The organism is Fictibacillus enclensis (assembly GCF_030123385.1).
In the GTDB taxonomy this organism is placed as follows: domain Bacteria; phylum Bacillota; class Bacilli; order Bacillales; family Fictibacillaceae; genus Fictibacillus_C; species Fictibacillus_C enclensis.
The window spans coordinates 3,678,064-3,735,734 of record NZ_CP126109.1 but is presented as its reverse complement, the minus strand read 5'-3'; the positions used below and the strand labels follow the sequence as shown (position 1 = coordinate 3,735,734).

General features: G+C 39.9%; 53 protein-coding genes and 7 pseudogenes (1 of these 60 running past the window's edge). 42 read left to right on the top strand and 18 right to left on the bottom strand.

All coding sequences use genetic code 11. The annotated features are described in order from the left end of the window. The 3 genes from QNH15_RS19580 to QNH15_RS26255 all read right to left on the bottom strand — a co-directional run. Positions 1–114: the 5' end (the start) of an ABC transporter permease gene (locus tag QNH15_RS19580; protein ID WP_283889825.1), read on the bottom strand. Its footprint begins 690 nt before the window's first position; 114 of the gene's 804 nt are visible here — the first part of the coding sequence; the start codon lies at positions 112–114; its stop codon lies off the left edge, out of view. Continuing rightward, positions 92–871, bottom strand: a complete 780-nt coding sequence (locus tag QNH15_RS19575; protein WP_283889824.1) for an ABC transporter ATP-binding protein — start codon at positions 869–871, stop codon at positions 92–94. The genes QNH15_RS19580 and QNH15_RS19575 overlap by 23 nt, the downstream gene beginning before the upstream one ends. A gap of 759 nt (positions 872–1,630) precedes the next feature. Then, positions 1,631–1,822 carry a hypothetical protein gene (locus tag QNH15_RS26255; RefSeq protein ID WP_353051222.1) on the bottom strand — a complete coding sequence of 64 codons (192 nt, stop codon included), beginning with the start codon at positions 1,820–1,822 and terminating at the stop codon, positions 1,631–1,633. A gap of 2,120 nt (positions 1,823–3,942) precedes the next feature. Here QNH15_RS26255 and hmpA point away from each other — a divergent pair. From hmpA to QNH15_RS19495, 16 genes are all read left to right on the top strand, one after another. Continuing rightward, on the top strand, positions 3,943–5,157 hold the full coding sequence (gene hmpA, locus QNH15_RS19570; RefSeq protein ID WP_283889822.1) for an NO-inducible flavohemoprotein: 1,215 nt from the start codon (positions 3,943–3,945) through the stop codon (positions 5,155–5,157). A 618-nt stretch (positions 5,158–5,775) separates the two neighbouring features. Next, on the top strand, positions 5,776–6,858 hold the full coding sequence (locus QNH15_RS19565; RefSeq protein ID WP_283889821.1) for a hypothetical protein: 1,083 nt from the start codon (positions 5,776–5,778) through the stop codon (positions 6,856–6,858). Beyond that, positions 6,845–9,037 (top strand): molybdopterin oxidoreductase family protein, encoded by a 2,193-nt coding sequence (locus QNH15_RS19560; RefSeq protein ID WP_283889819.1) that lies wholly within the window; start codon positions 6,845–6,847, stop codon positions 9,035–9,037. The genes QNH15_RS19565 and QNH15_RS19560 overlap by 14 nt, the downstream gene beginning before the upstream one ends. Then, entirely contained in the window at positions 9,015–9,575 is a 561-nt protein-coding gene (locus tag QNH15_RS19555) for a 4Fe-4S dicluster domain-containing protein (RefSeq protein ID WP_283889818.1), read from the top strand. The genes QNH15_RS19560 and QNH15_RS19555 overlap by 23 nt, the downstream gene beginning before the upstream one ends. Before the next feature lie 12 nt (positions 9,576–9,587). Then, positions 9,588–10,112: a Rieske 2Fe-2S domain-containing protein gene (locus tag QNH15_RS19550; RefSeq protein WP_283889817.1), complete on the top strand. Its 525-nt coding sequence runs from the start codon at positions 9,588–9,590 to the stop codon at positions 10,110–10,112. Next, the gene (locus QNH15_RS19545; RefSeq protein WP_283889816.1) at positions 10,102–10,308 is read left to right on the top strand and encodes a hypothetical protein; all 207 of its coding nucleotides are present in this window, start codon (positions 10,102–10,104) and stop codon (positions 10,306–10,308) included. The genes QNH15_RS19550 and QNH15_RS19545 overlap by 11 nt, the downstream gene beginning before the upstream one ends. Next, positions 10,298–10,615: a hypothetical protein gene (locus QNH15_RS19540; RefSeq protein ID WP_283889815.1), complete on the top strand. Its 318-nt coding sequence runs from the start codon at positions 10,298–10,300 to the stop codon at positions 10,613–10,615. The genes QNH15_RS19545 and QNH15_RS19540 overlap by 11 nt, the downstream gene beginning before the upstream one ends. Before the next feature lie 264 nt (positions 10,616–10,879). After that, positions 10,880–12,385 (top strand): nitrate/nitrite transporter, encoded by a 1,506-nt coding sequence (locus QNH15_RS19535; RefSeq protein WP_283889814.1) that lies wholly within the window; start codon positions 10,880–10,882, stop codon positions 12,383–12,385. Positions 12,386–12,398: 13 nt separating this feature from the next. Beyond that, complete coding sequence (locus QNH15_RS19530) at positions 12,399–13,067, top strand: sensor histidine kinase (protein ID WP_283889813.1); 669 nt, start codon at positions 12,399–12,401, stop codon at positions 13,065–13,067. A gap of 16 nt (positions 13,068–13,083) precedes the next feature. Beyond that, the gene (locus QNH15_RS19525) at positions 13,084–13,734 is read left to right on the top strand and encodes a response regulator (protein WP_283889812.1); all 651 of its coding nucleotides are present in this window, start codon (positions 13,084–13,086) and stop codon (positions 13,732–13,734) included. Next, positions 13,724–14,188, top strand: a complete 465-nt coding sequence (locus tag QNH15_RS19520) for a GAF domain-containing protein (RefSeq protein ID WP_283889811.1) — start codon at positions 13,724–13,726, stop codon at positions 14,186–14,188. The genes QNH15_RS19525 and QNH15_RS19520 overlap by 11 nt, the downstream gene beginning before the upstream one ends. Next, positions 14,181–15,878 (top strand): PAS domain-containing sensor histidine kinase, encoded by a 1,698-nt coding sequence (locus tag QNH15_RS19515; RefSeq protein WP_283889809.1) that lies wholly within the window; start codon positions 14,181–14,183, stop codon positions 15,876–15,878. The genes QNH15_RS19520 and QNH15_RS19515 overlap by 8 nt, the downstream gene beginning before the upstream one ends. 99 nt (positions 15,879–15,977) lie before the next feature. After that, positions 15,978–17,315, top strand: a complete 1,338-nt coding sequence (gene hcp, locus QNH15_RS19510; protein WP_430667175.1) for a hydroxylamine reductase — start codon at positions 15,978–15,980, stop codon at positions 17,313–17,315. A gap of 601 nt (positions 17,316–17,916) precedes the next feature. Further along, positions 17,917–18,045: a M4 family metallopeptidase gene (locus tag QNH15_RS26250; protein ID WP_430667174.1), complete on the top strand. Its 129-nt coding sequence runs from the start codon at positions 17,917–17,919 to the stop codon at positions 18,043–18,045. Between the two features lie 1,087 nt (positions 18,046–19,132). Then, complete coding sequence (locus QNH15_RS19500; RefSeq protein WP_347343356.1) at positions 19,133–19,369, top strand: hypothetical protein; 237 nt, start codon at positions 19,133–19,135, stop codon at positions 19,367–19,369. A 90-nt stretch (positions 19,370–19,459) separates the two neighbouring features. Next, complete coding sequence (locus tag QNH15_RS19495) at positions 19,460–19,930, top strand: NUDIX domain-containing protein (protein WP_283889807.1); 471 nt, start codon at positions 19,460–19,462, stop codon at positions 19,928–19,930. Positions 19,931–20,241: 311 nt separating this feature from the next. Here the strand turns inward: QNH15_RS19495 and QNH15_RS19490 are convergent, their stop codons facing one another. Then, positions 20,242–20,484, bottom strand: coding sequence for a hypothetical protein (locus QNH15_RS19490; RefSeq protein ID WP_283889805.1), 243 nt, complete (start codon positions 20,482–20,484; stop codon positions 20,242–20,244). A 1,122-nt stretch (positions 20,485–21,606) separates the two neighbouring features. Beyond that, a pseudogene (locus QNH15_RS19485) lies at positions 21,607–22,221 on the bottom strand (transposase); the annotation flags it as partial. Positions 22,222–22,707: 486 nt separating this feature from the next. Between QNH15_RS19485 and QNH15_RS19480 the strand changes: the two are divergent. From QNH15_RS19480 to QNH15_RS19445, 7 genes and pseudogenes are all read left to right on the top strand, one after another. Further along, positions 22,708–23,337 carry a hypothetical protein gene (locus tag QNH15_RS19480; protein WP_283889803.1) on the top strand — a complete coding sequence of 210 codons (630 nt, stop codon included), beginning with the start codon at positions 22,708–22,710 and terminating at the stop codon, positions 23,335–23,337. 315 nt (positions 23,338–23,652) lie between these two features. After that, positions 23,653–23,779 (top strand): annotated as a pseudogene (locus QNH15_RS19475) (DDE-type integrase/transposase/recombinase); the annotation flags it as partial. 417 nt (positions 23,780–24,196) lie between these two features. After that, positions 24,197–25,372 (top strand): annotated as a pseudogene (locus QNH15_RS26245) (exosporium glycoprotein BclB-related protein); the annotation flags it as partial. Between the two features lie 655 nt (positions 25,373–26,027). Further along, positions 26,028–27,122 carry a tetratricopeptide repeat-containing glycosyltransferase family 2 protein gene (locus tag QNH15_RS19460; protein ID WP_283895669.1) on the top strand — a complete coding sequence of 365 codons (1,095 nt, stop codon included), beginning with the start codon at positions 26,028–26,030 and terminating at the stop codon, positions 27,120–27,122. 117 nt (positions 27,123–27,239) lie between these two features. After that, positions 27,240–28,127 carry a GT-D fold domain-containing protein gene (locus tag QNH15_RS19455; protein WP_283889798.1) on the top strand — a complete coding sequence of 296 codons (888 nt, stop codon included), beginning with the start codon at positions 27,240–27,242 and terminating at the stop codon, positions 28,125–28,127. A 68-nt stretch (positions 28,128–28,195) separates the two neighbouring features. Then, complete coding sequence (locus tag QNH15_RS19450) at positions 28,196–29,308, top strand: glycosyltransferase (RefSeq protein ID WP_283889797.1); 1,113 nt, start codon at positions 28,196–28,198, stop codon at positions 29,306–29,308. A 188-nt stretch (positions 29,309–29,496) separates the two neighbouring features. Beyond that, complete coding sequence (locus tag QNH15_RS19445; protein WP_283889796.1) at positions 29,497–30,480, top strand: glycosyltransferase; 984 nt, start codon at positions 29,497–29,499, stop codon at positions 30,478–30,480. 530 nt (positions 30,481–31,010) lie between these two features. Here QNH15_RS19445 and QNH15_RS19440 read toward each other — a convergent pair. From QNH15_RS19440 to QNH15_RS19425, 5 genes and pseudogenes are all read right to left on the bottom strand, one after another. Further along, on the bottom strand, positions 31,011–32,111 hold the full coding sequence (locus tag QNH15_RS19440) for a DegT/DnrJ/EryC1/StrS family aminotransferase (RefSeq protein WP_283889794.1): 1,101 nt from the start codon (positions 32,109–32,111) through the stop codon (positions 31,011–31,013). A gap of 14 nt (positions 32,112–32,125) precedes the next feature. After that, positions 32,126–33,106: a Gfo/Idh/MocA family protein gene (locus QNH15_RS19435; RefSeq protein ID WP_283889792.1), complete on the bottom strand. Its 981-nt coding sequence runs from the start codon at positions 33,104–33,106 to the stop codon at positions 32,126–32,128. 76 nt (positions 33,107–33,182) lie between these two features. Beyond that, positions 33,183–33,368: pseudogene (locus QNH15_RS26240) on the bottom strand (DapH/DapD/GlmU-related protein); the annotation flags it as partial. 51 nt (positions 33,369–33,419) lie between these two features. Further along, a pseudogene (locus QNH15_RS26235) lies at positions 33,420–33,641 on the bottom strand (LbetaH domain-containing protein); the annotation flags it as partial. A 211-nt stretch (positions 33,642–33,852) separates the two neighbouring features. Beyond that, entirely contained in the window at positions 33,853–34,875 is a 1,023-nt protein-coding gene (locus QNH15_RS19425) for a glycosyltransferase (protein ID WP_283889788.1), read from the bottom strand. A gap of 236 nt (positions 34,876–35,111) precedes the next feature. Here QNH15_RS19425 and QNH15_RS19420 point away from each other — a divergent pair, with 236 nt between their 5' ends. Then, positions 35,112–36,389 (top strand): nucleotide sugar dehydrogenase, encoded by a 1,278-nt coding sequence (locus QNH15_RS19420; RefSeq protein ID WP_283889786.1) that lies wholly within the window; start codon positions 35,112–35,114, stop codon positions 36,387–36,389. Between the two features lie 433 nt (positions 36,390–36,822). Here the strand turns inward: QNH15_RS19420 and QNH15_RS19415 are convergent, their stop codons facing one another. Further along, positions 36,823–38,535 carry a glycosyltransferase family 4 protein gene (locus QNH15_RS19415; RefSeq protein WP_283889784.1) on the bottom strand — a complete coding sequence of 571 codons (1,713 nt, stop codon included), beginning with the start codon at positions 38,533–38,535 and terminating at the stop codon, positions 36,823–36,825. 126 nt (positions 38,536–38,661) lie between these two features. Between QNH15_RS19415 and QNH15_RS19410 the strand changes: the two are divergent. Beyond that, positions 38,662–38,835: pseudogene (locus tag QNH15_RS19410) on the top strand (cation:dicarboxylate symporter family transporter); the annotation flags it as partial. Then, positions 38,834–38,988: pseudogene (locus QNH15_RS19405) on the top strand (macrolide family glycosyltransferase); the annotation flags it as partial. The pseudogenes QNH15_RS19410 and QNH15_RS19405, both read left to right, overlap by 2 nt. A gap of 696 nt (positions 38,989–39,684) precedes the next feature. Here the strand turns inward: QNH15_RS19405 and QNH15_RS19400 are convergent. Together QNH15_RS19400 and QNH15_RS19395 are read right to left on the bottom strand one after the other, a co-directional pair. Beyond that, positions 39,685–40,197, bottom strand: coding sequence for an acyl-CoA thioesterase (locus QNH15_RS19400; RefSeq protein WP_061972214.1), 513 nt, complete (start codon positions 40,195–40,197; stop codon positions 39,685–39,687). A 63-nt stretch (positions 40,198–40,260) separates the two neighbouring features. After that, on the bottom strand, positions 40,261–40,386 hold the full coding sequence (locus QNH15_RS19395; protein ID WP_276203857.1) for a hypothetical protein: 126 nt from the start codon (positions 40,384–40,386) through the stop codon (positions 40,261–40,263). Positions 40,387–40,688: 302 nt separating this feature from the next. On the opposite strand from QNH15_RS19395, the gene QNH15_RS19390 reads away from it, so the two are divergent. The 8 genes from QNH15_RS19390 (at position 40,689) to QNH15_RS19355 (ending at position 48,949) form a co-directional block, all read left to right on the top strand. Further along, complete coding sequence (locus QNH15_RS19390) at positions 40,689–41,153, top strand: DinB family protein (protein WP_283889780.1); 465 nt, start codon at positions 40,689–40,691, stop codon at positions 41,151–41,153. 158 nt (positions 41,154–41,311) lie between these two features. Then, positions 41,312–42,280 (top strand): polysaccharide deacetylase family protein, encoded by a 969-nt coding sequence (locus QNH15_RS19385; RefSeq protein WP_283889779.1) that lies wholly within the window; start codon positions 41,312–41,314, stop codon positions 42,278–42,280. 107 nt (positions 42,281–42,387) lie between these two features. Further along, on the top strand, positions 42,388–43,506 hold the full coding sequence (locus QNH15_RS19380; protein ID WP_283889778.1) for a CdaR family transcriptional regulator: 1,119 nt from the start codon (positions 42,388–42,390) through the stop codon (positions 43,504–43,506). A gap of 125 nt (positions 43,507–43,631) precedes the next feature. Next, complete coding sequence (locus QNH15_RS19375) at positions 43,632–44,900, top strand: GntP family permease (protein ID WP_283889777.1); 1,269 nt, start codon at positions 43,632–43,634, stop codon at positions 44,898–44,900. A gap of 18 nt (positions 44,901–44,918) precedes the next feature. Beyond that, on the top strand, positions 44,919–46,085 hold the full coding sequence (locus tag QNH15_RS19370) for a glycerate kinase (RefSeq protein ID WP_283889776.1): 1,167 nt from the start codon (positions 44,919–44,921) through the stop codon (positions 46,083–46,085). A 175-nt stretch (positions 46,086–46,260) separates the two neighbouring features. Continuing rightward, complete coding sequence (locus QNH15_RS19365; RefSeq protein ID WP_283889775.1) at positions 46,261–47,106, top strand: DUF72 domain-containing protein; 846 nt, start codon at positions 46,261–46,263, stop codon at positions 47,104–47,106. A gap of 86 nt (positions 47,107–47,192) precedes the next feature. After that, positions 47,193–48,587, top strand: a complete 1,395-nt coding sequence (locus tag QNH15_RS19360) for a bifunctional metallophosphatase/5'-nucleotidase (protein ID WP_283889774.1) — start codon at positions 47,193–47,195, stop codon at positions 48,585–48,587. A gap of 59 nt (positions 48,588–48,646) precedes the next feature. Then, on the top strand, positions 48,647–48,949 hold the full coding sequence (locus QNH15_RS19355) for a YunC family protein (RefSeq protein ID WP_283889773.1): 303 nt from the start codon (positions 48,647–48,649) through the stop codon (positions 48,947–48,949). A 34-nt stretch (positions 48,950–48,983) separates the two neighbouring features. Here QNH15_RS19355 and QNH15_RS19350 read toward each other — a convergent pair whose 3' ends face one another. Next, the gene (locus QNH15_RS19350) at positions 48,984–49,166 is read right to left on the bottom strand and encodes a hypothetical protein (RefSeq protein WP_061972221.1); all 183 of its coding nucleotides are present in this window, start codon (positions 49,164–49,166) and stop codon (positions 48,984–48,986) included. A gap of 185 nt (positions 49,167–49,351) precedes the next feature. Here QNH15_RS19350 and QNH15_RS19345 point away from each other — a divergent pair, with 185 nt between their 5' ends. The 4 genes from QNH15_RS19345 to QNH15_RS19330 all read left to right on the top strand — a co-directional run bounded on the left by QNH15_RS19345 (position 49,352) and on the right by QNH15_RS19330 (position 52,402). Further along, on the top strand, positions 49,352–50,146 hold the full coding sequence (locus QNH15_RS19345) for a thymidylate synthase (RefSeq protein ID WP_283889771.1): 795 nt from the start codon (positions 49,352–49,354) through the stop codon (positions 50,144–50,146). Further along, complete coding sequence (locus QNH15_RS19340) at positions 50,143–50,619, top strand: dihydrofolate reductase (protein WP_283889769.1); 477 nt, start codon at positions 50,143–50,145, stop codon at positions 50,617–50,619. Before QNH15_RS19345 ends, QNH15_RS19340 begins: the two co-directional genes overlap by 4 nt. A 173-nt stretch (positions 50,620–50,792) precedes the next feature. Further along, complete coding sequence (locus tag QNH15_RS19335) at positions 50,793–52,295, top strand: sodium-dependent transporter (protein ID WP_283889767.1); 1,503 nt, start codon at positions 50,793–50,795, stop codon at positions 52,293–52,295. Beyond that, positions 52,295–52,402 (top strand): methionine/alanine import family NSS transporter small subunit, encoded by a 108-nt coding sequence (locus QNH15_RS19330; RefSeq protein WP_283889766.1) that lies wholly within the window; start codon positions 52,295–52,297, stop codon positions 52,400–52,402. Before QNH15_RS19335 ends, QNH15_RS19330 begins: the two co-directional genes overlap by 1 nt. 44 nt (positions 52,403–52,446) lie before the next feature. Here QNH15_RS19330 and QNH15_RS19325 read toward each other — a convergent pair whose 3' ends face one another. Then, positions 52,447–53,448, bottom strand: coding sequence for a M23 family metallopeptidase (locus tag QNH15_RS19325; RefSeq protein WP_283889765.1), 1,002 nt, complete (start codon positions 53,446–53,448; stop codon positions 52,447–52,449). A 194-nt stretch (positions 53,449–53,642) separates the two neighbouring features. Here QNH15_RS19325 and lipA point away from each other — a divergent pair, with 194 nt between their 5' ends. Further along, positions 53,643–54,536, top strand: a complete 894-nt coding sequence (gene lipA / locus QNH15_RS19320) for a lipoyl synthase (protein WP_283889764.1) — start codon at positions 53,643–53,645, stop codon at positions 54,534–54,536. Between the two features lie 29 nt (positions 54,537–54,565). Here the strand turns inward: lipA and QNH15_RS19315 are convergent, their stop codons facing one another. Continuing rightward, the gene (locus tag QNH15_RS19315) at positions 54,566–55,213 is read right to left on the bottom strand and encodes a YhcN/YlaJ family sporulation lipoprotein (protein ID WP_283889763.1); all 648 of its coding nucleotides are present in this window, start codon (positions 55,211–55,213) and stop codon (positions 54,566–54,568) included. A gap of 111 nt (positions 55,214–55,324) precedes the next feature. On the opposite strand from QNH15_RS19315, the gene QNH15_RS19310 reads away from it, so the two are divergent. Continuing rightward, positions 55,325–55,606 (top strand): YutD family protein, encoded by a 282-nt coding sequence (locus QNH15_RS19310; protein ID WP_283889762.1) that lies wholly within the window; start codon positions 55,325–55,327, stop codon positions 55,604–55,606. 18 nt (positions 55,607–55,624) lie between these two features. On the opposite strand, the gene QNH15_RS19305 is transcribed toward QNH15_RS19310, so the two are convergent. After that, on the bottom strand, positions 55,625–55,918 hold the full coding sequence (locus QNH15_RS19305) for a hypothetical protein (RefSeq protein WP_283889761.1): 294 nt from the start codon (positions 55,916–55,918) through the stop codon (positions 55,625–55,627). A gap of 90 nt (positions 55,919–56,008) precedes the next feature. Beyond that, positions 56,009–56,278: a DUF3055 domain-containing protein gene (locus QNH15_RS19300; RefSeq protein WP_090235342.1), complete on the bottom strand. Its 270-nt coding sequence runs from the start codon at positions 56,276–56,278 to the stop codon at positions 56,009–56,011. A 153-nt stretch (positions 56,279–56,431) separates the two neighbouring features. Here QNH15_RS19300 and QNH15_RS19295 point away from each other — a divergent pair, with 153 nt between their 5' ends. Beyond that, complete coding sequence (locus tag QNH15_RS19295; protein WP_283889760.1) at positions 56,432–56,881, top strand: DUF86 domain-containing protein; 450 nt, start codon at positions 56,432–56,434, stop codon at positions 56,879–56,881. A gap of 81 nt (positions 56,882–56,962) precedes the next feature. Continuing rightward, the gene (locus QNH15_RS19290; RefSeq protein WP_283889759.1) at positions 56,963–57,604 is read left to right on the top strand and encodes a helix-turn-helix transcriptional regulator; all 642 of its coding nucleotides are present in this window, start codon (positions 56,963–56,965) and stop codon (positions 57,602–57,604) included. Positions 57,605–57,671: the final 67 nt, after the last annotated feature.

Here is a 57,671-nt window from a genome sequence, read left to right as displayed (position 1 = left end):
TAATCCAATAAACACGATGAAGATGAAACTCTGGACAAACACCACATTTCGTTTTTCTTTCTTTAAACGTTGAAGGTATTCGGCATGCGTTTTATTCACTGTCGTTTTGTTCAATTTGCTCCAACTCCTCCCATATTTGCTGAAACATCATTGAATAATCTGGATGATGCCGAGCTTCAAATGGGGTGAGCCTCTTTAGTGTTTCTGGAGTTTTAAACGTTCGAATAATACGTCCAGGATTCTTAGAGAATAAAATGATCGTGTCACTCATTGCGATGGCCTCACCGATGTCATGGGTCACGAGGATGGCGGTTTTACCATGCTCCATTAATGTAATGGAAACGAGGTCTTCAAGTTTAAGTTTTGTCTGATAGTCAAGTGCAGAAAAGGGCTCATCAAGCAGCAATATTTCCGGGTTAGTGGCAAGTGTTCTCACAAACGCCACCCGTTGCCGCATGCCGCCTGAGAGTTGTGTTGGATACATATCTAAGGTACCCTCTAAGCCGACTTCTTTAAGTAACGAAAAAGTGTTGGATATATGTCCCTCGTTCTGCTGATCTCTTAATTTTAAACCGAGAAGCACATTTTCTTTGACGGTTTTCCATGGGAAAAGATAGTCTTGTTGTAGCATATATCCGATTTTCGGGTGTGGTCCTTTAAGGAGTTCACCGCTTAGCGTAACTGATCCCACTGTAGGAGGAAACAATCCCGCAACAATGGATAATAACGTCGTTTTCCCACACCCACTGGGACCAAGAAAGGAGATAAATTCGCCTTTCCGCACAGATAAAGATATATCTTCCAAGGCCGTTGTGGACGATCGTTTTGAAAAATAGGTTTGACTAATACAGTTTAACTGTAAAAAGGCCACTGCTATCCCTCCAATAAATTATTTATAAAGCTAGGGAGAATTGCTAGTTTAATGAATTATTTTATAAAAGTAGACGTTTAAAGCAAAAATATTACTATGGGAAATCTTATTTTATTAACGTACTTTCATTAATTGTTTTTTACTAATTGAAATCATGTACTGGTTTGACAGACAAAAAAACAGGAATTTGAATCTAGTTTGTTTTTATTGTTTGAAAAAGCTTCCTCCCAAATTAAAATTTAAGGTAATTGGAAACTCTTACTATATAAATATGATTTTTCTATTAAGTTGAAATGGACAAGCGTTTAGAGTACGAGTGGAATTTGCGAGAATTCTGGTGATCCGTATGGGTTGTGGCTTCATTATTAAATAGAGGGCTGGTTAAGTCCTCGTTTATTCGTTTATGAGGGGATTACACGGCTTAATATCTGAACGAAAATTGATTGTATGTTATTATGTGGGGTAATCTGTGGTTAAGAATCCTGTTCCTATGCGTTATAATGAAAAAATTGGGTGATTGGCTTAGGAGCCGTATCATGTGGTTTTTGGAGTTAGACCAGTCTACAGTATTTTATAGAGGATATGAACGAAGAAATTTAAATAAGAGGTGTTGGATTTAGAAATCTTTGTTATCGCTGGAATTATTCAAGAAACAGCCAGATAACTTAGTAGTGCTGGCTGTTTCACAGATCAGCAAAAATTTTTTATTTCTGTTAGCATTCCGATATTTCATCAGCGAAGAAATCTGATGATTTAATTTTACTTCTTTATTGTATTAATGGATTTATTACTTTCTATAATAATTTGGTAATCTTTATGTTTTACTACCCGTTGTAATTCTGGCTTCCCTATAATTGTCTTACTAAATGGAGAAAAATCAACGACTACTACATTTGTGAGTACCGTTGTAATTTTCCCCTTTTGCCCCATATATTCAATTATATCACCCACATTTGCTTTCTTTATAAAAATTCCTCCAATACCTTATTTTTTACAATTAAACTTCAACACACTTTTTACTATTCCTGCATCTTGATAACAAAAGGCTGTGTTCGTAATATCGGCCAATAACAAGTTCAGTTCATTTTGTTATGGGTCTATTTTATTTTCTAAAGGTAATTTAAACAGGAACTTTAGAAACATGGGTGTAGAACGTAGGCTCTGTTGGGACTGAGAACCAGTTTCTTTAAACGGTTCAACCCCTAGCTAACATTCACGTTAAGCTCGTGGACATCACCGTAGCGAACTTGTGGAGGATTATACAACTTGAGGATTAATTCCAATAGTTAGAGTGTTTTGAGCTTTATTGACATGATTAGAAACCGACAAAAAGTTTTACGTGATTTCGTTAAGCAAAATTCAGTATTGGACTTCTCAAGTCTATACCAAGGTAGGCGAAATAACGGCGAGTGCATTTATTACAGAAATTCCCGACGTTAAAACAGTTGGTCGCTTTCGCAGGGCTAGATCCAAGTGTTTTTGAGTCGGTTTTTTTGTTTTCCCTGCAGAAGATTGTCCAAATCTCTTATTAAAGGAGGAGAATAAGCTCTCCACCTCGTGTGTTACAATTCACCTCCATCGGGGTTAGTGTGTTATTTGAAGCTCACGAGTTTCGGCTTCAAAACCACAACTAAGCGGAAAAAACAATCGAAATGTTCGGATGAAAAGTTCGCTGCAGAAATCGAAAGAACAACCAAAGTTTACAAAGATAAAATGAAGGAAGCAATCTGTTATTTGGCGGAAGCAAGGAACATGATGGTTCAGCTTTAGGATCTTAAATGTATAAGAAACTCTGCTATGCCTGTTGGTCTTTATGGCATAGTGGAAGAGATAAAACTGATCTTGAAACAAAATAAGTAAAACCTTACAAGTAGAGCTAACCAACATTTAGCTCTATTTTTGCATACTGTTAGTTTAAAGCATTCAGTTGATGCTGTTCATGATCAAATTGATAAGACACAATACAATCCTCGAGTCTCATAAAGCATAAGTATGGTTATTCTCGATCATTACCTTACCTGAACAATCAATAAGGTAGAATGATTGACCAAAATCTCGACCAAAAAATGACCAAAATTATTTAAAAAAATAAGATATATATATTTTGAAAACCCAAAAAAGTAATCTGCTGATATTACAGCATTTTAAGCGAAAAAGAAAAAAAGGGTGAGATATGTTCCGCACACAAGTTCATCATTGGGAACCGCATTCATTTCGTTTTCGTGCCAATTTTGTGCCAACTGAATTTGAAAAGCATTGAAAAGGTTTAAAAATGGAAATAGGGAAAACCTTGATTTAAAAAGGTTTATGCATCTATTGAATATGTTATGAAAGCCTTCATTAATCAAGTTCGAGATGGAGGGTGCAATCGGATAAATGATGAAAAGCCTTGGTATATAAGCAATATACCGAGGTTTTTTTGTGTGTAAATTAGTGTCGTGCCAACTTTGTACCAACACGAAATTTTTTTTGCTTTTTAAGTATAAAAAATCAACTTATTCAACAAACAGGCCAGATTGTTGAATAAGGTAAATCACAAAAATTGGTTAAAGATATGCTTCATTTAATACCGGTGCAGGTTTTTTAACGAAAAATGTAGAAATAAGACCATAAAAAATTACCCTTATATAGTCCGAAAATTTGGACTATATAAGATGGTGTATGATTGGATTTATTACTTGTCGTTTCCTCTAATGATTGAAGGATAATAGATTATCAGCAGCAGAAAGGAAAGTTCGTAATTATTCAAATGATGAAACGTTGTTAATTGCCCGTAACTGCCTCTAGTCATGTGCGGTGGGCTAACCTTATTACAGTAATGGGCAACTATCCGATATTTATTATCTGAGTATTAAGATAAATTAACATGGAAGCATAGGGACGGTTCTCCTGTTTCCACAGGCAGATGAAAGGATTGGTTCTCGTGCTTCCATGAACCGCCACTTGTCTTTAATAGATATGTCTAATGTAACTGATACGTTACTTACTCCAATGTCTAGTGTAAATTCTTAAACCAAGGGGAATAATTAAAAAGTAATTTAAACCTAATGATGTCTGAAAGGATGATGAATTTGCTAGATGAAAAAACGATTGGTATTGTTCAATCTACTGCACCTGTCTTAAAGGAACATAGTAAAGAAATTGGAAGAAGATTTTATACCCTATTATTTGAAAAAGCCCCTGACTTATACAATATCTTCAATCAAACCAACCAGAAAAGGGGCCTCCAACAAGAAGCGTTGGGATATGCAGTTTATGCAGCTGGAGAACATATCACAAATCTTGATGCCATCAAACCCGTTATAGAAAGAATATCTCAGAAACATCGAGCGATTGGAATCAAAGCGGAACAATATCCTGTCGTAGGTGAAACGTTACTGCAAGCTGTAAAAGATGTATTGGGAGACGCTGCTACAGATGAAATCATTGAGGCTTGGGGTAAAGCCTACGGATATATTGCGGATGCGTTTATTGACCTGGAAAAAAAGCTATACGAAGAGACTGAACAACAAACGGGAGGTTGGAGAGGTTATAGAGATTTTTATGTAGATAAAAAGGTAAAAGAAAGCGAAGATGTAACTTCCTTTTATTTAAAACCCAAAGACCAAGACGTAATTGCTACATACAAACCTGGACAGTACCTTACGATCAAGGCAGAAATTCCTGGTGAAAAATATACACACATTCGCCATTACAGTCTATCTGAAGCGCCAGTGAAAGATTATTATCGAATTAGTGTGAAACGAGAAGATCAGAATACCCCAGAAGGCATTGTATCGAATTATCTACATGAGCAGATTCAAACGGGAGATTCGCTTTCATTTTCTGCTCCGGCAGGTGACTTCGTACTGGATAACAGCAGCACCCCTATTGTCTTGATTAGTGGGGGTATTGGAATTACTCCTGTTTTAAGTATGCTCAATGCTGTAGTATCTGAGCAACCGAATCGACAAGTAACATTTATACACGCAGCCCTGAATAGTCAGTACCACCCTTTTAAAGACCATGTAAAACAGCTAGAAAACAATCATTCAAACTTAAAATCGTTGGTTTGTTATGAAGCACCTACCACCGAGGATAAACAGAGAGGGGATTTTGATAAGGAAGGGTATATTGATATGGATTTTCTAAAATCCAATGTATCAACCAAGGATTCTGATTTTTATCTTTGCGGGTCTCTTCCATTTATGGATGCCATTATTAGGGCCTTAAAGGACTGGGAAATACCTACGGAGCACATTCATTACGAATCATTTAGCCCAGTGGCTATTTTAGGAGAGGAATAACCCACCAATAATATGCGTTAAAATTGAGTCGCACAAGCACGAAGTTCACTTCTGTGAGCCGCTTGGTGCCGCAACTGCAATAGCTCTGCAATTGTGATTAGTAGCGTAGTCTTTAAGGAGAAGAGGGTAGTTCCATATAAGGAGCCGCCCTCTTCCTTTTTTTTAGTCCAATAAAATACGAATTACTATAAGCAGGATTGGGACGTGATATTTCGATTTATATTGTGCACCTCAAAGTACTTCTTAGGAGTAGATATGATGGAGAAGCTTTTCAGTTCTTCCCCCTTTACCCTCATTCAATAGAATCCATTTACTCGAACACCCCTATTTTAATTAACTTCGTTTAGTCCCTCGTTAAATAATCATTAAACCAAACGTTGAACACTATCACTAAAAATGGGAAATATGCTTTGTTACTGCCTAAGTCGATCCTTCATTAAAAAGGATCGACTTTTCTTTGTTAGGCCCTGCATCAGCTGCTAGTGTGATGTGCCCTTTGGCCTTGGGAAGAATAGGGGGATTTTTGAAGTGAAATGGGGGTTTTTCCTGATGGTTGTGTAGACCATCGCTCCTTACAATAATGGTAGATGCAGTAAATCAAATAAAGGAGAATGCTGTATGCAGAAAACGATACTTAACGATTCCAAAGCGGTTCATTCTTATAACCGGGCATTCGCTTCACATTTTGCTAAATCCCTTTTTATTTCAATCCTTCTGCTTGTAGTCTTGGTTTTTATTGGAACGAGAATGTTTACCCATATTGATTTAAATCTATACGGATATATGGTCGGGACCCTCGTTTTTATAGGCGGATTCTTTTACAGATTCGTTGCTTGGGCAGAGCGTCCTCCGACAAAAAACTTGATCAAAAAGGGGATTAGACTTCTGTTTCGTAAGTCTACCCCTAAGACAACAACCAACCATATGGTGACACACCAGTTTATATGGAATCGGGGAGTTTACCGATGGGCGCAGCACTTTTTAATCGGCTGGGGATGCATTCTTTCTTGTTTTGTAACGTTTCCGCTGGTATTTGGATGGATGTACTTCACGATGGAGGAAAACGGTTATTACACAGTGGTGGGTATGGGACTTAATTTGATGAAAGTCAAGGCTGACGGAGTGTTGGCATTTTTCTTTTACAATGCGCTTAACATTACAGCCATTATGGTGATCGCCGGTGTTTGCATGGCCCTTTATCGTCGATTGAAAAATATGCAGGCCAGGGCGGAACAAAAATTTCTTTATGACTTTATGCCGCTTTACATGCTGCTGCTTGTCAGTGTGACAGGTCTCCTTTTAACTGTAATGAACGTCTTTTTTCATGGTAAGGGCCAACCGGTGATGTCTCTGATCCATCAGTATTCTGTCATCATAACTTTACTCTATTTACCGTTTGGAAAGCTTGCTCATATTCCATTCCGAGCAGTCAGCGTGTTTGCAAAAAACTACCGCGAGCATTATGGAGCTCAGTCCATGAAAAAATGTTCTGTATGCGGAGATCCATTTGTCTCCACCGAACAATCCAATGATGTGATAAAAATACTGAACGAAAACGATATTCAATTTGAGATGCAGGAAGGATTTCACTTGGCTGAGCTTTGCCTTCCTTGTAGGAGAAAGTACCGGATGTCAAGGTTTTCCGGATTCAACACCCATGAGGCAAAAGTCAAGGAGGCCAACCAAAATGCTAAGGGATAAATTCTTTAAAGAGGTAGAAAACGTCCAACATCCAAATGAGAAACTTGTTAAAACACATTGCAGCTACTGTGGCATGCAATGCGGCATGAACCTACGTGTAAATACCCATACCAATAAAATTATTGGAGTAGAGCCGCGATATGACTGGCCAGTAACCGTCGGAAAAATGTGTCCGAAAGGAGTAACCGCCTATCAACAAACCAATCATAAGGATCGTCTTTTAAAGCCTCTCATCCGAGACAATGCTGACTTGAAAGGAACGAAAGAAGGTTTTCGGGAAGCGAGCTGGGAGGAAGCATACGAATTTATTGCAGAGAAATTTAAGACTCTGCAGGCTCAATATGGAAAAGATACGCTCTCTGTCTTCAGCGGTGTCTCCATGACCAATGAAAAGTGTTATCTAACAGGGAAGTTTGCACGAGTAGCTCTGGGAACACGCTATATCGACTATAATGGACGATTCTGTATGTCGAGTGCAGCAGGCGGTTTTCTTCGATCCTTTGGGGTAGACCGGGGATCAACTCTTCCCTGGACCGATATTCATGAGACCGATTGTTTATTTATTGCAGGTAGCAACACCGCAGAATGTCATCCAACATCCATGTTTCGTGTATGGTCCGTGCAGGAGCGCGGGGGATATCTCATCGTCGCAGATCCTCGTGAAACACCGATTGCTAGAAGGGCAGATGTTCATCTGGATTTAAAACCCGGCACAGACCTTGCCCTGGCCAATGGAATTGCTCATTTGCTTATCAAAAAAGGATACATGGATGAGGCGTTCATTCAGCGCCATACGAACGGATTTGAAGAAACCAAAGAGCTATTAGAGCTTTTCACACCTGAGTATACGAGCAAAATTACGGGAGTGGAAGTGGAGAAAATCATCCGAGCCGCAGATATTTATGGCAAGGCACCAAATGCCATTGTCATGTTTGCAAGAGGGATTGAACAGCAGCATAAAGGTGTGGATAATGTTTCAGCGTATACCAATATGGCATTAATTACGGGAAAAATCGGTAGACCCTTTTCTGGCGTAGCTACATTTACAGGCCAGGGGAACGGACAGGGAGGAAGAGAACACGGCCAAAAAGCCGACTTGCTACCGGGCTACCGAAAACTTACGAATCCGAAGCATGTGGAGGAAGTCTGTAAGGTATGGGGAATTACGCCTGAAGAAATGCCACAGCCAGGTGTTTCCGCATACGAGATGTTTGAACTAATGGAGAAGAAAGAGATCCGCGGATTGTATCTGTTATGTTCCAACCCAGCCGTATCGGCCCCAAATTTGAATTTTGTTAGAAAGGCAATGGAAAATCTAGATTTTATGGTATGTGCAGATTTCTACTTATCCGAATCCGCACAGTTTGCGGATGTCGTTCTGCCCTCTGTTACCTGGAGTGAGGATGAAGGAACCGTCACTAACCTTGAAGGACGTATTATTAAAATTAATAAAGCCCAAGAACCGATCGGCGAATCAAAGCCAGATTGGCAGATGCAGGTGGAGCTAGCGAGCAAGCTTGGTAAAGGTGCATTCTTTGAGCATTTAAAGACTGCCGGTGACGTAGCAGAGGAATTTAGGCTGGCTTCCCGAGGTGGTTCTGCTGATTATTACGGTGCCACTTGGGATAAGATCGATCAGCAAGACGGCGTATTCTGGCCGTGTAGAAGTGAAGACGACAAAGGAACACCTCATATGTTTCTTGATAAAAAATTCTATCATCCGGACGGCAAAGCTAAAATCTGTGCCCTGCCTTACCGACCGCCAGCAGAGGAAACAACTGTGGAATACCCGCTCTGTTTGACGACTGGACGAGTGGTGTATCACTATCTATCCGGGAACCAGACAAGAAGAATTCCCTTTCTTCATGACATGTGCCCAGATCCTTATGTGGAAGTTCACCCAACAACCGCGAAGGCTTACAACATAGAACATGAAGAGGTGGTTCGGCTCTATACGAAGAGAGGGGAGGCCACCTATAAAGTGAAAGTTACGGAGGCCATAAGGGAGGATACGGTGTTTGTCCCTTACCATTTCGGTGATGAAGAATCAATCAACTTACTAACCATTGCTGCACTGGATCCTATTTCACGAATGCCTGAGTTTAAAGTATGTGCAGCGCAACTATCAAAGATTGCAAAAAAGGAGAACGGTAGCCGTGAAGAAGAGACTGTATATTGAACTGGAAAACTGTATCGGTTGCCGTTCCTGCCTGGCAGCCTGTACCCAGTGTGGAGGCCATGAACAGCGAAACAGAAATTATGTTTATGATGTAAACCCCCTTGTATCAAGGCAGACAATGCCCCTGATGTGCCTACACTGCGAGAATCCCGCTTGTGCCAGAAGCTGTCCGGCGCAAGCCATCCAGATTCATGAAACCGGCGCAGTATTATCTGCACTGGTGGAAAAATGCATCGGCTGCCAGAATTGTACGATCGCCTGCCCATATGGGATACCTAAATTTGATACCGAACAAAACCTGATGTACAAATGTGATTTATGTATTGATCGTACAAAGGACGGTATACCGCCAATGTGTGCAAGTGTGTGCCCGTCAAATACCTTGCAGTGGCTAAGTGAGGAAGAAATTGCAACAAAGAAAAGTCAATTTGCTCTAGGAAATGAAAAGTGGGTGTCGAGCATGCCTTATCTTGAAGGCGAAACCAATGTGAAAATTAATCTTCCTGGTATTTTGCAGGGCGTAGAAAAGTTGTTTTAGGAGGAGAGCGGTATGACAGACCGGAAAAACCACATTCCATTTGACGAAGATAACTATACCCATAACATTGAAAGAAACAATGAGCGAATGCTGGATCGTCGCGGTTTTATGAAAACACTTGTGGGAGCCGCTGGCCTATTCGCTATCTCTTCTCTGCCATGGGGAACCATTGCCGCAAAAGAACTCATGGGGCTGGCTAAAAAAGAGTATCCCCGAAAGAAAATCGCTTCTCTTAAGGCCGTTGCCGTTGGAGATTCGGTGGATTTCTCTTTCCCAGGTGAGCATGACAGTGCTCTGCTTATCCGTTTGAGTGAAACCCGTTTTGTTGCCTACCAAAATGCATGCACCCATTTGCGCTGCCCCGTATTCTGGAAAAAGGAAGAGGATAAGATGATTTGCCCTTGTCATCATGGTGAATTCTCCGCCAAAACAGGCAAGCCGGTTGCAGGACCGCCTCGAAGGCCACTACCCCAAATTCATTTGAAAGTAGAGAACGGTTTTATTTATGCGAGGGGAGTGAATCGATATGAAGCGTAGTTTTCTTGGCGTTTTCCTGCTTGCTCTTATTCTTGCCATCAACATTGTTACTACACAGTTCATGGTACACCAATTCTTTTACGAGCATTACACCAACACACTCGTGTGTGTAGCTCTTAATCTCTTTTTATTTCCAGTGGCCTTTTTGATTTACAAAAAGGAAATTCATAAAGGCGGGAAAAAGCATGAACAATGAAACCTATCTTGATTTTTGTTTTATTCGAACCTTTGGAGTATTCGAAGAATCCTTATTTAGTAAAGTAGACAAGGCTCTTCAGCACCTATTTGATCATCAACTTCTTCACTGGTACTTGGAAGAAAAGAAGAAAGATGGATTGGAGATTGTTATAGCAGAAGTACGAGGAATGAGTGAGTGGACTTCTGAAGACGAAGTGTTAAACCATTTAGAGAAGGCAGAGGGCTCTTCATTTTGGGAATACTTACAAGGTTGTCAGTTTAACGTATATCCCGCTATGAAAGGATGTGGAAGCTGTGGAACTTGAGGCGATCAAAGCCCTGTTATCCTATGTATCCGAGCCTGTTGAATTAGCCATCTATGAAAAGGAAGTGAGGGGTATCCCTTGGATGTCCCAAAGGATTAAGAAGGTTAAACCGTGTCCAGATTGCACTCACCTCCGCTTGTATTTCGACGATTTTCATTTTTTAGCCGTCCCATTTAATAGTCTAGTATCGTTCACAAATGACACGTGGACCACATTTGATGCGGACAGCCGCCTTTATTATGGAATCAGAAAGGAAAGATTAATATGAATAGGAAAATTCAGCTTCCTTTACAAACGGTGAACTTGATTGCCGGTTTTATGGTATGGGTCTTGATCTCTTCATTGTTACCTTTTATAAAAGAAGATATCAACATTCCCGCTGATAAGCTTGCATGGGTCACTGCGGTGCCAGTCATATTAGGATCCTTACTTCGTATTCCACTTGGTTATCTTACTAATCGGTTTGGTGCAAGGAAACTATTTATCATCTGTTTTCTGATTCTATTATTTCCTGTCTTTTATATAGCCCACGCTTCTACCTATGTAGATCTTTTAGTAGGTGGTCTGTTCCTGGGTGTAGGAGGGGCGGTATTTTCAGTAGGAGTGACCTCTGTCCCTAAATATTATCCAAAAGAAAGGCACGGATTTGTCAACGGAATTTATGGAGCAGGTAACATTGGTACGGCCGTTTCCACCTTTGCAGCTCCCGTCCTTGCTTCTAAATGGGGATGGACCCTAACTGTTCAGTTTTATCTGGTGCTCCTTGCAATCATTGTAATTGCCAACCTTTTTCTTGGAGATCGACGAGAAACGAAAGAACGAACCAAACTATCTGAGCAACTGAAAAGTATCTATAAAAACGAAAAATTGTGGTTGTTCTGCCTTTTCTATTTTATAACGTTTGGTTCGTTCGTTGCTTTTACCATTTACTTGCCTAATTTTTTGGTATCCAATTTCGGGTTAGAAAAGGTGGATGCTGGGATAAGGACCGCAGGCTTCATCGTCCTGGCAACCCTTATGAGGCCGGTAGGAGGGTGGCTCGCAGATCGCTTCCATTCCTTAAAACTCCTCATGTTTGTATTTGGAGGTTATACGCTTTCCGCCATGCTTCTGTCTTTCGCTCCATCTATCCAACTATACACGCTAGGGTGTCTAACCATTGCGTTTTGTGCAGGAATGGGCAACGGAGTCATTTTCAAGCTGGTTCCAAGTTACTTTCCGAAGCAAGCTGGTATTGTGAACGGTGTGGTATCCGCTATGGGTGGACTCGGAGGGTTCTTTCCTCCACTGATCTTGGCTGTCCTCTTTAAACTCACAGGGCATTATGCCATTGGTTTTATGGCCTTATCGGAAGTGGCGTTGGCAAGTCTGGTACTCGTAATCTGGATGTATTACCAAGACCGTCTAAGCATGTCGGCTCAAGTCTTAAACAGCACCGCAGAGGGAATCATGATCACGGATAAGGAAGGGAAGATTATTTCTGTGAATCCGGCGTTCAGCGAGCTGACCGGTTATGCCCCTGAAGAAGTGATTGGAAAAAATCCGAATCTGTTAAAGTCTGGTCTTCAAGATCAAAACTTTTATAAGAACATGTGGCTTTCCATTGAAGAAAAAGGATATTGGCAGGGAGAAATTTGGAATCGGAGAAAAGACGGCCGAAACTATCTTGAATGGTTGACCATCAGTGCCATAAAAAATGAAGCAGGAGAAATCAACCAGTTTGCGGGCATGTTTAGTGATATCACACACTATAAGAAAAAAAGCATGTAAATCAGGAGGAGCTATGATGGGAGAACCATCCAAACAATCAAAGGAATCGGTAATATCTTATATCATACAAACCCAGGAAGAGGAACTGAAACGTATTTCCTATGAACTTCATGAAAGTGTTGGTCAAACCCTGTATAGTTTCTATACAGGGTTGCAGTTTATTGAGAGCGGAATTACCGACAACCATATGAAATGCTTTGCAGGGGAGATGGTGCAGTCGTTGGAACGGTCGATTAAAGAGATCCAAATGGTTTCTGTTGAACTTCATCCGCCAACTCTAAGTACACTTGGCATCTATCCTGCTTTAAAAAGTTATGCAAAGCAATATACAGCAACGTTTGGCATTGAAGTGGAGATAGAAGAAGGAGGAGAGGAGAAAAAGCTACCGGAAGAGCAAAATGTGACGTTGTTTCGAGTGTGCCAGGAGGCTCTGCATAATGCAGCGAAGTATGCAGACACCTCATTTATTAAAATCATCTTTACATGGACGGAAGACTGCTTGAAGATAGAAGTAAAAGATTATGGAAAAGGATTTCAATTTGACGAGGCACAAACCCAGAGTTTGCCAGGCCTACAGGCCATGAAAGAGAGGATGCATCTTGCTGGAGGGGAATGTATCATTTCTTCTCGTGTGGGAGAAGGAACGGAAGTGACCATGGTACTTCCTTTGATAAATCCTTAGAAGAGGAGAGTAATTCATGAGAATTTTGTTGGTGGATGACCACGCCGTTGTACGCAGAGGGCTGACGATGCTATTAAACGCACAGCCGGAAATGGAGGTTGTTGGCGAGGCTTCAGAGGGAAATGAAGGTATCCAAAAAGCGCTGGAGCTAAAGCCTGATATTATTATTATGGATTTGAGCATGCCGCACGGAAAAGATGGTTTGAGTGCAACATCTGAGTTAAAGAAGCTTTTACCGGACGCTGCCATTCTTATTTTGACCATGCATGATGATGAAGAATATTTGTTCCGCGCCATTCAGTCGGGCGCTTCTGGATGTATATTGAAAAGTGAACCGCATGAAGAGCTAATAATGGCCATCCAATCGGTCTACAATGGGAACGCGTACTTAAACCCAGCAGCGACTAAACGACTCATGGAGGAATACTTAGTCAACGTTAATCGGGGAACCGTAGATTCCTATAGCCTGCTGTCCGATCGGGAAAAAGAAGTTCTCACCTTAATTGCTAAGGGATATTCCAATAAGGAAATTGCCAATCAGCTTGTGATCTCGGTAAAAACAGTAGAAACTCATAAGGGACACGTGATGGAAAAGCTGAAGATGAAAACAAGGCCAGAACTCGTGGCCTATGCCTTAAAAAAAGGGTTGTTGGGCTATGGCGTATAAATCCTCATTTATGCTCGAACTTGAACGACTAGCACAAGAACTACAATGTTCTTTTGCAGGAATAGCTATCCAGGATGGAACAGGATCCGATATTCATTGGCGCTATGCGTATGGCAACCGAAACGAAAAATATAAAAAGATTTCAGTAAGGTATGGCAAAGGGATTGCTGGAAAAGTAATCTCCACCGGTCAAGCGATTCAGGTGGATCATTTTCCTAAGAGTATTAATGGGAAAGCCGTAGAATATCCTATTATGTTGGCCGAACAATTGGTTTCCGCGTATGCGGCTCCCTTGAGATTAGCTGGTCAACTGAGGGGAGTCTTATTAGTAGGCTACCATCAGCAAACGGAAATAACTCACACCCTAAAAGACCTTGTTCAAAACAAAGCGCAGAGATTAGAAGACCTTTACCTGTCTGAATCCCAAGAAGGGAGAACAGGGGACCATGTATAGAGTAAAGCAAGAACAGGCAACAAAGGCTAACCTAGTGGTAGAGGTATCTGGACGTGTCATCGAGTATATAAGCCAAGAAGCGAAGGCTTTATTTAATTGCAGCGATAAGCAGGGGGAAATCCTCTCAACCTTACTACCTGAAACGGATCTTTCAATCCTGCCGGAGGGAAAAGCAGTAAGGCAAACAGGAATCCGATCCGGACAAGGAACCTTTTCGATTTACATAAAAAAACACTCATTTTCCCTTCGAAGTGAAGACTTTTACCTTCTTTCCATCATGGAAGTGGAGGAAGAATCTGAGCAAACTCTCAAGGAATTATTGGATATTAAATTCGCCTTAGATGAATCAGCGATTATAGCGATGACGGATAAAAGGGGGAAAATAACCTATGTAAATCAGAAGTTCGTCGATATTTCTCAGTATTCCATGGATGAACTGTTGGGAAAAGACCACGGAATGATAAACTCTGGATACCACTCAAAGGAATTTATGAGAAACCTGTGGCAAACGATTTCCTCAGGAAACGTGTGGCGTGGAGAAATTAAAAACAGAGCAAAAAATGGTGACGTTTATTGGGTAGATACGACGATTGTTCCTTTTTTGAGTAAGGACGGCCAACCATACCAGTATTTAGCCATCCGTTATGAGGTTACAGAGCATAAGAAGGTAGTTGAACAACTAAAGCAGTCTATACAAGAATTAATGGATGTTAAATTTGCACTTGATGAATCCTCTATTGTCGCCATGACCGATAAAAGAGGTAAGATTACCTATGTGAATGACATGTTTTGCGAAATCTCCAAATATAGCCGGGATGAACTGATAGGGCGTGACCATCGGATTATCAACTCTGGCTATCATTCCCGAGAGTTTTTCGGAAATCTGTGGAAAACCATAGCTGCAGGGAAAGTATGGAAAGGTGAAATCCGCAATAAAGCGAAGGATGGAACGTATTACTGGATGTATACAACCATTATTCCGTTTTTGAATGAAGAAGGGGAGCCTTTTCAGTATATGGCCATTCGCTCAGAGATTACGGAAAAAAAGCGGGTAGAACACGAACTACAACAGATGATGAGACGCATACTTGATGTCCAGGAGGAAGAACGCAAACGACTGTCCCGCAATCTTCATGACGGGATCGGTCAAAATCTCTACAGTCATCTCATCACCATCAATGTTTTGCGGTCACAGCTAAATCATCCACTACTTGATCAGATGCAAAAAGAGGCATCGGATTTAATTGAAGAAGTTCGGGATATATCATGGGAGCTTCGTCCGTCCGTTTTGGACGACCTAGGACTTGTACCAGCCATTCGATCTTTTTTATCTCGTTACATCGATAACTATGGAATTGATATTGATTTTAATTGTTCTCTTCCGCTTCAGAGGCTTAGCATTGCGATTGAAACCACCATTTACAGAGTCATACAAGAAGCGCTCACGAATGTGCGAAAGTACGCAAAAGTGAAACATGCCACTGTAGACATTGTTACTGTAGACGAAAAAATAAAAGTCAGCATTCGTGATGATGGTCAGGGGTTCGATAAAAAGCATCTCCAGCGCGGGGTTGGATTGTTCAGTATGGAAGAGCGCGCCCGGTCTGTAGGTGGTGGTTTGGACATTCAGTCGGAAATAGGGCGTGGTACCACCGTAATTCTTGAATTACCAACTCTGTCCGATAGGTAAGTCCATTTTGAAAAGGCAACACCATCTCTTAAAGGTTTTGTATCTGTGATGCTGGTCACGGAAACAAAACCTTTTTCGGTATATTCTAAAATAGTAAAAATGAAACCTACAACTCTTAAGATAAGAGCATGTAGGAAGGGGATGAGAAATGTGTTTTGTTATCAATGTGAGCAAACTCCAACTGGCGGCTGTAAGACTATAGGGGTATGTGGAAAAGATGAAACCATTGCCAGTTTACAAGATACTATCATCTTTGGCTTAAAGGGTATTGCGGCTTATCGAACACATGCGAATCAATTAGGGTATACCGATTCATTTGTTGATGCTACAACACACGAAGCCTTATATTTAACGTTAACCAACTCCAATTTTAATGTACCGGAACATATTGATATGGCATTGCAAGTTGGAAAAGCTGCCGTACGGGTAATGGATCTTCTGGACCAAGCCCATACCGACCGCTTAGGAATTCCGTCTCCTGCGAAAATTACTCAGAATAAAATTGAGGGCAAAGCGATTGTGGTTACAGGCCATAACTTGTTTGCATTGGAAGAACTATTAAAACAAACAGAAGGTAAAGGTATAAATATTTATACTCACTCTGAGATGCTACCGGCACACGGTTATCCCCAACTAAAGAAATATGCCCATTTAAAAGGAAATATCGGGAAAGCGTGGTACGATCAACGGCGTTTATTCGAAAAGTTTTCAGGGGCCATCCTAGCCACTACCAACTGTGTAATGCCGATCAAAGGAACTTACGCGGATCGAATGTTTTCGTATGAGGTAGCTGGCTTAGAAAACGTCAGAAAAATTGAAAAGGATGATTTTACTCCACTGATTGATCGAGCATTAGAATTGCCAGTGGTGAATATTGAATCAAGCGAAACATTAGTTACAGGCTTTCACCATCAAACGATTATTGGGTTAGCACCTGAAATCATTCAAGCAGTTAAAGACAAAAAAATCAATCATTTCTTTGTTATTGCTGGTTGTGATGCACCTGGTAAGGGAGGGGATTATTATCGGAAACTGGCCCTCTCTTTGCCATCAAACACGGTCATCTTAACTACTTCTTGCGGAAAATTCCGTTTCAATGATGTGGACTTTGGAGTCGTTCCTGGAACAGATATTCCCCGTTATGTTGATCTTGGACAATGTAACAATTCCATCTCAACTGTAAAAATTGCACTGGCCCTGGCAGAGGCTTTGGATTGCGAAGTGAGTCAGTTACCACTTAGTATCGTCCTTTCTTGGTTTGAGCAGAAAGCCGTTGCCATTCTACTTGGTTTGTTTAGTCTAGGCATACAAGATATTCGCATTGGACCGAAACCTCCAGAGTTTATATCATCTGGTGTCATGCAAGTATTGGAAGGGAATTTTGGTCTAAAGTTAATTGGAAATGCGGAAGATGACCTGCTTGCCATGCTTTCTTAACTTTCGATGAAATACGGTTCAATGATTTAATCAATGACCAACTCATTAATGAAACCTTCAAGCTTGCTGCGACATGCATTGGTAGGTATTATCAAATGCTTTGAGAAGCAATTAATATTGAGATAAAGACAAGTGGATTTTAATCTTGAATAGTCTTTGGGATTGTATGAATGGCAATTGCCGAGGAATTAGATGTATCTACTGAGTGTGTTTGAGCAAACAGCTCTATCAAAGAAAAAAGATCTGTTAGTCAAAATTATGGTATGATTGTATTACTAAACACCAGAACATACACCTAAAAAAGAGGCCTTCTTAGGCCTCTTTTTATATTCTTTGGTAAAGTGCCAAAGTTTCTTTCGGGTGAATATATTTTATTGGGTGCCCTACATACCGTTTGTTAGAATATATTTATAGAGAATTAAAAATTTGAAGCATATGGAGTGTATAACATGATAGTAGTTAATGGTAAAACAATAAAAGGTTTTTTATATGATTCTTTAGAGACAGCAAAGGAAGACTCAGAGGGAAATCGACCAATGATCATTAATATCATATATTAATCAGCGAACTATTTTTGTTGGGTTTTACAAACTCACTAGATGTGATTGGGCACGAACTTACACATGGAGTGACCCAGTTCACAAGCGGGCTAGAATATGAAAAGCAGCCTGTAGCTTTAAACGAACATCTCTCGGATGTTTTTAGGATTGCTATAAAGCAATATCATTAAAGCAATCAGCACAGGATGAAGACTGGTTAATCGGTGCTGAGATAATGGGACCCTCATTAAAAAGGCAAGCACTCGTTCTATTAGTATTGCTAATATCATGTTGGTTTTAGTCATCATCAATCATAGAAAGACACGCAATATATTCCGTACACAAGTTCATCATTGGGAACCGCATCCATTTCGTTTTCGTGCCAATTTTGTGCCAACTGAATTTGAAAAGCATTGAAAAGGTTTAAAAATGGAAATAGGGAAAACCTTGATTTAACAAGGTTTATGCATCTATTGAATATGTTATGAAAGCCTTCATTAATCAAGTTCGAGATGGAAGGTTCAATCGGTTAATTTTAAGAAACCCTTGGTATATAAGGAATATACCAAGGGTTTTTCTTTGTGAAAATCGGTTCGTGCCGATTTTGTGCCGGTTTGAATCTTTACATTGAGAGTATACGACGTTCAAAGCATAATACAAATTAAACCATTGTCTATGTGCTAAAAAGACCTATGTACAGAATTAATATACATAGGTCTTTTTATAAGGCTCTTTTCGTAAAGATTGTTGCAATATAGACCATCCTTCTGATAGCTGATAAAATACTCTTTTTGCGGGAAATAAAAAAACAGTCATTCCAGTATGAAACTGCTGTATTTGCTATTCAATAAAAGCACATCTATTAACCAAATTAAAATAACTAATTTTCTCATTACCAAGAGCTGATCGCAGTTCCTTTTCTTGTGCAACTAATGGGGCAGGATTGTTGAATAAGGGAATTGATATTTACAAGGGGTGATAAAGTGAAATTTGAAAAAATTTGATGTAAAGAAACATCGAGATACAGTAGTTGAATTTAATGTAAGTTTTGGAGACACTGCGGGGTTCGGTAAAGAAGAGGAATATCTCCATTTTAGATGAAAAAATATCAGCTTTTCCAAAAGGCTTTGTTTTAGTGGAGGAAGAACGTAAATATATTGGACAACTTGAATTAACCGTTCGTGAGTTTCGAAGGTAAATACATATGATTGGACTCAAAATGAAAAAGCATCAACACTTGAAGACCTAAAGCTGATTGGTCAACAAGAAAAGAATGCTGTGGCCGAAGCTGATTTTATCGTTGTTTTATTACCAGCTGGAAAAGGAAGTCACATTGAATTTGGAATAGCTTTGGGACTCAATAAAAGAATTATTCTCTATTCACCCAACAATGAAATCAATAACCTTACTACCACAAGCACTTTTTATCACCTATCTGAAGTTGAATCTTTCATCGGTTCGTTAGATAAATTAGGTGAATTTTTGACATCAAATGAAGATAAGGTCCTCAGTTAAAGGGTGCATTTCATCAAGAAGGAGAATTGCTCTTTTTTATTGAATTTAGGACAAGGGTTTTGAAAAAGAGAAATCAATGAGGTGATTTAATTGCAGAAACCATTTCATAATTTAGCCAGGGCTGTCATTATTAAAAATAATAAGATTCTACTTGCAAAAGCAATTGGAACCACAAATACTTTTCTACCTGGTGGTCACATTGAATTTGGAGAAAGTGCAAAAGACGCACTTGAAAGAGAGTTAACAGAAGAATTAGGTATTAAACCTAAAGTGGGGAAATTGCTTGGATTAGTTGAGCATAAATGGGAAAAACAAGATATATTACATTGTGAAATTAATCAAGTTTTTGAGGTTGAAAGCGATGAATTAGACTCAAATGATTTTCCTGTATCAAGAGAATCTCATATAACGTTTTTCTGGTCTAAAGCCGATAAATTAGATGCCAACAACTTACAACCCTACCCATTTAGAGATTTACTTAAAGGTTATCTAAATGGAATTAATGATGTTTGGTGGGAAAGTACATTAAAAACTGAAATAGATGTATTTAACAAAAATTAAGTTTTATCTTCTACGGCTTCTATGCGGAGGCATAAGACGGATAAAAGCGATGCCCATCGGCTCGCTCAAACTCATTTTACCTCGGACAGAAAAAATAAAATCGCACAAGACGATTATTTTTGTTCAGTACACTCAAGATAATTAAATAATTGTCGCTTCCGAAAGAGGTATTGAATCAGAAAACAAAATCAATACGATAAATTTAAAAACCCTTGTCATAATAAGGAATTATGGTAACAGTTATTATTACGATTTTAGTTCATTTCGATTTTGTGAGGATTCAGGGAGTATGTGTATTCTTACGATGACTTCTAATTGTCGAAGGTAGAATCTTTAACCGAGGATTTTTTATGATTATATAACCATTCTTGTACAACATCTTCAAACAAAATTTCCCTGTCATGTACAGTGTGAACGTAATAGATTTTTTCTTCTACAGCATTTGCCTCTATTTGGGCTTCTTTTTTGCTGCAAAAAGTCCCTATACTTAATTTTACATCCTTCGAAACACGTGCTTGCCACAAACCACTGTTTAATTTTCGGAAATTAGCCATTCCTTCCCCTCCTTAAAGGTGGTGAGAACAAACGGGATACAGTATTATTCAGCTTTTTCCTTTGTCGATAAAAGTTGTTGCCTAGAGATGCCGCCCCCATATCATGTAAGCTTGGAGGAGCACCCTCTAACATTGCTTACGTTCGCTGACATGAATCAAAAAAACTGGCAAACTGGACATAAAGAGGCCCATGTCCAGTTTGAATCAACGATTATTCCCTATAAAAACGGACAAACCCCTTTTCAAAGAAAATTGAAAAGGGGTTTGTCTACGGTCTGTGAGAACGCCTTAAAGGCGTGCTCTAGAAATAATTAATACCAGCGATTTTTCTTCTTTCTCTTTTTGAAGGAGCTGGAGCTTGAGCTTGAGCTCGACTTAACGCGCTTTTTGAAGGAGCTGGAGCTGGAGCTTGAGCTCGACTTAACGCGCTTTTTGAAGGAGCTTGAGCTTGAGCTCGACTCAACGGGCTTTTTGAAGGAGCTTGAGCTTGAGCTCGACTCAACGTGCTTTTGGCTGGAGCTTGAGCTTGAGCTCGACTCACCGTCTCGCTGCACGATATTCGCTTCCACCTGCTGATTCTGCTTGTTGCAGGAGCAGAAGCTGGAGCTGGAGCTTGATTCAACGTGCTTTTTGAATGAGCTCGAGCTAGAGCTGGAACTGGACTCATGAAAAATCTTCTTTTTCTTTTTCTTTTTGCAATGACATTTTGGGTAGCCAGGGTCTATGATCTCATTTATTGATTCTTCTTTATATACATGGCGAGGGACATATTTGATATGCTCTCTGTTAATACGGATGATAGGGTGAACGAATGTTACTTCTCTTTCGGTATATTTGTTTTTAACAATATATTCTGGATCACAATAAATTTTTTTTCGACATTTCTTTTTTCCTCCCATTTAAATTCACCTCCTACTCTATTAAATGCATATAGAGAGACGTTGGCATGGACAAGTTACTTATTTCTAAAAAATTGTGTTGTTGGGGTGAACGTCATCACTAATCGCTTTCCTTAGTTTGATCGTTCTACAACTAAACCAGCTAATAGTTAGTCAAAATTTTTTCAATTAAATAGATTTTTATATTATGGTATGCTAACCTGCTTGTTTGGAAGGTTTTTCTTTATTTAGCCAAATGGATTAACTTAGCAATATCTTGGAAAGTCATTTTGCTATTTAAAAGGGACAAATATCCATTGTAAAAGCTTATTTGCACAGGCTATAACAACTACTTTAAAAGGTTTTCCTTCCTCATGTTTCTTATCATAAAACTCTCTTAATTTTTTATTGAGGGAGGAGTTCATCTGTGGGTTTTCTTCTTTCTACAGTCACGGATTGCACACCTTACAGCCATGTATAAAGCGTGCCTAAGACGGCTGGAACCTCTTTTTGTAATCCTGTTCACAGTACCTTTGAATTTGCCTGATTCAGTCTATGCCAGCGAATGCGACAAGCTTTTTAGGATGGTCAAACCGTTCAATCTTTCCAATTTCGGAAATGATCATGGCAGCGACCTTTTCTCCTATACCAGGGATGGATTGATTGATTGTATATTCTTCAATATCTTTTTCCCAAAGCTCATTTATCTTGTCAGTGATTGTTTCTCCATCTACTTCCAAGATGATTTGAGATGTAGGGAATTCAAGTAATGTGAGCAGAGAAACAACCGAATATAGATCGCCGAAAACGCCTCTATATAAAGGAACACTTGATCCAAAACTGATTGAAATTGCAGTTCTTTTTTGTATTTGTGCAATAAAACTTGAAAATACAAAGATTATGTGTTGGGTTGATAAATATAGTCCTGAATTGATGAAAAAGTACGGTGTCATCTTAAACCAACAAATTACTCATGGAGAGTCAATGAAGCGTAAAAAAAGTTAAAGATAAATGGATGTACTAAGATATTTATATGTGCAGCAGGTTGATTAACATTGATTTTTATCTAAGCGAATTAAGAGATAAACAAGCAGCCTCATGAAAGGTTTGGCTGTTTTTTCATGTTTAAAGCCTCGTGCCAAACTCAATATTTTTCTATTACCTATATTAAATGGGGTAATAAAGGTTGGATACAGTGTACTTATTTTCAACATGTGCCCAAGGATTTAAAAAATGTTCCGTATTTTCAAAAAAAATGGTAGGTTTTATTGTCTTTTATCCAATCAGGTTTCATTTAATTTCATAGAATATATTAAAGTTTAATAGAAAGGAGAGTTGAAATAATTTGAGTAGTGATAAATTCAAATGTACTAAAAGATGTAAAAATTGCGGACGTAGAAAATACAAATGCGAGAGTAAAAAATGTTCGGATTGCGGACATAATAGATGCAAATGCAATGAAGGAATTAATCAAAATCAAAACGTTGAAGTGAATGTAAATGTTGCTGACTGCATAAGAGGACCAACCGGACCAACCGGACCGACGGGGCCAACAGGTGCAACAGGACAAGGTGGTGTACTTGCTTACGGCTCCCTTTATGGAGTGAATAGCTTAATACCAATAACGACAGGACAGAGATTTGATTTTTCAACCCAAGGTCCATTCTCTGGAGTAACCCCTGATAAAGTTAACGATGAAATCATAGTAGGAAGTTCAGGAGTATATACTATTGAGGTGACTTTTAGTGTACAATCCCTACCAAATGATTCTTCCATTTTTAGTCTATTTATTAATAATGTGGAAGATACAAGAGGTAGAATGATTCATCTGCAAAATGATACTCAAATTGATAATCTTGCGAAAATAATTCAAATAAATCTTAATGCCAGGGATGCGATAGCTGTCGAAGCGGTCTTTGTACAAGGCACTGTAGCTTACTTCAACCCCTCACTTGTAGTCACACGTATAGCATAGAACTGTTATGTAGTATCTCTTTGTATTCCAATGTTGTTACTTTTAGAGCATAATAGGCCAATAGGAGTCCCGCCGACAGGACGTATTGGCTCAAGATGCTTCTGACATTATTATGACTTATAGAAGATCTGAATTCTCCGACTCTTAATTCTGAATAGTATGGCATATCGATGCAATTTAATACGAGGAAGGGTTTTTGAATTAAACGGATATACTGTATTTTTCTAGAAAAGAAATGGTGTATGACAAATCAAAATCTATTGAATGAAGCTTAATCAGCTACAACAAAAGGCCCCTGGAGTCAATGAAACGTAAATAAAAATTAATGGTCAATGGATGTACGAATATTATTATGTGCAGAAGATGGATTAAGATTGATTTTTATCTAAGTGAATCAAGAGATAAACAGGCAGCCAAACGCTTTTTCAAGAAAGCTTTGGCTGTTTTTTCATGTTTTTAAGCCTTGTGCCAAACGCAATATGTAGATTCTGTTGCCTATATTAAATGGGCTTCTGATCATTTGCCTAGGGATTAAAAAATGTGCTTTTTTTAGGCAGGTTTTATCGCTTTTATCCAAACCAATTCAATTCTATTTCATAAAATATAGTAATCTTTAATAGAAAAGGAGAGTTAAAATAATATGGGTAGTGATAAATACGAATCTCATAAAAGATGTAAAGATTGCGGACATAGAAAATGCAAATGCGAGGAAAAAAGATGTTCAGATTGCGGACATAGAAAATCCAAATGCAAATGTAATAAACAAAATCAAAAAGTTAAAGTGAATGTAAATGTAGGTGACTGCAAAAAAGAAGTTAAAAAACGAAGAGGACCAACGGGGCCAACCGGACCAACGGGGCCAACCGGACCAACCGGACCGACGGGACGAACAGGACCAACCGGGCCAACCGGGCCGACGGGACCAACCGGGCCGACGGGACCAACCGGGCCGACGGGACCAACCGGACCGACGGGACGAACCGGACCGACAGGGCCGACGGGACCAACCGGACCGACGGGACCAACCGGACCGACGGGACCAACCGGACCGACAGGACCAACCGGACCAACCGGACCAACCGGACCAACCGGACCAACCGGGCCAACCGGACCGACCGGACCAACCGGACCGACCGGACCAACAGGGCCGACGGGACCAACCGGACCGACCGGACCGACCGGACCAACAGGACCAACCGGACCAACCGGGCCGACAGGACCAACCGGACCAACAGGACCGACAGGACCAACAGGACCAACCGGACCAACGGGACCAACAGGACCAACCGGACCGACAGGACCGACAGGACCAACCGGACCAACCGGGCCGACAGGACCAACCGGACCGACGGGACCAACCGGACCGACGGGACCAACGGGACCAACCGGACCGACAGGACCGACCGGACCAACAGGACCAACCGGGCCGACAGGACCAACGGGACCGACAGGACCAACGGGACCAACAGGAGCAACGGGAGTTACAGGACCAACGGGATTACCAGGACCTGGTGCAATAATTCCATTTGCTTCAGGCTCCCCAGTAGAATTGACAAGTATTGCTGATGGATCAGTTAACACTGCCGGTCTTATTGGATTCGGGAGTTCTATTGATGGTGTTTCTATTCTTGGAGCTACTATTACTCTAGGTGTCGGGGGCGTTCTTGACTTCGCATTTGTAGTTCCTCGTGACGGAATAGTGACATCAATATCTGCATTCTTTAGTGCTACAGCGGGAGTAATAATAAGTGAAGATGTAACTGTTAGAGCACAATTATGGACGAGTACTACTGCGGGTGTACCTGATCCAAATAGCAGCACCTTTACTCCAATAGCAGGCGCTTTTGTAGATTTAGTACCAGACTATAACCCACTAGTAGTCCTTGGAGATAATGCATTTGGTACTGCTAGTCCAATTTCAATTCCAGTAAGTACAGGAGATAAACTAATAATGGTGTTTTCTTTAGTAGGCTCAGATAATATTCTTCTCGATTCCCTTACAGGTTTTGCAAGTGCAGGTATTGTAATTAGCTAGACACAGATTTGCAACATTCTTTTTATAGCAACTGGGAAGGATTACTTTTAAGTAATTCTTCCTTTTTGTGTATTTCGCCGATTTGATTTATTAGATGAAGGTTCAGATAAAAAGTCCTTCATTTATTTTGATTTTTATGAACAGGTTTCATATTCCATATCGATTTTTACTGTCTTTATAAATGACCGAATAGTCCTTTATTTGATAACTTCAAAGTGTAAAAGGAAACGCTATTGATTGCATATAATCGTATTCTGCGTATTATTTAAAACGCCCGTAAGTTTACGGGAAAATGTCGGGTTTTATTAACTCTGTACCGAAAATCTTAATTTCTGAATAGCATGGCGTAGAACCTTTTTTAGCTCCTGCACGTTAATTTGCAGCTCGGAAGAATAAATTCAAAAGACCTACAGTGTTGAACGTGTAATACGTATCTGAAAGGTTTGTTAAAGTGGATTAGTTTCGTACGGGTGACGGAGCGACAATTCATTTTAAGCATCTTAGTTATCCTGTGATTGATTTTAACGTGTTTTGTAATTTTAATTTTTCAGAAAACTTTACGTTAAAGTCTGTCGGTTTATTTCTTTTTAAAAAAGGCATTTATGAAAATTTCTCATATATTATGATTACAAAATTTTATCTTAGAGGTGTAATGATGCTTTCAATAAGTCTTTGCATGATTGTGAAAAATGAAGAGGAAGTTTTAGAGCAATGTTTAAATAGCGTTTTCCACTTATGTGATGAAATTATAATTGTAGATACGGGGTCAACTGATAAAACGAAGGAGATTGCTGAAAAATTCACGGATAAAATTTATGATTTTAAATGGATTGACGATTTTTCTGCAGCAAGAAATTTTGCTTTTAGTAAGGCTAATATGGACTATATCCTATGGTTAGATGCTGATGATGTGTTACGAGAAGAAGATCAAAAGAAATTAGAAGCTTTAAAATTAAGTTTGGATCCAAGTGTTGATGCTGTTTCTATGAATTACATTTTAGCATTTGATGAATATGGGAACCCATCGTTCTATTTTAGAAGAAATCGCCTTGTTAAGCGAATCAATAACTTTAAATGGATTGGCCCCGTGCATGAATACCTTGAAGTGAGTGGTAACATATTTTCATCAGACATAGCAGTGGTGCATCGAAAAAGCGATAAAGCAGGTAGTGATCAATCTGTAGGAAGAAACCTTAGGATTTATGAAAAACGGATTAAAGCAGGCGAGGATTTTAGTCCACGTGACTTATATTATTATGCCAATGAATTAAAAGATAACAATCAATATAAAAAGGCAATTATTTATTATAGGGAGTTCTTAGCAACCAAGAAAGGTTGGATAGAAGATAATATTAGAGCCTGTCTTTATATGGCAGAATCCTACGCCATTTTAGGTGATAAAGACGAAGAGGTGGAAATTCTCCTGAAATCTTTTACTTATGATGTCCCACGATCTGAAAGCTGTTGCCGATTAGGAGATCATTTCAAAGCCAAAAAGGATTTTCAAACTGCCGTTTTCTGGTACAATACAGCGGTTCTAAATAAGCCGCAAACACCACAAGGCTTTCATAATGAATCATATTCTACTTGGTATCCTCATTTGAGCCTTTGCGTTTGTCATTGGGAATTGGGAAATGTGGAAAAATCTATTGAACATAATGAAATAGTAGAGCAATTTCGTCCGAATGATCCACAAGTGCTATTTAATAAACGTTTTTTCGAAGACTATCTTAGTAAGAATAAAACTTAGACTATAACCCCAGACTTCATAGCGCTTAGAAAGTATTTTTCATTTTGGAAATTTGTTAAGTAGTTTGTTTTGATTATTAGCAAATTAATTTAAGTTTTTCTAAAGGGGATTTTTTCATTGACGTATTCATTATCTAACGAAAAGTGGGAGTACTTACTCAGACTTGGATATCCTGGCCAGTGGGATATAAATTCCTTTGCATCAGAAGCGATGTATAAAGGTGGAGAAGCAATTGTTAAAAGTAAATTATCGAAAAATCAATATTTACCTTACAATCTTGAAGAAATTATAGATGAAGGGATCAAAAGTTTATCAAAGGACCTTATTAAATTACAAACAGCTAGCGAAGTGGAAAAACAACTTTTACAGTCATTGAAAAATAAACAAGGGTTTAGTGTGATACGGCTGGGCGATGGGGAAATCCTTGCGTTAGCGCATGACATTTTAGTCACTTCAGAAGAAATTAACAAAAACATCCATTTAAAGGGTATGGGGGGATTTACAGTTCCGAATCACGAAAGAAGAGACTTGTTAGCAAAAAACCTATTAGAGGCAAATATAGTTGGTATTCCGGAAGCAAGATATCCAACTTATCAGAGGCTATTTAATCAAGTCGCAATGGAATACCGTCTCCCTTTACAAACAATGAATTTAACAAATTCTCTAATCAATTATCGCCTTAATGAAGAAACCACATTTATTCACAATGCATTAAGTAATTCTAGGGTGTTGCTCATTGGTAACCGTTCTAAAGATGGAAAGGATTTTTACAATAAGCAGGGGTATGAATCCATTGTAGGGACGGTTTTAGTTGCTGGAATAAACTCCGTTGAAAAAGTTATGCAAGAAGTGCAAAAATATGAATTTGATATTGCCTTTGTCTCTGCTGGAGTGGCGGCTAATTTAATTTGTGTGCAAATTGCAAAACAGAACAAGGTGGCACTTGATTTTGGACATTTACTAGATTGGTATCTCTCAGGACGCAGGGTAATCAGGAAGAAATAAATGGTTTATAACCACTACACTCATGCTTTTTTCAACGATTTTTGCACTCTTGATGAGAGGTGTTTTTTATGATTAGTGTTATTTTACCAGTATACAATGGTGGGAAATTTCTAAAGGAAACGATTTATAGTATATTACGTCAAACGGAAGAAAATCTTGAGTTAATTATTGTAAATGACGGCTCTACTGATAATAGTGAAGAACTCATAATGTCATTTAAGGATGAGCGAATACGGTATTTTAAGCAAGAAAATAAGGGAGTAGCTGCCGCGTTTAATACAGGATTATTAAATGCAGAAGGAGATTTTGTTACATTTCATGGTGCTGATGACATTTCTCTCCCACATCGCTTTGAACGAATGTTAGAGATACTTTGTCATGAAGACATTGGCTTTGCTCATTCTGATATGTTACTAATAACGGAAAATGGATCACCTTTTGGTTACTGGCAGTCGAGCAATATTTTACCGGATGATATTTATTCCTTTTTCCTAAATGTCGGTACTCCATTCAACAATCCAACCATTTTATTTAAAAAAGAAACAGTAAGAGATATCCTATATGATGAAACAATTAAAGTGGGTTCTGACACTGATTTTATCTTGAAGGTAGCAAGAGGAAAATGGGTATCTTATATTATTCCAGAACCATTGTATATATATAGAAGACATCAGACAAATGTAACCAATCAAAATGATTATGAAGTACTATCAAGACATGTAAAATTGAATATTTGTAATGAGGATTTGAAAAATTTGAACGAAGCAGATTGGAATTATGAAACAGACGATCAAAACTTATTAGCTGCTAAATTGATTGCGGGTGTTGCTCTCTCCAGAAGATGGATGATGAATGAAGCTTATAATCTTTTTCATGAGGCAATCCCATTAATTAAAAATCAAAGAGAACGAGTCTTCTATGAAGGTATGAAGGGTCTTGTCGAAAGAGATTATCAACGAGCTGTTAATCACTTTAGTAAGATAGAGAATCGAAATCATTTAGATGAAAATTACCTAGGTGAAGGATTGCTATTTTTAAAAAAATACAATCAAGCCTATAAACATTTTTTAAAGGCATTAGAGATATATCCTCAGTATCAATCCCCAGTTCAAAATATTAAAGCTATAGGTATGTTAAAAGGGCATACTGTAATTGATAAACGAGTTAATAAATATAAATAAATCCCTTGAACTAGGAAGTTAATCAAATTGAACATTTCGTTTCCGACTGTTTGAACGTATAAGATATTCTGGGTATGAGATGGCTCGAAACGCTAAATAAAAGTGAGCGTAGCAATCTTGGGAACCATGTCTAACTGGAGCTCATATATTGATGTGAAGGAAACCTTAGTTTTAAGGAGGTGTATCAAATGCAAGAGAAGGTGAAAATATTAATATTAATTAAACCTTTTTGGATTAATTTTCCTAAACATAAACCAAAATTCGAAACAATTACTGCACTTGAGAAACATGCGGAAGTGAGATATTGGTACAGGGATGGAAACATTAAAGATATTATTAACAAATTGAATTTTAATCCGGATTTTATCCTTCATTATGATGTTGCTTGGGGGTATGCGTATTCTCCAAACATTACTGGGCTGGGGCAAGTTAACATTCCAAAAGGATGTATAGTCATTGATATTCATTATTTTCCGGAAATAAGAAAGCAGTACTTTGAAAAAAACAATATAGATAGGATTTTTTCCCTGACGAAGTCCCCATTTGAGAAAACTTTTCCCCATTATAAAGAAAAGGTTAGGTGGTGGCCCTTCTCAATTAACCCATGCATCTTTAAAGATTGGGAGTTAAATAAGGAAATTAATTTCTTGCTTATGGGCCAGGTGTATGACAGAATGGGCAAAAGTCTTAACAAAACAAAAACTCCTAAAGGAAGATATCCTTTCCGGGAAGAAGTTTTGGTGAAAATGAGAGATTTGGAGGGGTTTGTATTCCATACACATCCTGGACATGATGCCCCTTCAGATGCCATGCTGAATGAAAAATATTCCAAAGAATTAAATCGATCTAAAATGTTCTTCACTTGTGGTGGAGTGTTTAAATATCCAGTCCTAAAATACTTCGAAGCTCCGGCCTGCAGAACACTGTTACTCGCAGAACCGGTGCAGGATATATTGGAACTAGGGTTTGAAGATGGCATTAATTTTGTGGCTTGTGATCAGTCGGATTTTTACGAAAAAGCCATGTATTATCTGGAAAACGAAGAAGAACGACAAAAAATAACCGATAATGGGTACCAATTTATCCATACACATCATACAAATGATGCAAGAGCTTTGCAATTAATCAAATATATTCAGGAGTGTTTACACAACCCCTCTAATTCAGGGTGAATTCAGCTTAATAAGGTTTCGAAATGGTGATTAAGTAGGCATACCAATAATTTCATAAGCGAAACGAAGAAGACGAGCTAAATACGCTCGTCTTCTTCGTATTCAATATTGTAGTTTTAGTCGAATCCTTCTCGTTGTACAGCAGGGGACTTCACTTTTAACAATATTATCCCCAAGTAATGTATTCCATGGTTGGTTTAACTACAATGGGCAGCATTTCGGCCTTCAGCTTTCAACTTTATAATTCTTATGAGAGGTTCTTTTCTATCGAGACATCCGATTAACAGGTTTTCCAACATACACGTATTCGTTTTCCTGAATAATTGGGAATATTGAACGTATTCTATGAACTAGTTTGAATATATGCGTACTGGCCGGGATTTGAACTATTGCTTTACAAGGATTCATTGGTTTTTGATTCGTGAAATAGAGGATAGGTTTTGATAATTTGAAAAAGGATGAGTCTTGTCAAAAATAAGAATAAAGAGGAATGTCTAAGAAAAATTGCTTTTTTCTTGAGCGGTAAAGTATTATTGAACTATTTCTCTCAATACGTATACAATTTCGTGTATTTGTTTTTTTGAAAGCTCTGCGTACATTGGAAGGGATAAAATTTCGTCTGCATATGTTTCACTCAATGGATATGTTCCTTTTGGAATTCCTAATTTCACGTAGGCCTCTGTTAAATGAATAGGGATTGGATAATGAATAGCTGTTTGAATACCGTGTTCTAACAACCTCTTTTGTACTTCATCACGATTGTTTAAACGAACAACAAAAAGATGATATACATGTCGTGAATTTTTCCTTTCGAATGGAACAATTATATTAGAACCTTCTAAAAGCTGACAATATAAAGAAGCATTTTTTCTACGTGCCTCAGTCCACTGTTCAATATATTTCATCTTAATATTTAAAACCGCGGCTTGAATACCGTCCAAACGGCTGTTATATCCTGCTATTTTGTGTTGGTATTTGTGTTTACTGCCGTGTTGGCTCAATAGACGAACAATATCTGCAATTTCTCGATTGTTTGTTACGACAGCCCCACCGTCACCATAAGCGCCAAGATTTTTTCCAGGATAAAAGCTAAAGCAAGCGACGTCCCCAATTGAACCGACCCGACGGCCTTTGTATTCGGCACCGTGTGCTTGAGCTGCATCTTCGACCACTTTAAGTCCATGTTTGGCTGCGATGTCTAAAATCGGATCCATATCAGCAGATTGTCCATATAAATGCACTGCAATAATTGCTTTCGACTTTGGTGTAATGCATTTTTCAATGTTTGCGATGTCGATTGTATATGTATCAACATCATTATCAACAAACACTGGTATAGCTCCCACTGCTGAAATCGCTTCTACAGATGCAATAAAAGTATTTACTGGAACAATAACTTCATCACCAGGACCGATATTCATCGCTTTTAACGCAAGCCACAAAGCATCTGTACCATTACCTACACCAATACAATGAGAGGCATTACAATACTTTGCAAAACTTTCTTCAAATATATCTACAGCTTTTCCCCCAATAAATGCAGTATCGTTACAAATGTGTTCTACAGCATTAATCACTTCATCCTTAATACTAAGATATTGAGATTTTAAATCTAAAAATGGAATAGTCACTTTCTATATGCCCCTTACAAATTTAATAACGTATCACTTTTTTCCAGTACTTTTACAACGTTCAGACCCTTTCTTCCACTAGTGAGAGGCTCTTGATTATTTAACACACAATCAGCAAAGTGCGACAGCTCAACAAATAATGCTTCTCTTAGAACTAGTTTTGGAGCGTATTCCCCTCCTTGTACGTAATTATAGGAATATTTACCATGTTCATCACATGTTAATTCTACGTGCTTATTAAACACTTTTACTTTATTTTCAGGCTCCATGTCGTCATAGACGATGTTTCCTTTTGTACCGACCACGACCATTTTTCGAATTTTTTCAGGATATAACCAGCTGTTCATAATGTATACCTTTTCTCCATTTGAGAATGTTAGATTTAGGAACGCAGTATCTACCAAATTAGGATTGACTGTTCGTTGACCATAAGCTTCTACATTGATAATTTCTCCATTCAGTAGATAACTGACAATTGAGATATCGTGGGGTGCTAAATCCCATAACACGTTGATATCATTTTGGTATAGTCCTAAATTCAAACGATTCGAAGTAATATACAACACGTCCCCTATTTCTCCAGTATCGATAATTTCCTTCATCTTCCGTACAGCACTGGAATAAACAAATGTATGTCCAACCATTAATACAAGGTTTTTAGATTCAGCAAGTTGACATAGCTCTAAAGATGTTTTTGAACCGTCCGTTAAGGGCTTTTCAACAAATACATGTTTCCCGCTAACCAAGGCTTCTTTTGCAAAACTGTAATGTGTGCTTACAGGAGTAACAATATAGACTAAATCAATGGATGAATCTTTAATAATATCGCGATAGTTTGTCGTTGTGTTTACATAGGGAAATTTTTTTTTAATACTTTCCAGTTGATTTGAATCTAAATCAGCTATATACGCTAGTTCCACATTTGGCAATGCATCTATATTACGGATTATATTAGGTCCCCAATACCCACAACCTATGACTCCCGCTCTTAACATTAAACTTTACCCCCCGGATATTTGAATCTTTTCTTTCGCAATCTAAAGGTAGCTATATTTATTCATTAATATAACGAATAAACCTGGCCGGGTTACCAACGACAATAGCATTGTTAGGTACATCCTTTGTAACAACACTTCCAGCCCCTACTATTGCACCATTTCCAATGGTAACCCCAGGTAATATTGTGCTACCTGAACCGATGGAAGCTCGTTCTTTAACCGTTGTTTTTACTAGGGCCCATTCAGTTTCAGTTTGCATCGTGCCATCGGAATTTGTCGCTCTTGGAAACACGTCGTTTGTAAATATAACACCATGTCCAATAAATACCCCGTCTTCAATCTTTACACCTTCACAGAGAAAAGAGTGACTAGATATTTTGCAATTTCTTCCTATTATTACACCTTTTTGTATTTCAACAAATGCACCCACTTTGGTACCGTCTCCGATTTGGCAGCCATATGCATTTACGAAATCATAAATTTTCACATTTTTCCCAAGTTTCACATCCTGCAAGTTGTTCTTGTTATCCATATAGCCCTCCCATACGATCTAAAAAAGACGGAACAATATTTTTCTGGTTTAGTTGGTTAATTATTTCATGCTACTTTGGTGATATAATTTTTAAATTCAATAGCTTATTCTATGGTATGAATATAAAAAAGATATGCCTTAAGAAAAATGCACATTTATAAAAAAAATCCGCCATTAAACGCGAGCGGATTACCTTGAATTTATTCATATATTAATTTGAATTTATTGGGCCGGTCGATCCGGTCGTTCCTGATGGCCCCTTTTTCGCTAAAAAATCTTCAACATCCTTTACAAATTGTTGTGCTCTTATATCATTAGTGTGATGTGTATGGATAAATTGGTACCCATTATCGGTTATTATTTGTCGTTCTTCTTCGTTTTCCAGATAATACATGGCTTTTTCGTAAAAATTGGACTGATCACAAGCCACAAAATTAATACCATCTTCAAACCCTAGTTCCAATATATCCTGCACCGGTTCTGCGAGTAATAGTGTTCTGCAGGCCGGAGCTTCAAAGTATTTAAGGACTGGATATTTGAATTTTGACCCACAAGTAAAGAACATGTTAGCTCTATTGAGCTCCTTAGAGTACTTTTCATCAATCATGGATTTGGAAGAACGCTTTACCCGATGTCCGGGATGCTGGTGAAATACAAACCCTTCTATGTTTCTCATCTTTACTAAAACCTCTTCCCTAAAGGGGTATTTCCCTTTGGGCGTAGCTGTCATATTTCTGCTTTTCCGTTCTCTATCATATACTTGCCCCATAAGGAGGAAGTCGATATCCTTTTTCATTTGCCAATCCTTACAAATATCGGGATTGATGGAGAAAGGATACCACCTAAACTTATTTCTCAACTGAGGAAATCTTTTCAAAAATGGAGACTTTGTTACAGAAAAAATTAGGTCAATGTTATTTTTTTCAAAATAGTCCTTTCTCGCGCTGGGGCTGTAATGAATATCAATCACAATACAGCCCGTTGGAATATCAATTTTTCCTAATCCAGTAATAGTTGGCGATAGAATACTTTTCCATGCAATATCGTAGTGCAATATAAAATCCGGAGTGAAATTCAATTTGTTCATAATTTCTTTAATGTTCCCATCACTGTGCCAATAACGGACTTCAGCGTGTTTTTCAATTGCTGTGATCATATCAAATTTCGGTTGATGCTTCGGGAAGGATTTCCCTATAGACTTGATTAGAATTAATATTTTTAGTTTTTCTGTCAAGAGTTACACCTCGATTTTCCTTTCCTAAAAACTTATATCCAATAATATATGCATATTTTTTAAGGATGCTCGGATAACGCACCAAATTTCCTTAAACCTTTTTTATGTATTACATCCTTTTACTCACAATGGAAACATTTGTACATAAAATAATGGGGGAAGTTCAAACAATAACCATTCAAACGAAAGATAAAAATAATATCAACCAAGAAGATATGCAGAAAGGATCTGACAGTATGAAAAATGTCACGATTGTAGGATTAGGTAAAATTGGATTGCCATTGGCGGCGATTTTAGCAAATAGCGGTAATTTTCATGTGTATGGAGCTGATATTAATAAATTTGTTGTAGAAACGGTGAATAAGGGTCTCTCTCATATAAATAATGAACCAGGATTAGATAAATTGCTTGGAAAAGCCTATCAATCAAAAACCCTAGAAGCAACTACCAATACAACTGAAGCTGTAAGTAAGTCTGACGTCGTTATTGTGATTGTGCCCGTTTTAACTAAAGATAAAGGTCAAATTAACTATCAATATATCGACTCTGCTGTTGAAGAAATAGGAAAAGGCATCAAAAACGGCACCCTTGTTATCTTTGAAACAACTTTGCCTACGGGCGATACAAGAAAACGGTTTGGCAAAAAAATAGAGCAATTATCAGGATTAACCATGGGAGATGAGTTTTATTTATCCTATAGTCCTGAAAGAGTATACTCTAATCGAATTATTCAAGATTTAACAAACTATCCAAAGGTAGTTAGCGGTTTTAACAAGGCTAGTCTAGAATTAGCTTCATCTTTTTATAAAAAAGGATTAAATTGTGAAGTTTTGCAAGTAAGCAGCTTAGAAGTTGCAGAATTTACTAAGGTTGCAGAGTGTGTCTATCGTGACGTCAACATTGCTTTAGCAAATGAATTAGCAATGTTTGCAGATCAGTTAGACGTAAACATTAAAGAAGTCATTAAAGCTGCAAATAGCGAACCTTTATCGCATCTTCATTCTCCAGGAGTGGGAGTAGGCGGTCATTGCATTCCGGTTTATCCATATTTCTTTATAAATAATGGTCTAGAAGAGGGTCTGGTAACGGAAGCGAGGAAAATCAATGACAGTATGGCGAAATATGCAGTGAAGTTAGTGGAAGAAAATATTGGTTCCTTAAAACATAGTAATATACTAATCTTAGGATTATCCTTCCGGGGAAATGTAAAAGAACCAACTAAGTCATCAACACTGTGGTTAATGGATGAATTAAAGCAAAAGGGCGCCACTGTATACGTTGATGATCCATTATTTAACTCAGATGAGATTTCATCTTATGGAGTCATCCCGTTTTCCAAAGATGTGTTAAATGACATCGATATCATCATTCTTCAGGCATTTCACGATGAATACAAAGAATTTAAATTTTCAAATTTTGTGAATTGTAAATTAGTTCTTGATGGCAGAAATGTTTTAGATGAAAATTACATTAAAAGTCTTGGTATGATGTATAAAGGAATTGGCGTGAGATAAGTCGTAAGTTATACAATCATAGTTGTTTTAATCTACCATTGTACCGAAATAAGAAAGGGACTGACTAACATGAACCAATGTCATCAGTATGTTTTACATTAAAATATTTTCTCATCAGCCAATGGGAATAGGTGAGTTTCATATCAGCTTTGACGAAGATAATTCTAAGACATGACTTGCAGTGATGGTTTGATGATCAAAAAATATCTTTAAATAAAAAATCCAGTGAAACAAGGGTTTTTCAGCTTGTAGACAAAGTTCCTCAATATGGGCCAATTCTACAAGCTTTTTTTGTAATGGAAGTAACCATGGCCACAAAATCCAGGTCATAATTTAACAATAGAAGAAAAAACCCAACCCCCAAGCGAAAATTTGGAAATTGGGCTTGTCGACAGTCTGAAAATCCTGTGAAAAAGGTTTTTTTCAGTTAGACTTATGTTATCAACTTTGTGGCATTAAATAGATATTCGGAGTATGAGGTTGCCTCTCCCAAAATGTGAATGGTATTGATTGAATAGTTATTTACTTTATCTTTTTCATCCAATAGATAATTCATATAGTGCAAATCAGTATAATGGGGATATTCTTGAAGAAAAGCTTTTAGTTTTTTTCTTGCCTCACTTTTTCTTTGTAGACGCAGTAATGTTATGATAATCCACTTGCTATAAATTGCCTTTGTATTCAATTTATCCTCTTGTTCATAAAGATTCAGAAATTCCTCTAATGCTTTTTCATACTCCTTTTTAAAAAATGACCTGTAAGCCGGTATATCATAAAGTCTAAGTTTATTGATCGGTGTAATTGGACAATAACATTTTTCTACATAGTCATTTTCTGATTGTTTGCGGTTGGCTATTATTTCCCATTTTGCTAATTTAAGGTCACCTTCTATATCGTACACTATAGGTACTTGGATTAAATCTGCGGGTGTATTCTTCATGAATTTCAATAGTTTATTATAGTCATCTTTATTAAGAAATTGTTCGTCTGAAATGAAAAGATCCCATTCATCGATGCCGTGAATCTGCTGAACTTCATAGCTTGCTATTTTTTTATAGTAATCGAGAATGTCTAACATAATGATTTCCCATTTATAATTACTTGCTGTAATTAGACCATTTTTTATCAGATGTTCCTTTAATGATGGGTTTGAAAAGATTTCTCTTATTTGTTTGGCCATATCTTCTGGGTCGTTAAGATTGCAAATAAGGGCATTTTCGTTGTGCACGGCATATTCCAACGAACCCTTGTTACCCGTAGTTACAACAGGACAGCCACAAGCCATAGCTTCTAGTGGGGGTAGACAGAAACTCTCATAAATTGAACCACATACATACATTTTCGCACCTCGGTATAATCCTCCTATTAACTTTTGTGGAGGATTCACGAAGTATTTCGTTACTTTTGCTTTTCCTTCATCAGAAGGAGTGTCCGGAGTAATCCAGTATAAGTCTATTTGATGTTCATCTTTTACTTTTTCGTAAGCTTGGATGATAACATTTAAACCTTTGAAAGTCGCTGCTTCCCCTCCAACCATAAGGATATACGGACGATTCCCTGTCTCTTTTTCCCCACCTATTGAAAACACTTTCTCATCCACTGCATTAGGATATACAGTTGCCTCTCTGCCATATATCTCATTTATTAAGTGTGATGCCGGTTTAGATACGGTGTAAATATATTGCGGAATATCAAATTGTTGATGAATAAATTTTTTTAACGTTTGATTCATTGAAGAATAATCAAAAAGATGAAAATCCCCTTGTTCAAAGTAAACCACTGGCGCAATACCCGTATCAATGCAAGACTGAATATGGTCCCAATATGTTGCGACAATGACGTCACAAACTGGTATTCCTTTTGCAAGTTCTAAATCAAACGGAACTTGATTGTAAGGAACTTCAATTGGAAACCAATTTGGCATAGGATAATGAGAAACAATGGTCACCTTGGCTCCGAGTTTTTGAAGACGGTTAGCATGTTCGAAAATTACTTTTACCCCCCCGCAAATACCCACATGTGTCATTACATATACTACATGTATTTTTTCAGAAGGTGTTCCCCTGGCCCTTAAAGTCTGTTTTCTCGCAAATGATAATCGTTCCAATCGGTTGTTAAATTCCTTAATGCGAAGTTCTTGTATCACATAAAACCTCCTAAAGATTAGGTTAATAATCAATTATGCTAAAAAGTGAAACTTATTCTTCACATTCAGTAATAAAATGGAGCAACAAGCTTGATAAAATATCTCCCCCAAGAGTCCACATCGAATGATATCGCACCATTAAATGAGGGCGTTTCCAAAGTTGTTGATTTTAAAACGATGCTAGTTAACATCATCCCAAGCAACATTGTTGATGCGATGGCAAAAAGTGATTTATTAGCTGTTATATTCTTCGCTATATTATTTGGTGTTGCTGCTGGAGCCATTGGCAAAGCGTCAGAGGCACTATTTACTCGAAAGAATCATTGGTCTTTTGCGTACGGCAGATATCGTGATACCTAGTGTTCTGGAGCAAATCGAAGGAGAACATTTTGATTATATCATCCACGATTCATGATTGGTTGTGGATATTTACTTGCACAAATACTTAAACTTCGGTTGAAGAAGCATATAAAAACAGCAGCCATGGGCTGCTGTTTTATTATTCATTCCAGACCTCATCCATCAGGTCTTCAATTTCTATTCTCAATTTTTAAGTTTCCTCTTTGTCAACGACAATCTTACCATCCATAAAATAGAAGACGTCACTAACCGTTGCTTGCTTGGGAAGTGATGATTTAAGAATGTCTATGTTTCATTGCCGATCTCGATGACAGCATTCTCACCTTCAAAGCGGTCAATAATCCCCTTAACTTTCTTCATCACTTTTTCTCCGTTTTTACTGATAACGTGCTGCCGTTTGTTGTAAATACGATGGAGCCCTTTTGATCGGTGCGTAAGATTTTTGCAGGCTTCAATCGGTTCAACACTTCCTACTAAGAATGTTTACAATGTGGCTGAGTGTAGCTATGTTCCAATCGTTGGTCTGGATGTAGCCAAAGGTGAAAGTGAAGCTCAAGTCTTTTTATTCATTAAACCGTTTATGCTATATACATCAACCTGCAAATCAAAAAATTCCATTATCTTGACAGTGGTTATTAACTTTGAGATAAATGTAGAAAAAAATCAAAGGAAAAGCCAGTCTTCTCGTTAGAACGCAAAGGATTGCTACATGACAACTTGAATCATGTACATAAACTTAACGAGATCAGTAAAGCTGCAAATATGCATTCTAATTAAGGATCGGGCTTTTCACCATGGCAAACCGGTACCGAAGTCCTTTGCCAGCTTCCCACTTTCTTTTCTTCTTTTTTTTCGGTTCGCTGCTCTCTCCGCTGCAGAATTGAATAATCCTTTTTCCTCATCCGTTTCTGGAATTACTTTTGGCACGAGGGTAGGCTTACCGTCTTGATCAACTGCGACCATTGTTAAAAAAGAAAGTGCGCATACATTCCGTTCTCCTGATAATAAATCCTCGGCTATTACTTTTACAAATACTTCCATTGAAGTTCTGCCTGCATATGTAACAAAAGCCTCTAGACAGACGGCATGACTGACATGAATAGGGTGCAAGAAGTCTACAGAATCAGTCGAAGCTGTAACAGTATTTCTACGGGAATGGCGCATTGCGGCAATTGAAGCTACATCATCTATATAAGCCATTAGTTTTCCACCAAACAACGTTCCATGATTGTTTGTATCCGGTGGTAACACAATGCTCGTTTTTACTACAAATGAATCCCTGCATTTTTTTTGATCTATCATAAAATAACGACCTTTCTTTTTTTTTATAGGAAGTTAGCAGTTTCCTGAAATATGCATAGGGAACTATTTATCATCTTGGTATTTAATAACTTTTATATGTTCATAGGTTTTTTTAACAACCATTAATAGTTGATCATCATCCATATGGTCAGTAATTTCATTAGGTTTTTCACTTCTTTCCTCCGCCAAAAGAGTCAACTCCTTTCTCAACCACAGTATTAACGTTAGTTTTCTATTTCAATCAAATTGTAATTCCAATTGTCCAAATTGTTACTTACTGCAAAGGGAAGTTGCACAGTTTTCCTTTCTTAATGTATTTTTTACATCCCAGCAAGTCTTACAATTGAAGATCCTGATGGCAATCTCATTCATATACAGATAAAGTAGAGAAGATATTTAACGTTCATATACCGTGTAGTACGAAGATGATACAGGAGTTTTAAACTTTCGGTTGAATTATCTAATAGATAAACACTGAAGGAGTGAAAAAAATGATTATGTCAAAGAAGGAATTTTTTGAAATGATGGAAGGCAACAGAAGATTGACTCTAAGAGCCATTGAGGCGTTTCCGGAAGACAAATTTTTCGAGTATACACCCGATGAAAAGCTTCGCCCCTTTTCCGAAATGATAAAAGAGATTGTGAATATCGAAAGCGGTTATATGCACGGTGTGGCATTGGATAAGTGGGAGTACAAGGATGTATTTGAAGGGGCAAATAAAAAGGAAGAATTTCTTCAAATCAGCCAGGAAGTTCGTGATCAAACGAGAAAGCTGTTTGAGGAAATGAATGAGGAAAGATTGAATGTTGTGATGCAAGATCCCTTCTTTGGGCCCGAAATGAGCCATTTTGCACGCCTTCAATATGCATTGGAAAATGAAATTCATCATCGTGGACAGGGCTTTACATACCTTCGTCTGCTCGGAATTGAGCCTCCAGAGTTTTATGTGCGATAAGCAAGTAAGCAAACCAAACCAGAATTCAGGTTTGGTTTTTTTTGTTTGAATAGATGAACGGTCAAAAAGAATCCAACCTTCCGAAAACTAAAACATAAGGGGAGAAAACCCCCTAAAAGAAAGATACATAACTTAAACACAACCGGGAGGAACAACATTTGAAGAAGTTGAGCACTATACTGGGGATTTGCTTGGCGGGCCAGCTGATGGTTAACCCATCTGCCATGGCAGCCTCTTATACCGTACAGTCGGGAGACACCCTCAAAAAAATCTCAGAAAAGAATCATACTTCCGAGGAACGAATCGCAAATCTGAATAAATTATTTTCCACTAGACTTGCAGAAGGACAGTATTTAGAAATTCCCAACCCCACCAGCCATAAGGTGAAAAAAGGAGATACTCTCTGGAAGCTCTCGGTTAAATATGGAGTTACCTCATCAAAAATGAAAGAGGCCAATCCACAGATTGATAATTATCAAATGATTTATCCGGGTCAAACGGTCAACGTGCCAATGAAAAAAGAAACCGGATACTATATGGGAAGAACAGACCAGAAACAAATCGCCCTTACATTTGATGACGGACCGGATAACCATTATACCCCGCAAATCTTAAAGATTTTAAAAGATAAAGGGGTGAAAGCTACCTTCTTTGTTATGGGAGAAAGAGTAAAGAAATATCCGGAGCAGTTAAAACAGATTTCAAGAGAAGGACATGCCATTGGTAATCATACGTGGGATCATCCGAACATTACACAACTGACGGACCAGGAACTGGAGAAAACCGTAGAATCTACGAGTACAGAAATTGAAAAAACCACGGGTAAGAAAACTCATCTGTTTAGACCGCCATATGGTGAAATGAACGATCATCAGTTAGACTTGCTTAATCCTCACTATCAGTCGATTATGTGGACAGCGGATACCAAGGATTGGGATGGTAAGTCTGCAGAAGAAATCGTATCGGCTGTGACCGAGAACGCCAGCCCAGGCGTCATTGTACTTCAGCATTCGTATCATGAACAGGGGAAATTTGAAACTGTTAAAGCCCTGCCTAAAATGATTGACCAATTGCGTGAGAAAGGCTATAAATTTGTAACAGTTCCAACACTGATAAATGAAAAGTAGTTTTTGTAGCGGAGTACACCCAAACGTGTACTCTGTTTTTTCATATGTTTGTGCATTTTGACTATGGTAAATTGGTTAAGATACAGACAGGAAGGCAGGGATGGAAATTGCAATTTTTAACGCATGACCTCGCTAACGAAATTGTTGAACGGACCATGAAGATTTTAAACCAAAATATCAATGTTATGAATAACGAAGGTGTGATTATCGGCTCAGGGGAGAGTGAAAGGATTAACCAGATTCATGATGGTGCCCTTCTTGTTCTTCAAAAAGGTGAAAGTGTGGAAATTGATTCAAGCAAAGCGAGAGAAATGAAGGGAGCGAAACCAGGAATTAACCTTCCCATTCGATTCAGCAACCAAATCGTCGGTGTCATCGGAATCACAGGAGAACCTGAGGACATTCAGCATTATGCGCAGCTTGTAAAAATGGCAGCAGAGCTTGTTTTGGAGCAGTCATTTTTGCTTGAAAGGGTCCAATGGAAACAAAGGATGCAGAGCGAGATTGTCAATCAGCTGATTTCTGAAGAACAGGTGAATGAAGAAAGAACAAAGGAACGAGCAGCCATGCTCGGAATCAACCTTGAAAAACCGAGAACCGCTTTTCTCCTGAAGCCCCTGAATTCTGACGAAATGTCCAATCAGACATTAACACGTTTGGTTCAGTATGAAATGGAAAACACAGATTTAGTCGGGATAACATTCAATAATGACGTGGTTGTGCTTAAGGAGACCGGGGCGGTGCTATCAAAAGAGAGGTACACTATTCTTTCCAAGCGGCTGCAAAAGGCGGCGGGAAATGATGTGCTGATCGGCTGGGGTCAGCCAGCCAAAAACCTGAATGAAATCAAATTATCATTCACACAGGCGAAAAGGGCCATCCAAATAGGATATAAGCTGCAGCCTGCCCTCCGTTATTACGATTATGAAGAATTTCAACTTGAAATCCTTCTTTTTAAGCTTGTTCAGGATCAACATGAGCAGCAAATCTTTGATTTTTACGAGCCCCTTCTTGATCAAGGAAGAAAGGGAGAACTAACCGATACCCTTGAGGCTTATTTTCGAGAAGGTGGAGAATTGAACAAGATAGCGGAAAGCCTGTTTATCCACAGAAATACACTCAGGTACCGACTCGATAAAATCAAGGAATTAACGGGAAAAGATCCTCGGAATGTTAAAGATCTGATTCAATTATATATGGCCAGCCTTTTGCATGACATACAGTGATTGTGCATATGCACAAAAAGGCTTCTATATCCTTCTCTATCCTTTATTCTCTTTCACAATGCTTCCTGAAGATAAAACGCTTACAATGAACTAAGCAGCTAGGTTCAACAGGGAGGAAAGAGAACATGGATATTACTGTAAGCGCTTTAGGAGCAATCAGTGCTTTATTGATTGCGATTATACTTATTTTGAAAAAAGTCCCGCCTGCTTACGGAATGGTTGCAGGTGCTTTCATCGGTGGATTGATTGGTGGCGCTGACATTACCCAGACGGTTGACTTAATGATGGCAGGAGCCAAAGATATCATTCCAGCGGTTTTAAGAATTTTGGCAGCTGGTATTCTGGCAGGAGTACTGATCGAATCAGGGGCTGCTTCATCCATAGCTGAGACCATTGTTAACAAGATTGGCCAATCGCGTGCTTTGCTCGCACTGGCTATAGCGACCATGATATTAACAGCCGTTGGAGTCTTTGTGGACGTCGCGGTCATCACGGTCTCTCCAATCGCACTGGCCATAGGCAAACGTGCGGGTCTTTCCAAAACAGCGATTTTGCTTGCAATGATTGGCGGTGGTAAGGCAGGTAACATTATGTCGCCCAATCCCAATGCCATCGCAGCTTCAGATGCGTTTCATGTACCGTTAACCTCCGTTATGGCCGCCGGAGTAATACCGGCTGTCTTTGGAGTTGCGGTTACTTATATTCTGGCAAAAAGGCTTGTTCATAAGGGAACGGAAGTACAGACAGAAGACGTTAGAGTGAACGACAACAATGAAGTTCCGTTATTTATAGCGGCATTGGCAGGACCTCTCGTTACCATCGTGTTGCTGGCCTTAAGGCCTTTGTTTAATATAACGATTGATCCCATGATTGCCTTGCCCATTGGCGGTTTGATTGGTGCCATCGCTATGAAGAAAACAAGAAAGATTAATGATTACGCAGTTTCTGGGTTAAGTAAAATGTCAGGTGTGGCCATTATGCTGCTGGGTACAGGAACGTTGGCAGGAATCATTGCCCATTCATCATTAAAAGATGTAATTGTTCAGGGATTAAACGCATCAGGTATGCCAGCCTTTTTACTGGCTCCTGTATCAGGGGTGCTGATGTCCGGTGCCACAGCGTCCACAACAGCAGGTACAGCAGTGGCGAGCAGTGTTTTTGCCAGTACCATTATCGGGCTTGGGGTTTCAGCCTTTGCGGGAGCTGCAATGGTACATGCCGGTGCCACAGTACTTGATCACATGCCTCATGGAAGTTTCTTTCATGCTACAGCAGGAAGTGTCCATATGAACATCAAGGAACGGTTGAAACTTATGCCGTATGAGTCACTGATCGGGCTGACTCTTGCGGTCATCTCAACACTGATTTTTGGGGTTTTTAAATTATTTGGATAGTAGAAAGGCGTGATAGATATGAAAATTGTGATTGCTCCTGATTCGTTTAAGGAAAGTTTATCGGCCTTGGAGGCAGCCTATGCGATTGAAAAAGGATTTAAGGAAATTTTTCAGGACGCAGAGTACCATAAGTTGCCAATGGCTGATGGAGGGGAAGGAACCGTTCAGTCCCTGGTGGATGCGACAAACGGTAAAGTCGTGGAGACTGAAGTTACAGGCCCTTTAGGTGAAACGGTTCAGGCGTTCTTTGGTATGATGGGAGATCAAAAAACGGCAGTGATTGAAATGGCCGCAGCTTCAGGATTGCATCTTGTGCCTGAAGATAGAAGGAATCCACTGATCACGACCACAAAAGGAACAGGTGAATTAATCATAGCTGCTATAGATTATGGTGCAAAGGACATCATTGTGGGAATCGGGGGGAGCGCAACAAATGATGCAGGAGCCGGTATGATCCAGGCGCTTGGCGGAAGTTTGAAGGATCTTTCAGGTAATGAGATTGGACCTGGAGGCGGCTCCCTGGCGAAACTCGCTTCCATTGATGTAACCGGTCTCGATCCGAGACTGCAAGCTGTAAGCATTCAAGTTGCCTGTGATGTGGATAATCCGTTAACAGGTCCCAGGGGAGCATCCGCTGTCTTTGGCCCTCAAAAAGGGGCTACTCCCCGTATGGTGGAGAAGCTTGATCGAAACCTTTCGCACTTTGCTGATATTGCCGAAAAAACATTGGGTAGGCCATTGAGGGAACGAGAAGGCTCAGGTGCAGCAGGCGGACTTGGAGCAAGTCTGATGGGGTTTCTAAATGCAGAGCTCAAAAGAGGGATTGAAATTGTCCTTGAGGCTGTCGACTTCGAGGAGGCCGTGAAAGAGGCGAATCTGGTGATCACAGGAGAAGGCCGTATCGACAGTCAAACCATCTGTGGCAAAACACCGATTGGCGTGGCCAAAGCAGCCAAAAAGCACGGGGTTCCGGTCATCGCACTTGCAGGTTCTCTTTCTCAGGACAGCAGCGTGGTTTATGAGCACGGTATCGATGCTCTTTTCAGCATTGTCCCAGGTGTTACCACGCTGTCTGAAGCTTTTGAACAGGCCGGCAACAACATGGAAAGAACGGCAAGAAACATCGCGGCATCCATGAGTATTACAGGCTCCTCCTTGCTTCGCAGACGGGAAGCAAATACTTGATATCGATTTCAAATTTTGAGATAATTATTGAAGAAGCGGGTACGTTTTGTTCCCTCTTTTTCTTTTTAAATGAGAAGATATGAATACAAGCGGACGCCAAAGGGGGTTCGCTTTTTTACATAATGAAATTTTGGGGAATAGAAAAGTAAACTTGTGGCCAAAGAGGAGAATCCCAATGATATTAGTTGGAGTGACCGGCTGGGGGGATCACCAGTCTTTATACCCGGAAGGGACAAAATCTACCAATAAGTTAAAGTTGTACAGCGGTTATTTTCCCGTTGTGGAAGTGGATGCATCGTTTTATGCCATACAGCCGCTGAAGAATTATCAAAAATGGATTAAGGATACACCCGACCGCTTTTCATTTGTTATTAAGGCCTATCAGGGAATGACCGGACATGCCCGCGGGAAGATTCCATTTGAAACGACGAAGGAAATGTTCGACCTTTTTAAGGAGTCCATCAAGCCTGTGATGGAAGCCGGAAAGATGAAGGCGGTTCTGTTTCAGTATCCTCCATGGTTTGAATGCAACAAGGAAAGCGTTCAGATGCTCAGGTTTACGCGCGAGATGATGGAAGGAATCCCAGTAGCACTGGAATTCCGGCACCAATCCTGGTTTACGGATGAAATGAAGGATAAGACGCTTGATTTTATGAGGGACGAACAATGGATCCACACCATCTGCGATGAACCGCAGGCAGGGCAAGGTTCTGTGCCAACCGTTCTGGAACCCACGTCTTCGGATGTAACGATTATCCGGCTGCATGGGAGAAATGTACATGGATGGAACAATCATGGACAAGCTAACTGGAGAGAAGTTCGGTATCTGTACCGGTACAATGAAATTGAGCTATTGGAATGGAAACAACATGTAGAAGCGTTAGAGAAGCAGTCCAGGGAGATTGTAGTGCTGTTTAACAATAATTCCGGCGGGGATGCAGCCGATAATGCGAGACAGTTTATTGATATGCTTCATCTTGATTATGAAGGGCTTTCGCCAAGGCAGCTGGATTTGTTTTAAAGCACAGAAGCCTTGCGTTATAATCGAAATACTATACAGCTTGACCTGCCGAGTCATTGGCAGGTTCTTAAGGTTCAGGGGGCATTATGCAAAATACATTAACCATCTATCATACAAATGATATTCACAGCCATTTTGAAAGCTGGACACGTATCGTTCACCATATAAAAACGGCACAAAAAAGAATGCAGGATAAAGAAGAGTCCGTATTTTATTTTGACTGCGGTGATTTTATGGACCGGGCGAATCCGCTTACCGAGGGGACGCTGGGTCAGGGAAACACGCTTTTATTAAACCAGGCAGGTACCTTTGCAGCGACCATTGGCAACAATGAAGGGATTACACTGACTAAAGATGAACTGGATGCTCTCTATACCAAAGCGGACTTCCCAGTTCTTGCTGCCAATATTTTCAACGAACAAGGGGTGCGTCCACCGTGGGCGAAAAGGTCTGAGGTTTTTACGACAAAAGATGGCCTGATGGTTGGTGTCACTGGCGTAACCATCGCTTTTCAGGCGTTCTATGAATCTCTCGGATGGCAGGTGAAAGATCCTTTTCTTCTGTTGCCGGAGATTGTCGCTGAGTTGAAAAAGACCAGTGATATTGTCATTGTGCTTTCCCATCTGGGATTGAATTTTGATGAAAGAATGGCGGAGGAAATCGAAGGGATCGATGTTATCCTGGGTGCCCATACGCATCACGTGCTTCCCCAGGGCAAGGAGATCAATGGAACACTGATCGCCCAGACCGGGAAGTTCGGCATGTATCTGGGTGAAGTTAACGTTCAATATGATACTTCTACCAAGAAAATCACATCTAAATCTGCCGAACTGATCGACCTTTTTGATGAAGAGGAAGATCGGGAAGGGCTGCAGCTTTTAAACGAACTGATGATTAAAGGTGAGACGGAGCTGAAGCAGGAAGTTGGCACGTTAAAGAACCCTCTCCATATCTCATGGTATGAGCCTTCACCATTTGCCCAGCTGATGGCAGATGCGTTGAAAGAATGGTGCCAGACCGCTTATTCCATGATTAATTCCGGCGTCATTCTGGAAAGCCTTCCGGCAGGACCTGTTACAAAAGGAGATCTGCACAGGATATGTCCGCATCCGATCAACCCTTGTCTGGTGGATCTGACGGGTGACGAAATAAAGGAGATCGTGAATGCCAGTCTGAGCCAGGAAATGATTCACAGGGAAGTGAAAGGGTTTGGCTTTCGCGGTAAAGTGATGGGGCGGATGGCCTTTTCAGGAATTACTGCAGAGGAAGAGCTGCTTGAAGACCGACAGCTGCATGTAAGACGGATTGAAATGAACGGTGAACCGGTCAAAGATGAAGAGATCTACAGGGTTGCCGTGATTGACATGTTTACGTTTGGGAAGTTGTATCCTGCGATTGCTCGCAACAAGAATAAAACCTTTATGCTTCCGGAAACGCTCCGCGATCTGCTTGAATGGAAGCTAGCATCCATGATTGGGTAAAACGTGGACGCACTCTTTCTCATCTTGTACATAAAGTATAGGAGGAAAGGGGTGGAAGCGTGATTGAATTGAACCCGGTTATCATTGACGGAAACCCATTCACTGCGGTAACCGTCCGGCTGCCCAAAACAAATTTGCTAGCGGTCTACAATGACAAAGGCTATATCATGTGCGGGGCTTTGGATGTTGGCCTCCTTAATGATAAGCTCTCTGACCGCAAAATTATTGCAGGCAGAGCTGTTGGTGTGCGAACGATAGAACAGCTCATAAACGCACCGTTGGAATCCATTACAACCGAAGCTTATGCCATAGGCATAGAAGTGGGCATGTCCGGCAGGGACGCACTTTTAAAAATGGTATAAAGAAAAACTGTACTCCATTTTCGAGTACAGTTTTTTAAATTTTATAGCGGTCTTTCATTAATTTTATCGCTATGAGGTTAAAGCAAAGGACGCCTATCATGACCTGAATCCGTTTCGTGTTGCTGGTAAGGATATACACAAACAAAAGATAAATGCCGCTGACAAAAAAGGCAATCTGCAAGTAATACATCCATTGTAACAACCTTTTGAAATCCAAGGTCATCCCCCCTGTATTTCAATACCTAGTTAACTCCACTATCAGTATACCAATGATAGAGACAAAATGTGAGAAAATTTCAAAAATGTAATTAAAATGAGACAAACTTTTTTCGACTTTAATCCTCGTATTATTTAAGGTAGGATAGAGGAAGTAGAAATGATTAAGAGAGGTGCACGGCTGCAATGAGACAATATCTGGATTTGCTGCAGGATACACTGGAAAACGGAACAAAAAAAGAAGATCGAACTGGTACAGGAACTATCTCGGTTTTTGGACGGCAGATGAGGTACAACCTTCAGGATGGATTTCCGGTAGTAACCACCAAAAAGTTGGCGTTGCGTTCCATCATACATGAACTGCTCTGGTTTTTAAAAGGAGATACTAACATTGCCTATTTGCGTGAACATAACGTAACCATATGGGATGAATGGGCAGATGAAAATGGCGATCTCGGGCCGGTGTACGGCCATCAATGGCGTTCATGGCAGGCACCCAACGGGCAAACGATCGACCAAATCTCCAATCTGATACATGACATCAAACATAACCCGGACTCCAGAAGGCTGCTTGTTTCTGCATGGAACCCGGCAGATGTTCCAAATATGGCACTTCCGCCATGCCATACCCTTTTTCAATTTTATGTTGCAGATGGAAAATTATCCTGCCAGCTTTATCAACGGTCGGCGGATCTTTTTCTTGGGGTGCCGTTTAACATTGCGTCATACGCCTTGTTAACCATGATGATTGCGCAGGTGTGCGATCTGGAGCCGGGAGAATTTATTCATACGGTTGGTGATGCTCACATTTACTCAAATCATCTGGATCAGGTGAAGCTGCAGTTGACAAGAGATCCAAAACCGTTGCCGGTCATGAAGATCAACCCGGAAGTGAAGTCCATTTTTGATTTCACGATCGAAGATTTTGAGCTTGTGAATTATGAACACCATCCTAAAATCAAAGGCGAGGTTTCTGTATGATTTCCTACGTGTTCGCGATGGACAGGAACCGTTTGATTGGAAAGCAGAATGATTTGCCATGGCATCTGCCGGCGGATTTGAAACATTTTAAAAAAGTAACCATGGGCAAACCTATCCTGATGGGCCGTAAGACCTATGAATCCATTGGGAAACCTCTGCCCGGACGTGAGAACATTATCTTAACAAGAGATGAATCATATCAGGCGGAGGGGTGCACCGTTCTGCACACGGTTCAGGACGCCATGGACAGGCAGGACACGGAGCTTTGTGTAATTGGAGGGTCAGAGGTCTTCCGGCTGTTTATGCCTTACGTGAAGCGTATGTACGTTACGCATATTGACGAGTCTTTTGACGGTGACACCTACTTCCCGGAATATGATGAATCCGAATGGAACGTCGTTGAACGAACAGCAGGTAGTGTTGATGAAAAAAATAAATATCGGCACGAATTTCTTATATTAGAAAAAAATTAAAATGATGAAGTCCTCTTTCAGCTTACAGGAAAGAGGACTTTTTTGATGGGTAATAAGGTCAGGATTCGACAAAATATTCAAAAAACCTTTGACTTTTTGCCTAGAACCACGTATAGTGAAGACGAAATTATCTGAATTATTTCACATATATCTTACAAGTTAGGGGGCATACGATGGAAAAGAGACAACAATGGGGATCGAGATATGGTTTTATTCTGGCAGCTGTAGGGTCGGCTGTTGGACTGGGTAATATTTGGAGGTTCCCCGCAGTAGCGTATGAAAATGGGGGAGGCGCTTTTTTCTTTCCTTATTTATTTGCGCTCTTGACAGCAGGTATTCCCATTTTGATTCTTGAATTTACACTCGGGCACAAGTTCAGAGGTTCGGCTCCTCTTTCTCTTTTCAGAATGAATAAAAAAGCAGAATGGCTGGGATGGTGGCAGGTTCTAATCGCCTTTGTCATTTCGACCTATTATGCGGTCATTATCGCCTGGGCGGTGAAGTTCTGTATCTACTCGTTTGGCACCCAATGGGGGGCTGATACAGAAGGTTTTTTCTTTGGCAAGGTGCTGAAGTTATCTGAGAAGCCGGGTGAAATCGGAGGCCTTGTTCCAGGCATCGTGGTTCCTCTTCTTTTCGTCTGGGTGGTTACCCTCATTGTTTTATACAAAGGCGTATCCAAAGGAATCGAAAGGCTTAATAAAATTTTCATACCGGCGCTTGTGGTCATGTTTTTGATCATTGTTATACGTGCGTTAACCCTTGATGGAGCGATTCAGGGACTTGAGGCATTCTTCAAGCCGGATTGGAGCAAGATCGCAGACGGGAAAGTCTGGGTCGCCGCGTATGGCCAGATTTTCTTCTCACTGTCCATTGCTTTTGCCATCATGGTCACTTATTCCAGTTATCTTCCGAAAAAGTCGGATATCAACAATAATGCGTTTATCACAGCTTTTGCAAATTCAGGATTCGAATTGCTGGCAGGAATTGGCGTATTTGCGGCTCTGGGATTCATGGCTATGCAGCAAGGAGTGCCTGTGGATAAGGTAGTAAGCAGCGGTATTGGACTTGCCTTTGTGGTCTTCCCAAGCATCATCAACGAATTTCCTGGACTCAACGGATTGTTCGGGGTCTTGTTCTTCCTTTCCCTAGTTTTTGCTGGAATGACTTCCCTGATTTCAATTTGTGAAACATATGTAGCTGCTGTACAGGAAAAGTTCAATATCTCCCGTACAAAAGCGGTACTCACTGGGGGCCTTATCGCAACAGTCATATCTCTTCTTTACGCTACAAAAGGCGGAATGTATTTGCTCGATGTAGTGGACTACTTTATTAATAATTTAGGAATCGCTCTTGCTGGTCTGGTAGAAGTCATACTCGTCGCTTGGTTCTTTAAACAGCTTGGAGGACTTCAGCGTCATGCAAATGAAGTTTCAGACCTTCTCACTGGTCTGTGGTGGAAAATATGCCTTGGAGTGTTAACACCGATCGTTTTGGGTTACATGATGTACGATAATATCAAGCAAAATATTGCAAGTAACTATGGGGATTATTCCACTCAGTTAGTTACGTATGCAGGCTGGCTAGTTGTGGCAGCTGTTATTATCATTGGTATTCTCTTCTCTGTCAAAGGCTGGAGAACATCTACAGAGCAAGAGAAAAAGGAGGTCATCTGATGTCAGGAAGTGCGATTATTATGATGCTTGTTGGTATGGTGATCATCTGGGGTGGACTGTTGGCAAGTATTTTGAATGTGGTACGTGTTTCCAGGAAATCCCGATAAATGAATAAACAAATCCACCCGGTACCTGATGCCGGGTGGATTTTTTAATGTTTCCTGCTTGCTATGCGGTCCTGCCGTTCCCAGGCGCGCAGGTATGGATAAGGATCAAATGCCCATTCGGTATAACCGTTATCGCGGTACATGCCGTAATGCAAATGGGGTGGGAACTTACCGGAGGTGCCGGGTGGTCCGTATCCGGAGCTTCCCACATAACCGACGACCATGCCAGGTTCAACAACGCTTCCCTTTTTTATTCCTTTATTAAAGCTGGAAAGGTGGGCGAAATAGTGATAAACATTGTTGATATCACGAATTCCGATCCGCCAGCCGCCGAACCTGTTCCATCCTTTCATTTCCACAACCCCATAGGAGGTCGCTTTCACAGGAACCCCGTAATCCGCAAAGATGTCGGTGCCTTCATGAATGCGCAGACCGCCATATCCCCTTCGGTCTCCCCAGGTATTTTTGAAGCTGTAGTTGGAGCGCAGGGGAACAACAAACGAATGGCGGGTGAGTGCAACTGTTCCATACGATTTGTAGATTTTGGCGTTTTCCATAACGATACTGACGGCTTTATCCCTTCGGTAAAAGTCCCATAAGCCGATTTTAAAATTTTCTTCATCAAAGCCGTATTTACCAATGAAATCTGAAAAGGTATAAAGCAAATCTTCGTCGTTATTTCGGTCAGCGATGCCGTCGTTGTTTCCATCCATTCCGGCTCCGCCAAAAATCCGGATAGAGCCAGGGTTCTTATCATCCATATTGGGATTCAATGGACCGGACCACTGAATGGGGGAGAAATAGATGCCCACCAGCCCTGCGGCTTTGGGCAGGTCGGTTCTTGCACGCCGGACACTTCGCTCGTACTGGTCAACACCAGCAAAGTAGTACCAGGGTATGTTTGTGATGGTTTCCATTTTCTTATAAAGAGCGAGCCGCTGGACGTCTTCTTTACTGTATAAAGGAGCCGCAGCCTGTGCTTGTTTGACGGGCAGAATGAACCCGATGCATGAAGCAACTAAGAGAAGTCTTAGCCATTTTTTCATGGTGAGTATATCAACTCCTTTCCTGCATCATACCTATAGTTTGGTTGCTATAAGAAATTTCATTTTATATAAATGATGGAAATATCCGTGATTGGAGTTTTTTTGGCATGTATGTTAAAGTTCTAATGTATCTCTACTTTTACAGCATGGCTGAAATCTGTTGTGCTGGATGATGAAGAATTGGAGTGAGGATCTTGGCTAAGAAGGAAGAGCACATCCGGAAACCGGAATGGCTAAAAATAAAGCTGAACACAAACGATAACTATAAGGGCCTCAAAAAAATGATGCGCGAGAAGAAGTTACATACCGTTTGTGAAGAAGCACGATGTCCCAATATTCATGAATGCTGGGCAGTAAGAAAAACAGCAACCTTTATGATACTGGGTGATGTTTGTACCCGTGCATGCCGTTTTTGTGCAGTGAAAACAGGTTTGCCGACTGAGCTTGACTTGCAGGAGCCGGAACGCGTGGCCGAATCCGTGGAACAAATGGGATTAAAACACGTGGTAATTACAGCGGTTGCACGAGATGATTTGAAAGATGGCGGCGCAACAGTTTTTGCAGAAACTGTGCGGGCCATCCGTAAGCGCAATCCGTTCTGCTCTATTGAAGTATTGCCTTCTGACATGATGGGGGTATTTGAAAATCTTGAAACATTGATGGATGCCAAGCCCGATATCATGAACCACAATATTGAAACCGTTAAACGCTTGACACCAAGAGTCCGTGCACGTGCGACCTATGACCGGACACTCGAATTTTTGCGTCGTGCAAAAGAAATGAACGCGAACATTCCTACAAAATCCAGTATCATGATTGGACTTGGAGAAACGTGGGAGGAAATTATTGAAACCTTTGACGATCTCCGTGCAAACAATGTGGATATCGTAACTGTAGGGCAGTATTTGCAGCCAACCAAAAAACATTTGAAAGTTCAAAAGTACTATCACCCTGATGAGTTTGCTGAACTTCGCAAAATTGCGCTTAGCAAAGGGTTTAAACACTGTGAAGCAGGGCCGCTTGTGCGTTCTTCCTATCATGCAGATGAGCAGGTCAATGCAGCCAATAAAGCGGTACAAAGCAACTAAGAAAAAGCCGGGATTTGCATCCGGCTTTTTTATTTTTTCCTGTTCATGTCCGTATTGGACATATTTTCATTTTCACCCTTCATTTCACCATTCGGATTTTCGCCGTCACTCACTTTGTAGCCTTGCGGTGACTGCTTCATCTCTTTGATGAGCCGGTCAATAATGCCTTCTGCATTGTCTGTGTCGTAGTTCACGGAGCGGTACTGTTCCAGTTTTCCGATCATTCCTTTTTTATCGGATACATAGACATGGTAGTAGCGCGGGACGACAGAGAATGCTGTTCTTTTTACGTTGTCTGCGATGGCCATTCTGTTCTTACTGGTCGTTTCATAGGCCATAAGGACCTCTTCATCGGTCACCAGGACAGCCATGTCCTTGATGTTTGGCAGGCGGACGGCCATGTCGGTAATCATATCCGCCAATTTTTGGCGGTCCATTTTCGGTATTTTGTTGGCGGAGAGGGGTTTTGTGTTTTCGCCTTTGTATTCATGGCGCACATAGCCAAAGTCCCCGTATCTTCTGTCGGTTCCCATCGTATCATTATCGTTTTTGTACTTTTTATAATTGGTATTGGAAAATTTATATCCGCTTGTTGTTTCTTTTCTTGTATCATCATCTGAGCATGCCACTAACAAAGCAATACAAAAAATCAGTGGAACAGCCAGTTTCTTTTTCATGTGGATTTCACCTCCTTCCCCTTAGGGTGACCACAATAATGAACTTTTTACAAAGAAATTGTTGGCTGTATTTTTAACGGACGTGGTAAACTATAAGGGTGAGGTGAGTTCATGATTTATATCGGTGAGCATTGCTACGAACTGGTAGAAAATAACAAAGAGGCCTTTGACGAGGAGCAGTTGAAGTCAAGGTATAGTGAAATTTTACATAAATACGATTATCTGGTTGGCGATATTGGCTATGAACAGCTTCGGCTGCGCGGCTTTTTTGACGATGGGCATGATAAAGCGACTTATGACACAAAGATCAGCACTCTGCCGGAATACATTTATGAGTACTGCAATTTTGGCTGTCCTTATTTTGTCCTGAAAAAAATAACCCCCGGTAAATAGGGGGTTATTTGCATTGCCTTACGCCTTAAAGTTTTGGTATGGTTCTTCTGTATTTTCATCCGGATCATCATGCGTCGGATGGGCACCCGGAAATTGACGTTCCAGCCCTTCGTGGAGATTTTTGTACTCATAGTTAAATGCACTATAAGACCGCTGGTTTTCCTTCCATGGTGTCGACTTTCCGAGTTTTGCATTGGTAGGTGAGCCATAAGGCCCTTCCGGAAGGTCTTCTGGAAGAACATAGCGTCTTCCCGTTTCAACATTGGAAAAGTCCGTATAGGTCTCTTCATCCTTGTTATACAAAACAACCATTCCCTTCAGGCAGGATCAGGATGGAAAATTTCCATCCTTCTTACATTGCCCATAGAATGGCTTTTTTGTGCAGGTTTTAAAAAATTCCCATTATAGGGTTTCGTATAAAAATTCCCGGAGTTCCTGAGCATCTTCCTCCGTCAGATTGTAGGCATGCTCCAGATAGCCTTCTTCATCCAAATCATCTTCTCCAATAATAGCGAAACGGCTGCCTTGCATATCGAGGATTAAGCTCTTGCCATAGTGTCTTCCTGTTTTGACAATGGCGAGATCAAATCGCGTATTTGTACCCATGAAGCTGACAAACCGCGTTTCTGATTTTTCTGTATCGTCGTATAGAAAAAAACGTTCTTCTGCCATGTTCGGTCCTCCTTGCCATCGGCCAGTTGCTTCTTTTCCATTTCATCATAGCAGACAACTGAAAAGTTGCAAATAGCATCCTGCTCACCCAATTTGTATTCCGTTTTGTGATAAACTAAAAAGGAAGAACATTAACAAGGCAGGGTGGATGCTATGTATTTTGTAGACAGAAAGAAAATTGAACAAAACCTGGTATATCTTGAATTTTTGCTGAAGCATCTGGATGAACTTTCAGGCGGCGGATCTTCCATTGAGAAATTGGCATTGGAGCGTTCGGCACATGTCATTATTGAAGGCATGATGGATGTGGGGAATGCAATGATTGATGGATTTATTATGAGAGACCCGGGCAGCTATGATGACATCCTTGATATTTTGGAAGATGAGAAAGTCATCACCGCATCAGATGCAAAAGGGTTGAAACAGGTCATATCACTAAGGAAAATGCTTGTGCAGGAGTTCTCAAATGTGGATCATGATGCCATCCATTCCATACTGGCAGACAACAGAGACCCACTGAACAACTTCCCTTTCAGAGTACGAAGCTACATTGAAAAAGAACTGGGTCCTGTTTCAGCGTTTTTACCGGAGGATCAACAATAAGCAGCGTTTTTAAACATTTTTGTTTAAAATGTACTTTTGATGATTGATGTTGTAAGATAGGGGTAAGGAAGGTGATGGTTTATGGCTATGGCTAATAACACCTCTACCCGTTCAGAACTCATTCATTTATTGAAGCGATATCGAAAATTAACCGTTACGGAAATGGCCGGCCAGCTCGGGATTACCGAAATGGCTGTACGCCGCCATTTAAATACATTAGAGAGAGACCGACTGATTGAATCCACTCTTGTCCGGCAGGCGATGGGCCGTCCACTGAGTGTGTATCAGTTATCCGAAGCAGCGGATGAACAGTTTCCCCGCAATTACTCCGGTCTGACTGTGGAGTTTATGAAGGACATTCAGGAAATTGCAGGCGATAAAGCGGTCCACGAACTGTTTGTACGCCGGGAAAACCGCTTGAATGAAAAGTATAAAAAACGGATGGAGAATAAAAGCTTCGAGGAAAAAGTTGCTGAACTCGCCACGATCCAAAATGAAGCCGGCTATATGGTGGAATGGGAAAAGACCGAAGACGGACAATTTGAATTAAAGGAGTTTAACTGCCCTATTGCCAAAGTGGCAAATGAATACCAACAGGCCTGTTCCTGTGAACTGTCTCTGTTCCAAAAAATGCTTGGCACAGAGAAGGTCGAACGGACACAGTGCTTGGCAAAAGGCGGCTCCTATTGCAAATACTTGATTTCTGAAGAGAAAAACGCTTAAATACCCTAACGGCAGAGCAGTCGATAGGGTTTCTTTTTTAGTAGTAAATAAAGAAAGGAGCCTGTTT

Bases quoted from the DNA above. Each gene is read 5' to 3' on its own strand.
- QNH15_RS19540 (WP_283889815.1), top strand. From the start codon at position 10,298: ATGAACAATGAAACCTATCTTGATTTTTGTTTTATTCGAACCTTTGGA.
- QNH15_RS19420 (WP_283889786.1), top strand. From the start codon at position 35,112: ATGAAAAATGTCACGATTGTAGGATTAGGTAAAATTGGATTGCCATTG.
- QNH15_RS19560 (WP_283889819.1), top strand. From the start codon at position 6,845: ATGCTAAGGGATAAATTCTTTAAAGAGGTAGAAAACGTCCAACATCCA.
- QNH15_RS19490 (WP_283889805.1), bottom strand. From the start codon at position 20,484: ATGGCTAATTTCCGAAAATTAAACAGTGGTTTGTGGCAAGCACGTGTT.
- QNH15_RS19310 (WP_283889762.1), top strand. From the start codon at position 55,325: ATGATTTATATCGGTGAGCATTGCTACGAACTGGTAGAAAATAACAAA.
- QNH15_RS19300 (WP_090235342.1), bottom strand. From the start codon at position 56,278: ATGGCAGAAGAACGTTTTTTTCTATACGACGATACAGAAAAATCAGAA.
- QNH15_RS19390 (WP_283889780.1), top strand. From the start codon at position 40,689: ATGATTATGTCAAAGAAGGAATTTTTTGAAATGATGGAAGGCAACAGA.
- QNH15_RS19375 (WP_283889777.1), top strand. From the start codon at position 43,632: ATGGATATTACTGTAAGCGCTTTAGGAGCAATCAGTGCTTTATTGATT.
- QNH15_RS19535 (WP_283889814.1), top strand. From the start codon at position 10,880: ATGAATAGGAAAATTCAGCTTCCTTTACAAACGGTGAACTTGATTGCC.
- QNH15_RS19315 (WP_283889763.1), bottom strand. From the start codon at position 55,213: ATGAAAAAGAAACTGGCTGTTCCACTGATTTTTTGTATTGCTTTGTTA.
- QNH15_RS19445 (WP_283889796.1), top strand. From the start codon at position 29,497: ATGCAAGAGAAGGTGAAAATATTAATATTAATTAAACCTTTTTGGATT.
- QNH15_RS19295 (WP_283889760.1), top strand. From the start codon at position 56,432: ATGTATTTTGTAGACAGAAAGAAAATTGAACAAAACCTGGTATATCTT.
- QNH15_RS19290 (WP_283889759.1), top strand. From the start codon at position 56,963: ATGGCTATGGCTAATAACACCTCTACCCGTTCAGAACTCATTCATTTA.
- QNH15_RS19530 (WP_283889813.1), top strand. From the start codon at position 12,399: ATGATGGGAGAACCATCCAAACAATCAAAGGAATCGGTAATATCTTAT.
- QNH15_RS19545 (WP_283889816.1), top strand. From the start codon at position 10,102: ATGAAGCGTAGTTTTCTTGGCGTTTTCCTGCTTGCTCTTATTCTTGCC.
- QNH15_RS19525 (WP_283889812.1), top strand. From the start codon at position 13,084: ATGAGAATTTTGTTGGTGGATGACCACGCCGTTGTACGCAGAGGGCTG.
- hcp (WP_430667175.1), top strand. From the start codon at position 15,978: ATGAAACCTACAACTCTTAAGATAAGAGCATGTAGGAAGGGGATGAGA.
- QNH15_RS19460 (WP_283895669.1), top strand. From the start codon at position 26,028: ATGCTTTCAATAAGTCTTTGCATGATTGTGAAAAATGAAGAGGAAGTT.
- QNH15_RS19325 (WP_283889765.1), bottom strand. From the start codon at position 53,448: ATGAAAAAATGGCTAAGACTTCTCTTAGTTGCTTCATGCATCGGGTTC.
- QNH15_RS19330 (WP_283889766.1), top strand. From the start codon at position 52,295: ATGTCAGGAAGTGCGATTATTATGATGCTTGTTGGTATGGTGATCATC.
- QNH15_RS19360 (WP_283889774.1), top strand. From the start codon at position 47,193: ATGCAAAATACATTAACCATCTATCATACAAATGATATTCACAGCCAT.
- QNH15_RS19520 (WP_283889811.1), top strand. From the start codon at position 13,724: ATGGCGTATAAATCCTCATTTATGCTCGAACTTGAACGACTAGCACAA.
- QNH15_RS19335 (WP_283889767.1), top strand. From the start codon at position 50,793: ATGGAAAAGAGACAACAATGGGGATCGAGATATGGTTTTATTCTGGCA.
- QNH15_RS19550 (WP_283889817.1), top strand. From the start codon at position 9,588: ATGACAGACCGGAAAAACCACATTCCATTTGACGAAGATAACTATACC.
- QNH15_RS19370 (WP_283889776.1), top strand. From the start codon at position 44,919: ATGAAAATTGTGATTGCTCCTGATTCGTTTAAGGAAAGTTTATCGGCC.
- QNH15_RS19515 (WP_283889809.1), top strand. From the start codon at position 14,181: ATGTATAGAGTAAAGCAAGAACAGGCAACAAAGGCTAACCTAGTGGTA.
- QNH15_RS19400 (WP_061972214.1), bottom strand. From the start codon at position 40,197: ATGATAGATCAAAAAAAATGCAGGGATTCATTTGTAGTAAAAACGAGC.
- QNH15_RS19305 (WP_283889761.1), bottom strand. From the start codon at position 55,918: ATGGTTGTTTTGTATAACAAGGATGAAGAGACCTATACGGACTTTTCC.
- QNH15_RS19565 (WP_283889821.1), top strand. From the start codon at position 5,776: ATGCAGAAAACGATACTTAACGATTCCAAAGCGGTTCATTCTTATAAC.
- QNH15_RS19345 (WP_283889771.1), top strand. From the start codon at position 49,352: ATGAGACAATATCTGGATTTGCTGCAGGATACACTGGAAAACGGAACA.
- QNH15_RS19365 (WP_283889775.1), top strand. From the start codon at position 46,261: ATGATATTAGTTGGAGTGACCGGCTGGGGGGATCACCAGTCTTTATAC.
- QNH15_RS19340 (WP_283889769.1), top strand. From the start codon at position 50,143: ATGATTTCCTACGTGTTCGCGATGGACAGGAACCGTTTGATTGGAAAG.
- QNH15_RS19435 (WP_283889792.1), bottom strand. From the start codon at position 33,106: ATGTTAAGAGCGGGAGTCATAGGTTGTGGGTATTGGGGACCTAATATA.
- QNH15_RS19450 (WP_283889797.1), top strand. From the start codon at position 28,196: ATGATTAGTGTTATTTTACCAGTATACAATGGTGGGAAATTTCTAAAG.